59 protein-coding genes, 5 pseudogenes and 1 riboswitch (1 of these 65 running past the window's edge) are annotated in these 57,671 nt (G+C 33.5%); of the genes and pseudogenes, 32 read left to right on the top strand and 32 right to left on the bottom strand.

Translation table 11 applies throughout. The annotated features are described in order from the left end of the window. Positions 1–170 precede the first annotated feature (170 nt). The 3 genes and pseudogenes from ACN6NE_RS30165 to ACN6NE_RS30175 all read right to left on the bottom strand — a co-directional run bounded on the left by ACN6NE_RS30165 (position 171) and on the right by ACN6NE_RS30175 (position 2,765). Positions 171–1,327, bottom strand: a protein-coding gene (locus ACN6NE_RS30165; protein WP_474329193.1) for an IS3 family transposase whose coding sequence is annotated in 2 segments (ribosomal slippage) — positions 171–1,057 and positions 1,057–1,327 — 1,158 coding nt in all. Because the reading frame shifts where the segments join, the coding sequence is not laid out codon by codon here. 279 nt (positions 1,328–1,606) lie between these two features. Next, a complete protein-coding gene (locus tag ACN6NE_RS30170) occupies positions 1,607–1,900 on the bottom strand; it encodes a hypothetical protein (RefSeq protein ID WP_474329195.1) in 294 nt (97 codons plus the stop codon). Positions 1,901–2,184: 284 nt separating this feature from the next. Next, positions 2,185–2,765 (bottom strand): annotated as a pseudogene (locus ACN6NE_RS30175) (YitT family protein). 419 nt (positions 2,766–3,184) lie between these two features. Between ACN6NE_RS30175 and ACN6NE_RS30180 the strand changes: the two are divergent. Then, on the top strand, positions 3,185–3,985 hold the full coding sequence (locus ACN6NE_RS30180) for an alpha/beta fold hydrolase (RefSeq protein ID WP_129703816.1): 801 nt from the start codon (positions 3,185–3,187) through the stop codon (positions 3,983–3,985). Between the two features lie 232 nt (positions 3,986–4,217). Here the strand turns inward: ACN6NE_RS30180 and ACN6NE_RS30185 are convergent, their stop codons facing one another. Then, positions 4,218–4,763 (bottom strand): undecaprenyl-diphosphatase, encoded by a 546-nt coding sequence (locus ACN6NE_RS30185; RefSeq protein ID WP_474329197.1) that lies wholly within the window; start codon positions 4,761–4,763, stop codon positions 4,218–4,220. A 222-nt stretch (positions 4,764–4,985) separates the two neighbouring features. After that, positions 4,986–5,537, bottom strand: coding sequence for a YhcN/YlaJ family sporulation lipoprotein (locus ACN6NE_RS30190; RefSeq protein WP_474329199.1), 552 nt, complete (start codon positions 5,535–5,537; stop codon positions 4,986–4,988). Positions 5,538–5,730: 193 nt separating this feature from the next. Here ACN6NE_RS30190 and ACN6NE_RS30195 point away from each other — a divergent pair, with 193 nt between their 5' ends. Further along, positions 5,731–5,946, top strand: a complete 216-nt coding sequence (locus ACN6NE_RS30195) for a hypothetical protein (protein WP_129703810.1) — start codon at positions 5,731–5,733, stop codon at positions 5,944–5,946. Positions 5,947–6,097: 151 nt separating this feature from the next. Here the strand turns inward: ACN6NE_RS30195 and ACN6NE_RS30200 are convergent, their stop codons facing one another. After that, complete coding sequence (locus ACN6NE_RS30200; RefSeq protein WP_474329201.1) at positions 6,098–6,277, bottom strand: small acid-soluble spore protein H; 180 nt, start codon at positions 6,275–6,277, stop codon at positions 6,098–6,100. 543 nt (positions 6,278–6,820) lie between these two features. On the opposite strand from ACN6NE_RS30200, the gene ACN6NE_RS30205 reads away from it, so the two are divergent. The 7 genes and pseudogenes from ACN6NE_RS30205 to ACN6NE_RS30235 form a co-directional block, all read left to right on the top strand. Next, entirely contained in the window at positions 6,821–7,753 is a 933-nt protein-coding gene (locus tag ACN6NE_RS30205; RefSeq protein ID WP_474329203.1) for an alpha/beta hydrolase, read from the top strand. A gap of 301 nt (positions 7,754–8,054) precedes the next feature. Then, positions 8,055–8,297, top strand: coding sequence for a DinB/UmuC family translesion DNA polymerase (locus ACN6NE_RS30210; protein WP_474329205.1), 243 nt, complete (start codon positions 8,055–8,057; stop codon positions 8,295–8,297). 211 nt (positions 8,298–8,508) lie between these two features. Beyond that, positions 8,509–8,688 (top strand): YolD-like family protein, encoded by a 180-nt coding sequence (locus ACN6NE_RS30215; protein WP_474329207.1) that lies wholly within the window; start codon positions 8,509–8,511, stop codon positions 8,686–8,688. Positions 8,689–9,560: 872 nt separating this feature from the next. Beyond that, positions 9,561–9,761: a cold-shock protein gene (locus ACN6NE_RS30220; protein WP_045295226.1), complete on the top strand. Its 201-nt coding sequence runs from the start codon at positions 9,561–9,563 to the stop codon at positions 9,759–9,761. Between the two features lie 242 nt (positions 9,762–10,003). After that, positions 10,004–10,216, top strand: a complete 213-nt coding sequence (locus ACN6NE_RS30225; protein WP_088568050.1) for a hypothetical protein — start codon at positions 10,004–10,006, stop codon at positions 10,214–10,216. 104 nt (positions 10,217–10,320) lie between these two features. Continuing rightward, a complete protein-coding gene (locus ACN6NE_RS30230; RefSeq protein WP_474329210.1) occupies positions 10,321–10,509 on the top strand; it encodes an AbrB/MazE/SpoVT family DNA-binding domain-containing protein in 189 nt (62 codons plus the stop codon). A 9-nt stretch (positions 10,510–10,518) separates the two neighbouring features. Next, a pseudogene (locus ACN6NE_RS30235) lies at positions 10,519–10,605 on the top strand (AbrB family transcriptional regulator); the annotation flags it as partial. Between the two features lie 23 nt (positions 10,606–10,628). On the opposite strand, the gene ACN6NE_RS30240 reads toward ACN6NE_RS30235, so the two are convergent. The 4 genes from ACN6NE_RS30240 to ACN6NE_RS30255 form a co-directional block, all read right to left on the bottom strand. Continuing rightward, positions 10,629–11,273, bottom strand: a complete 645-nt coding sequence (locus tag ACN6NE_RS30240; protein WP_474329212.1) for a hypothetical protein — start codon at positions 11,271–11,273, stop codon at positions 10,629–10,631. Positions 11,274–11,797: 524 nt separating this feature from the next. Further along, positions 11,798–12,700 (bottom strand): Rpn family recombination-promoting nuclease/putative transposase, encoded by a 903-nt coding sequence (locus tag ACN6NE_RS30245; protein WP_474329214.1) that lies wholly within the window; start codon positions 12,698–12,700, stop codon positions 11,798–11,800. 316 nt (positions 12,701–13,016) lie between these two features. Continuing rightward, positions 13,017–13,391 (bottom strand): cysteine hydrolase family protein, encoded by a 375-nt coding sequence (locus ACN6NE_RS30250; RefSeq protein WP_129703799.1) that lies wholly within the window; start codon positions 13,389–13,391, stop codon positions 13,017–13,019. Between the two features lie 17 nt (positions 13,392–13,408). Next, entirely contained in the window at positions 13,409–14,590 is a 1,182-nt protein-coding gene (locus ACN6NE_RS30255) for an Alp7A family actin-like protein (protein WP_474329216.1), read from the bottom strand. Positions 14,591–15,698: 1,108 nt separating this feature from the next. Here ACN6NE_RS30255 and ACN6NE_RS30260 point away from each other — a divergent pair. The 3 genes and pseudogenes from ACN6NE_RS30260 to ACN6NE_RS30270 form a co-directional block, all read left to right on the top strand. Then, positions 15,699–15,896, top strand: a pseudogene (locus ACN6NE_RS30260) (MerR family transcriptional regulator); the annotation flags it as partial. Between the two features lie 544 nt (positions 15,897–16,440). Continuing rightward, positions 16,441–18,057, top strand: a complete 1,617-nt coding sequence (locus tag ACN6NE_RS30265; RefSeq protein WP_474329218.1) for an FAD-dependent monooxygenase — start codon at positions 16,441–16,443, stop codon at positions 18,055–18,057. 290 nt (positions 18,058–18,347) lie between these two features. After that, positions 18,348–18,779 (top strand): VOC family protein, encoded by a 432-nt coding sequence (locus ACN6NE_RS30270; RefSeq protein ID WP_474329220.1) that lies wholly within the window; start codon positions 18,348–18,350, stop codon positions 18,777–18,779. Between the two features lie 344 nt (positions 18,780–19,123). Here the strand turns inward: ACN6NE_RS30270 and ACN6NE_RS30275 are convergent, their stop codons facing one another. Both ACN6NE_RS30275 and ACN6NE_RS30280 read right to left on the bottom strand, forming a co-directional pair. Then, positions 19,124–19,438, bottom strand: coding sequence for a DMT family transporter (locus ACN6NE_RS30275; protein ID WP_474329222.1), 315 nt, complete (start codon positions 19,436–19,438; stop codon positions 19,124–19,126). Beyond that, positions 19,438–19,767 (bottom strand): DMT family transporter, encoded by a 330-nt coding sequence (locus ACN6NE_RS30280; RefSeq protein ID WP_474329224.1) that lies wholly within the window; start codon positions 19,765–19,767, stop codon positions 19,438–19,440. The genes ACN6NE_RS30275 and ACN6NE_RS30280 overlap by 1 nt, the downstream gene beginning before the upstream one ends. Positions 19,768–20,061: 294 nt before the next feature. Between ACN6NE_RS30280 and lepB the strand changes: the two are divergent. Then, a pseudogene (gene lepB, locus ACN6NE_RS30285) lies at positions 20,062–20,617 on the top strand (signal peptidase I). A 138-nt stretch (positions 20,618–20,755) separates the two neighbouring features. Here the strand turns inward: lepB and ACN6NE_RS30290 are convergent. Together ACN6NE_RS30290 and ACN6NE_RS30295 are read right to left on the bottom strand one after the other, a co-directional pair. Beyond that, positions 20,756–21,622: an isocitrate lyase/PEP mutase family protein gene (locus tag ACN6NE_RS30290; RefSeq protein WP_474329226.1), complete on the bottom strand. Its 867-nt coding sequence runs from the start codon at positions 21,620–21,622 to the stop codon at positions 20,756–20,758. 96 nt (positions 21,623–21,718) lie between these two features. Then, entirely contained in the window at positions 21,719–22,195 is a 477-nt protein-coding gene (locus tag ACN6NE_RS30295; RefSeq protein ID WP_129703783.1) for a DinB family protein, read from the bottom strand. 160 nt (positions 22,196–22,355) lie between these two features. Between ACN6NE_RS30295 and ACN6NE_RS30300 the strand changes: the two genes are divergently transcribed. From ACN6NE_RS30300 to ACN6NE_RS30310, 3 genes are all read left to right on the top strand, one after another. After that, a complete protein-coding gene (locus tag ACN6NE_RS30300) occupies positions 22,356–23,267 on the top strand; it encodes a DNA-3-methyladenine glycosylase family protein (protein ID WP_474329228.1) in 912 nt (303 codons plus the stop codon). Between the two features lie 332 nt (positions 23,268–23,599). After that, positions 23,600–24,706: a HesA/MoeB/ThiF family protein gene (locus ACN6NE_RS30305; protein ID WP_474329230.1), complete on the top strand. Its 1,107-nt coding sequence runs from the start codon at positions 23,600–23,602 to the stop codon at positions 24,704–24,706. 17 nt (positions 24,707–24,723) lie between these two features. After that, a complete protein-coding gene (locus tag ACN6NE_RS30310) occupies positions 24,724–25,962 on the top strand; it encodes an MFS transporter (RefSeq protein WP_129703777.1) in 1,239 nt (412 codons plus the stop codon). Positions 25,963–26,960: 998 nt separating this feature from the next. Here the strand turns inward: ACN6NE_RS30310 and ACN6NE_RS30315 are convergent. Beyond that, positions 26,961–27,389, bottom strand: coding sequence for a UPF0715 family protein (locus ACN6NE_RS30315; protein WP_474329232.1), 429 nt, complete (start codon positions 27,387–27,389; stop codon positions 26,961–26,963). 162 nt (positions 27,390–27,551) lie between these two features. On the opposite strand from ACN6NE_RS30315, the gene ACN6NE_RS30320 reads away from it, so the two are divergent. Next, on the top strand, positions 27,552–27,935 hold the full coding sequence (locus ACN6NE_RS30320) for a hypothetical protein (RefSeq protein WP_442456081.1): 384 nt from the start codon (positions 27,552–27,554) through the stop codon (positions 27,933–27,935). 165 nt (positions 27,936–28,100) lie between these two features. Here the strand turns inward: ACN6NE_RS30320 and ACN6NE_RS30325 are convergent, their stop codons facing one another. Further along, positions 28,101–28,538 carry a GNAT family N-acetyltransferase gene (locus ACN6NE_RS30325; RefSeq protein WP_474329234.1) on the bottom strand — a complete coding sequence of 146 codons (438 nt, stop codon included), beginning with the start codon at positions 28,536–28,538 and terminating at the stop codon, positions 28,101–28,103. 200 nt (positions 28,539–28,738) lie between these two features. Between ACN6NE_RS30325 and ACN6NE_RS30330 the strand changes: the two genes are divergently transcribed. From ACN6NE_RS30330 to ACN6NE_RS30345, 4 genes are all read left to right on the top strand, one after another. Next, complete coding sequence (locus ACN6NE_RS30330) at positions 28,739–30,343, top strand: putative polysaccharide biosynthesis protein (RefSeq protein WP_474329236.1); 1,605 nt, start codon at positions 28,739–28,741, stop codon at positions 30,341–30,343. A gap of 27 nt (positions 30,344–30,370) precedes the next feature. Beyond that, positions 30,371–30,760, top strand: coding sequence for a hypothetical protein (locus tag ACN6NE_RS30335; RefSeq protein WP_474329238.1), 390 nt, complete (start codon positions 30,371–30,373; stop codon positions 30,758–30,760). Positions 30,761–31,859: 1,099 nt separating this feature from the next. Then, the gene (locus tag ACN6NE_RS30340; protein ID WP_474329240.1) at positions 31,860–32,459 is read left to right on the top strand and encodes a nitroreductase family protein; all 600 of its coding nucleotides are present in this window, start codon (positions 31,860–31,862) and stop codon (positions 32,457–32,459) included. Positions 32,460–32,821: 362 nt separating this feature from the next. Then, a complete protein-coding gene (locus tag ACN6NE_RS30345) occupies positions 32,822–33,022 on the top strand; it encodes a cold-shock protein (RefSeq protein WP_088568367.1) in 201 nt (66 codons plus the stop codon). 553 nt (positions 33,023–33,575) lie between these two features. Here the strand turns inward: ACN6NE_RS30345 and ACN6NE_RS30350 are convergent. Then, positions 33,576–34,271: an AbrB/MazE/SpoVT family DNA-binding domain-containing protein gene (locus tag ACN6NE_RS30350; RefSeq protein WP_474329242.1), complete on the bottom strand. Its 696-nt coding sequence runs from the start codon at positions 34,269–34,271 to the stop codon at positions 33,576–33,578. A 255-nt stretch (positions 34,272–34,526) separates the two neighbouring features. Here ACN6NE_RS30350 and ACN6NE_RS30355 point away from each other — a divergent pair, with 255 nt between their 5' ends. Further along, complete coding sequence (locus tag ACN6NE_RS30355) at positions 34,527–34,631, top strand: anti-repressor SinI family protein (RefSeq protein ID WP_474329244.1); 105 nt, start codon at positions 34,527–34,529, stop codon at positions 34,629–34,631. 72 nt (positions 34,632–34,703) lie between these two features. On the opposite strand, the gene ACN6NE_RS30360 is transcribed toward ACN6NE_RS30355, so the two are convergent. From ACN6NE_RS30360 to ACN6NE_RS30385, 6 genes and pseudogenes are all read right to left on the bottom strand, one after another. Beyond that, complete coding sequence (locus ACN6NE_RS30360) at positions 34,704–34,865, bottom strand: anti-repressor SinI family protein (RefSeq protein ID WP_474329284.1); 162 nt, start codon at positions 34,863–34,865, stop codon at positions 34,704–34,706. Further along, positions 34,846–34,930: riboswitch (cyclic di-GMP riboswitch) on the bottom strand. It overlaps the preceding gene by 20 nt. A 140-nt stretch (positions 34,931–35,070) precedes the next feature. After that, positions 35,071–35,187 (bottom strand): annotated as a pseudogene (locus ACN6NE_RS30365) (RNA polymerase sigma factor); the annotation flags it as partial. Positions 35,188–35,242: 55 nt separating this feature from the next. Next, the gene (locus ACN6NE_RS30370) at positions 35,243–35,620 is read right to left on the bottom strand and encodes a hypothetical protein (protein ID WP_129703642.1); all 378 of its coding nucleotides are present in this window, start codon (positions 35,618–35,620) and stop codon (positions 35,243–35,245) included. 17 nt (positions 35,621–35,637) lie between these two features. Next, a complete protein-coding gene (locus ACN6NE_RS30375; RefSeq protein WP_053488689.1) occupies positions 35,638–36,822 on the bottom strand; it encodes an Alp7A family actin-like protein in 1,185 nt (394 codons plus the stop codon). 598 nt (positions 36,823–37,420) lie between these two features. Next, positions 37,421–38,671, bottom strand: a complete 1,251-nt coding sequence (locus tag ACN6NE_RS30380; RefSeq protein ID WP_474329247.1) for an MFS transporter — start codon at positions 38,669–38,671, stop codon at positions 37,421–37,423. 395 nt (positions 38,672–39,066) lie between these two features. Beyond that, positions 39,067–39,729 carry a sigma-70 family RNA polymerase sigma factor gene (locus ACN6NE_RS30385; RefSeq protein WP_474329249.1) on the bottom strand — a complete coding sequence of 221 codons (663 nt, stop codon included), beginning with the start codon at positions 39,727–39,729 and terminating at the stop codon, positions 39,067–39,069. A gap of 2,480 nt (positions 39,730–42,209) precedes the next feature. Between ACN6NE_RS30385 and ACN6NE_RS30390 the strand changes: the two genes are divergently transcribed. The 5 genes from ACN6NE_RS30390 to ACN6NE_RS30410 all read left to right on the top strand — a co-directional run bounded on the left by ACN6NE_RS30390 (position 42,210) and on the right by ACN6NE_RS30410 (position 47,105). After that, on the top strand, positions 42,210–43,493 hold the full coding sequence (locus tag ACN6NE_RS30390; protein ID WP_474329251.1) for a replication protein: 1,284 nt from the start codon (positions 42,210–42,212) through the stop codon (positions 43,491–43,493). A 107-nt stretch (positions 43,494–43,600) separates the two neighbouring features. Continuing rightward, entirely contained in the window at positions 43,601–44,356 is a 756-nt protein-coding gene (locus ACN6NE_RS30395) for a ParB N-terminal domain-containing protein (RefSeq protein ID WP_474329253.1), read from the top strand. A gap of 22 nt (positions 44,357–44,378) precedes the next feature. Continuing rightward, positions 44,379–45,248 (top strand): hypothetical protein, encoded by an 870-nt coding sequence (locus ACN6NE_RS30400; RefSeq protein ID WP_474329255.1) that lies wholly within the window; start codon positions 44,379–44,381, stop codon positions 45,246–45,248. Positions 45,249–45,409: 161 nt separating this feature from the next. Beyond that, positions 45,410–46,027, top strand: coding sequence for a MerR family transcriptional regulator (locus tag ACN6NE_RS30405; protein WP_474329257.1), 618 nt, complete (start codon positions 45,410–45,412; stop codon positions 46,025–46,027). Positions 46,028–46,880: 853 nt separating this feature from the next. Further along, a complete protein-coding gene (locus ACN6NE_RS30410; RefSeq protein WP_047933701.1) occupies positions 46,881–47,105 on the top strand; it encodes a helix-turn-helix domain-containing protein in 225 nt (74 codons plus the stop codon). A gap of 32 nt (positions 47,106–47,137) precedes the next feature. Here the strand turns inward: ACN6NE_RS30410 and ACN6NE_RS30415 are convergent, their stop codons facing one another. Beyond that, positions 47,138–47,611: a hypothetical protein gene (locus tag ACN6NE_RS30415; RefSeq protein WP_474329259.1), complete on the bottom strand. Its 474-nt coding sequence runs from the start codon at positions 47,609–47,611 to the stop codon at positions 47,138–47,140. Between the two features lie 529 nt (positions 47,612–48,140). Between ACN6NE_RS30415 and ACN6NE_RS30420 the strand changes: the two genes are divergently transcribed. The 4 genes from ACN6NE_RS30420 (at position 48,141) to ACN6NE_RS30435 (ending at position 50,680) form a co-directional block, all read left to right on the top strand. Beyond that, positions 48,141–48,320 (top strand): hypothetical protein, encoded by a 180-nt coding sequence (locus ACN6NE_RS30420; RefSeq protein WP_474329261.1) that lies wholly within the window; start codon positions 48,141–48,143, stop codon positions 48,318–48,320. Further along, complete coding sequence (locus tag ACN6NE_RS30425) at positions 48,296–48,559, top strand: hypothetical protein (protein WP_474329263.1); 264 nt, start codon at positions 48,296–48,298, stop codon at positions 48,557–48,559. The genes ACN6NE_RS30420 and ACN6NE_RS30425 overlap by 25 nt, the downstream gene beginning before the upstream one ends. A gap of 86 nt (positions 48,560–48,645) precedes the next feature. Next, the gene (locus ACN6NE_RS30430; protein ID WP_474329265.1) at positions 48,646–49,164 is read left to right on the top strand and encodes an NUDIX hydrolase; all 519 of its coding nucleotides are present in this window, start codon (positions 48,646–48,648) and stop codon (positions 49,162–49,164) included. A gap of 649 nt (positions 49,165–49,813) precedes the next feature. Then, positions 49,814–50,680 carry a hypothetical protein gene (locus ACN6NE_RS30435; RefSeq protein ID WP_474329267.1) on the top strand — a complete coding sequence of 289 codons (867 nt, stop codon included), beginning with the start codon at positions 49,814–49,816 and terminating at the stop codon, positions 50,678–50,680. A 181-nt stretch (positions 50,681–50,861) separates the two neighbouring features. Here the strand turns inward: ACN6NE_RS30435 and ACN6NE_RS30440 are convergent, their stop codons facing one another. From ACN6NE_RS30440 to ACN6NE_RS30475, 8 genes are all read right to left on the bottom strand, one after another. Beyond that, the gene (locus tag ACN6NE_RS30440) at positions 50,862–51,215 is read right to left on the bottom strand and encodes a hypothetical protein (protein WP_474329269.1); all 354 of its coding nucleotides are present in this window, start codon (positions 51,213–51,215) and stop codon (positions 50,862–50,864) included. 16 nt (positions 51,216–51,231) lie between these two features. Then, a complete protein-coding gene (locus ACN6NE_RS30445; RefSeq protein WP_474329271.1) occupies positions 51,232–51,651 on the bottom strand; it encodes a hypothetical protein in 420 nt (139 codons plus the stop codon). Positions 51,652–52,309: 658 nt separating this feature from the next. Then, positions 52,310–52,657: a YrdB family protein gene (locus ACN6NE_RS30450; RefSeq protein ID WP_153252725.1), complete on the bottom strand. Its 348-nt coding sequence runs from the start codon at positions 52,655–52,657 to the stop codon at positions 52,310–52,312. Between the two features lie 6 nt (positions 52,658–52,663). Continuing rightward, complete coding sequence (locus tag ACN6NE_RS30455; RefSeq protein WP_061860265.1) at positions 52,664–53,257, bottom strand: TetR/AcrR family transcriptional regulator; 594 nt, start codon at positions 53,255–53,257, stop codon at positions 52,664–52,666. A gap of 25 nt (positions 53,258–53,282) precedes the next feature. Further along, on the bottom strand, positions 53,283–53,996 hold the full coding sequence (locus ACN6NE_RS30460; RefSeq protein WP_474329274.1) for an MBL fold metallo-hydrolase: 714 nt from the start codon (positions 53,994–53,996) through the stop codon (positions 53,283–53,285). Positions 53,997–54,306: 310 nt separating this feature from the next. Further along, the gene (locus ACN6NE_RS30465) at positions 54,307–55,041 is read right to left on the bottom strand and encodes an ABC transporter permease (RefSeq protein WP_474329275.1); all 735 of its coding nucleotides are present in this window, start codon (positions 55,039–55,041) and stop codon (positions 54,307–54,309) included. A gap of 13 nt (positions 55,042–55,054) precedes the next feature. Then, positions 55,055–55,816, bottom strand: a complete 762-nt coding sequence (locus ACN6NE_RS30470) for an ABC transporter permease (RefSeq protein ID WP_474329277.1) — start codon at positions 55,814–55,816, stop codon at positions 55,055–55,057. Then, positions 55,813–56,673: an ABC transporter ATP-binding protein gene (locus tag ACN6NE_RS30475; protein WP_474329286.1), complete on the bottom strand. Its 861-nt coding sequence runs from the start codon at positions 56,671–56,673 to the stop codon at positions 55,813–55,815. Before ACN6NE_RS30475 ends, ACN6NE_RS30470 begins: the two co-directional genes overlap by 4 nt. A gap of 308 nt (positions 56,674–56,981) precedes the next feature. Here ACN6NE_RS30475 and ACN6NE_RS30480 point away from each other — a divergent pair, with 308 nt between their 5' ends. Further along, on the top strand, positions 56,982–57,671 hold the 5' portion of the coding sequence (locus ACN6NE_RS30480) for a response regulator transcription factor (protein ID WP_474329279.1). Its footprint extends 39 nt past the window's final position; 690 of the gene's 729 nt are visible here — the first part of the coding sequence; the start codon lies at positions 56,982–56,984; its stop codon lies off the right edge, out of view.

Consider the following 57,671-nt stretch of genomic DNA (forward strand, 5'->3'; position numbering starts at 1 on the left):
CCCTATATGAGTTGCGCTTATTTAGGTACAAATCAATAGCCTTCAACTTATCTTCAAATGTATGTCTAGACATACAAGCACCCCAATCATTAGAGTTTCTTTGTCTAACAATTGGGGTGCAGTTCAACGGGGACTGCACCCTGTTTGTGAGACAGGAATCAAAGCACCTTTTAAACAGCCAGCTGCCGATATTGTACTGGTGACTGGTTGTTTAGTTTCGTTTGAATACGGGCATTGTTGTAATAAGTAATATAGTTTTCGACGATTTGTTCGACGATGGTGGTCGTCGTATATGTTAACTCGTCGAGGTAGAACGTTTCAGACTTTGGCGAGGAATGAAACGATTCAATGGAGGCGTTATCTGCGGGTGTCCCTTTACGGGACATACTCATAGTAATGCCTCTTTCTTTGATTTTTTGTTGATAGAGATGCGACGTGTACACGGAGCCTTGGTCACTATGCAACGTACATCCTTTAGGTAAAGAAGGAAGTTGGCTTAACGTATCTAAGACAAATTCTACGTTTTGACAATCACCAATCGAATACGCAATGATTTCCCCATTAAATAAATCTTGAATACTTGAAAGGTACAACTGTTTAGGTCCAAAAGGCAAGTAGGTAATATCAGTTACTAATTTTTGAAGAGGACGATCAGCTTGAAACTTACGATTTAATATATTCTCTGCAACCTGATAAGGTTGCCCTGTTAGCTTGCGTTTTTTCTGTTTTACGCGACATTGCCAACCGTATTTCTGCATGACACGTTGTACAAATTTATGGTTGATCTTCATCGTTCGATTGAGTAATGCTGTAATTTTTCGATAGCCATATCGGAACTTGTGTGTACGACACTGCTCACCAATCTGTTGTTCTATCCATTTCTTTTTCTTTGTCCGTTTTGATTGTTCCTGTTGCCTCCAGCGATAATAAGTCGATCGAGGGATATTAAGGTACTGACAGATTTGATAGACTGGTATCTTATCTTTTAACTCGTCCACTACGTTCACTACGATTTCTGGGACCACTTCCTCTCCAATTCCTTGTACTTTTTTAAGACCTCAATCTGTTGTGTTAAATACCGGTTTTCTGCTTTCAATTTGGATATTTCGTCTTTAAAGCCAGGTCCCTTTCCGTACGAATATTGCTTGCCTACAGGCTGTTCAAATCGATGCATTTCTCCATTTTTATACCATCTCATCCACCTTTTTAATTGGGTGTAACTGCGAATATTTAATTGGGAAAGCACTTCTTTGACAGGTACACCAGCTAATCTCATCTCAATAGCTTTTACCTTTACCTCTGCTGGATAACTAACTCTTGTCCCCATAGAAAAAACACCTCCAAGTGATTGTTAGGTAGTATATACCCGTTTTTTAACTTAAAGGTGTTTTTTATTTGTCTCACTATAAGGGGTCAGTCCCACGGTTCCGCCGAGGGTTCTTTTTCCGGAGTATGCAGCTTTTTATACATCCTTGATATGACTACGTTTTCTCGATACCCCAGTGGAAGGTGAATGCATAAAAAGTCTGCATTATATATATATGTTAGTCCCTATAAAAATAGTCCTTATGGAGAATCATGCTATATTTTTTGAAAACAGTTTCCTTTATAAGAAAGGTCTAGATGAACCAATACTGTATTCTAATAGCATTTTTATAGCATTTTCCGGTAATTGATTAGATTTCTCAAGTATTATTGGTGTCTGACCATTTCCGGTGGAATTATAGGAAACAAAAACTAATTTTTTTTCGTCTTCACCAGGAAAATTTAACTTCGTAGGTAATCTAGATTCCTGGGGGCTAATGTTTTCCTTAAATGTTGTGGACTTCTTATTTATAAGTATCTCGTAAAATTCACCGTTGTAAATAAATCCAATTGCCGGTGTATTAGCATTGCTCATTAATAGACCCTCCTGATTTTCATATAAATACAAATGTACTTATATAGTATGATTTAGAAAGAGATATGGTATTCAATTTATAATCAAACAAATGTCATAGCAGCATTCCTTAATTTTTACGAAAAGGTTTATGTATTTTAGATTACTCTAAAAGAAGGCCATTTTTAAAAGGATTTTAGGTTTATAAGTCAAAATAGTTAACATGAACTTATAAAGCGATTGAAGGGTGTAGAAAGGGAGGAGCAAAAAACGGAGGATAGAAGATACTGATTTTATAATCCAAATTATTCTTTTTTTGTAATTAACGAAGTCGTCATTCCACCTATAAAAATTGTCGAACATGAAAAAAGAAACGTTTTAGGTCCTAATAAAGGAAGAGCTGCTGTTATGATAAAACCATCTATAATTAAAATAACCATCCCTATGTTTAAGGAAAAAGCTTTTGATATAAGTTGTGCTAGTAAATCTGTTCCTCCAGTACTTGTCTCGTATCGAAGCATAAGGCCAACTCCCGTCCCAACACATATTCCTCCAAAGATTACACTAGGAAAAACAGAAAGTTGAAACTGATCTTTAATAGGCTCTAGCCAATCAATAAAGAAGAAATAATTAACCCATAAAAACTATTATAAAAATAAGTTCTTTCATACACCCAAGCAAACCAACATAATGGAAAACCAAAAATAATAATCATCACACCTGTAGGAAATTCAAAATAATAGTGAAGGATGAGAGTAATTCCAATTGTTCCTCCATCCAACAAATAATGAGGAACTAAAAATCCATTAATTCCTATACTTAATAATAAGCTTCCGACAAGAACAACCGGTATTTTTCGAAACATAATAATCACCTTTTTAATCAATTTATCTCTTACTATATGTATAAGCTTTAGCTACCTGTCATGAATGTTTTTTCTTTTTATGTAAATGAATAAAAGTTTATCTTTTAAGCAAACTCCTAAAAAGCAGAAAAACTCTCTTCCAACCGATGGGAGTTTTTCTGCTTTTTAAACTGTGTATCGTATACATGTTTAGTTCACATAATCAGCATTATCAGAAATCCTATTAACAATTCTAAAATCTCCCCCTTTTTAGTCTGTATAGTCTCACTATAATAACCTCATAATAAATAATAAAAAGGATCTTTGATTTTAAACAATACAGAGCAAATAGTTAATTATATTGAGTTAAATGTAAGATGAAAAAAGATCTTGGTTTTCATAAACTAGATTAACCTTAACTAAAAAGTAATTATTAATTGATTTTGGAGTGAGAAATAATCATGCCTTTTATTGAAATAGACACTAATAAATACTTGTATTATGAAGAGCGTGGACAGGGTATGCCAGTCATCTTTATTCATCCACCTGGCATGGGAAATAAAGTCTTCCATTATCAATACGATTTATCCAAGCATATGAGAGTCATCTTTCCAGATTTAAGTGGTCATGGACGAAGTCCTAGAGCTGAACAAACTGTATCAATTTCCTTCTATGCAAACGAAGTATTGCGTTTTATGGATGCACTGCATTTAGACAAGGCTATTATATGTGGTTATTCTGCTGGCTGTCTAATTGCTCAAGAGCTGGCTATTTATCATCCCGATAGAATCGAATTATTAGTTTTCTCAGGAACTTACCCTATAGTAAGAGATATACCTGGACAACTATTACATAAAATAGGAATGTATATGGTAAAAGAACATCTAAATATATTAATAAAAAGCCTTTCTATAAGTCATACTCGGGACAAGACACTAAGAAAGAGCCTAGTTAGTTATATGAAAAAAGCAGATCAAGAATCATGGTATCAGTATTATAATCATTCATTACACTATAACTGTTTAGACAAACTTCATCATTTAACTATGCCTTTGTTGTTTATATATGGTGGGAAAAAAGATTGGACTACCCACTATATGAAAGAGTATAAAAATAAATGTAAGCATGCTGAATTCTTTGTTTTACCACAACAGGGTCACCAACTACCTACAAAAAAGTGGGTTCAATTTAATGAGCTAATTACAGGATTTGTCTTAAATAAATGCAGTTATAAAACAAAAAGAGACTTAAGCAATGAATAATTTTAAAATCTCATATGTATAAAACTCGATGATAAACTACAGGAGATCGGTAAGATTGTTTAGCTCATCAGCCTAAATACAAATTTTATAACTGAAAATGAGGCTCTTAGGGAATTTCCCCCTTAAGAGCCTTATCTTGTCGTTATTAGTAGAAGCCTTCGCTATAGCAACTGCTTTAACTAATTATTAAAGCAAGTACAGAATCAAGACATTATTAGCTAATGAAAATGCTTCATTTACGTATTTGGGCATAATACTTTTTTGATTTTCGGTTCATTATTTTTAGAGAACCAAAAACTTTCTCAACGATAATACTTGTCAAGCTACCAATAAAGAGGCTTCGGATAATATCAGAGGGATAATGATGTCCTACCCAAATCCTTGAGAATCCTGTTAACAAGGACAATATCCACATAACTGACCCAAGAATACGTTCACGTAGAAAAATAGAAGTGGATACAGCAGTTGCAAGCAACGTATGTTTACTCAAAAATGCGGAGTTCATCTTTGAAGGAATAAGGATGCCGACACGGCGCTTTATAAATGGACGAGGCTTAAAATAAAAACATTTAATTAACATGTTAATCAACAACGTAAAGGTCGAAGATATGACGGCATATACGGTCGCTTTTCTTTGGGAATAGCCTCGAAACCACATCAGCATTAATACAAAAGCGAATAGATAACGCACCTTATTTGAAATCAATATCATCAGCATATCTAATACAGAATAGCGACCAGCCAATTGATTAATTATCCTGAATATTTTATAATCCATCCTGATTTTCTCCTTCAATTTTAGATAGACAGACTCTTCTCTCCTACTGAAGAATCCATTACATGATTAATGTTCCTATGATAGTAAAAAAGGAACCCAAAATAACTATTAAGTCATTTCGTATAATGAAGACATAAACATATATGAAACCTCCTTAATCTATAAGGAGGCCTCTCTTTTTAAAACATAAAAAATTGATTTTTTATATCTCATCATTTTTATTTAACGATTGTTGGGGAATGCTCTTTTAACGGTTTTAGTAAAATCTTCAAATAGGCCATTTCTTGTCGCACCTTCATTAATTCGATTTCCGTACCCTTCCATACGATTCACAAAATCAGGATCGGATGACACATACACATTTCGAATATCCTTATCTGTCGCTTTTACTTGATCTGAAATCTTCTTTTTAAAACGGTCGGTTACTTTTCCGTTTGCCTCATTCTTTAAAACAACAGCCACGTATGCATTTCGGTTTGTAACAATCACATTCGCAGTGTCTACTTCATTTAATTTAGCAATACGATCCGCAGCTTCATCAGCTACCTCTAATTGTGTCTGATTATTATTATCTACATTATTATTTTGAACACCGTCAGGTTGAAATTCCACGTCTTGTAGATTATTGTTGTCACGATTATTTTGAGCTTTTTGTTCAGACGGTTCTTCAGTTGGATCAGGCTCAGCTTCATCTTTTTTATCATTACAACCAAAAAGAAAACCGACTGATAAAATAGCTGATAAGAGTCCCAGGACATATTTTTTTGTCTTCATTCCTTTTTCACTCCTTCTAATAGTCATATATGTATTAAGGTTTACATTGTTTTTTAAATAATTACAGGGAATGATTTGAAAATATAAGTGAGGATAGCATCATTTTCCCAGTATATATATGTAGCATCAGCAAAAAATAAGGATGTTGGAAGAGAGCTTTCTTTCAAACACTTATCAAAGAGGGATTTGCATAATGAATAATGTACAGCAGCTAACTTCTTTATTTAATGTTAATGGCCTATCCGGGAAGAAAAATAATAACAAAGGCATGCTACTGTCACTTTTAAGCATAGGAATTGGGACTTTAGTGATTTTGATAATAAGAGGAAATGGAAATAAACCAGGGGCACCAACCGTGCAAACAATGACCAGTAGAAACCAGATGAAAAACGGTTTCTCCAAGCAATAAAAACTGTATTTTCAATAGTATATTTTGTATAGCAATTGAGTTACCGTTGATTATTAAAAGCTTTATGCAGTTTTTAATGCCCACCTCCACTCACAAAAATAGCAGAAAAATAAAAAAAGCCTAAACAGGCTCTTTTTATTCTAAAAGGGACTCATTTTTCTTTAAGGTCCAATATAGAAACACTATGTTTATTATGTGGTTCATCAAGAGTATGAATTGTAGCTATTCCATTTTGTTGATCTACATGCTCAATATAAATACTTTTTCCATTATATATTACATTGGCCATGTTCACTGAATCAGCAATTTCTTGTGTTCTTCGTGCATCCATGTTTATATACAGCCTCCTTTTTATTTATAACAGTGACAGTATTTGTTTTTAACTAATTTTTATATATCTAATCCCGGTTCTGGTGCAAAAAACAATCATTTGGAAATATAGAATTTGATTTAATCGCTATTTTCCGGATTATAAGAATTCATCTTATCTTGTAGCAATGGAATAGTTGAAGAAAAAAAGGATATCAGTAGTAAGTGGAATGTCTCAATAACATAGTGATACAAAATTATCGGGTTATTAAAAAGCACGTTCGTTCTTTGTGAGAATTGAAATCTTCTCCTACAGCAAAGTCCATTAATTATGAAAGAGGAGCTATTCATATGGTTGAAAAGGGCAACTTGTTATATAGAGCAAGTCTGTCAAAAATCAAGCGAAGCTCATCTATTAACTAGCTGCATAAGACTAGATTTCAGTAAAAATCCATCATATATCTTTTTTAAACGAATGCAATCTTTGCACCGTAAATCTTTCTTTTGGTTCTTCATTTTCATTATTAAATGATATAAATAAATTACGGAGACACAGAGGTCGAATATGAAACAAGTTATTAAAAATATTCAAAATGATCAGCATTTTCGCTTTACATACGATTCACGCCCCATGAATGAAAACATGAAACGTTACAGTAAGTTTTACAATCTCCCAACAGAGAACATAATGTATCGTTACGGGTTTGAATCGTTTATTCATGAACGGCTGTTTATCCAATCTTTTCGTCCCTTACCGGTAAAAGCTCATATTCTTCTTCTTCACGGTTATTATGATCATGCTGGAGTACTAAGTCCTGTCATTCGTTTCTTGATTCAACAAGGGTTCCATGTGTTGACATTTGATTTACCGGGACATGGATTATCAACAGGAGAACGGGGAGCCATTTCGGAGTTTTCTCTCTATACAGAAAGTATTCGAGAAGTCGTGCGTAGACACCTGTCTTCAAGCTCTCTGCCCGTCTATATCGTGGCTCATAGTACGGGCGCTGCTGCTGCAGTCGATTATATATTGAATAACCCTGAAACGTCTCAGATTCGAAAAGCAGTGCTTGTCTCGCCCCTCGTTCGGCCTTATCGCTGGAATGCAATCACCATTTTGGTAAAGCCCTTAAAAACGTTCACCAGGAATTTGAAAAGGATACTTCGAAACAATTCATCAGATGCAAAGTTTTTGCGTTTTGTTAAGAATGATCCGTTACAATATGATCAGATCCCTCTCAGTTGGGTAGAAGCATTGATAAGATGGAATGAATTGATTAAGAAGGGGAATCCCAGTTCTGTCCCTGTTCTCATCCTCCAGGGAAAAAAGGACACAACAGTGGATTGGAAATATAATGTTGGTTTCTTACTAAAGAAGTTTCCAAATATAGATGTTGAACTTATAGAGAACGGAAAACATCATTTATTAAATGAAGAAGAGCTGATAAGAGATAATGTGTTTTCTTCTATCCATCGCTACTTAACAGATGATGTGTAAACGATGATTCCGAGAACAATGAATGTGCTATCTGTTTATTATTAGAAAGAAAGGGTTTTTATTTTATTATCGATAATAATTACTCTAACATCTTGTAATAGATTTAAATATCTCGTCCGTAAAAGTATACCTTTACGGACTTTTATATTATATAAGAAATCTATCATTTTATCGTTCCTTTATGTCCTAAAAAATAATTACGAACGTTTTATAAAAACAATACACTTTGCGAACGTTTTTGTTTTTATAAAAAGATAAATAAAAGAAAGGTGGAAATAAAAATTGCTGGCACCGAAAAGAAGTGGAATTATTGCTGTTAGAACTCTTGGATGACGTATGTTTTCGCCTACGTATGCATAGGGTCGTTGCACAAACCATTCATTTATCGATTCGCTACAGCAAACAAGCAGGTGGAGGCTTTTCCAGACAAAAGAAAATGGGGAGAGCTTCGAATTTAAACCAAGATATCTTTCCATATTGTTTAACCATACTACATACATTTGATAGTGGGATGTCCATTCGCTCCATTGGAATTTCATTATAGAATACAAGCATTCAAGAAGAGGAGCAAATAAGCTTATTTGATGACATTGATCAGCGTGAAAGAGGCTATGCTCTTGCCAAAACGATTAATGAGATTCGGATGCGTTATGGAAAGAATAGTGTACTACGTGCATCTAGTCACCTTCCTTATTCAACAGCTCGTTATCCAAATAGCCTTATGGGTGGTCATAAAGCTTAAGGAGGAAAAAGAGATGGAACATAGAGGAATGAAAAAATGGCGTCCATTCGCCACTATGTCAGAGCCATACATAGGGTTAAAGGAGATTATAAATAGGCAAGTAGAAGTAGCTCAACCTGTTTTAATAGGAGAGCAAATGGAACAGATGAATTTCACCTTAATTGAAGCCTTACATACAAATAAACAAGTATAGCGCACATATTATATGTAACAAAAACGAGATGCAAACGATTATGCATCCCGTCATGTGAAGAAGGAAAAAATAGCTTTTAATGCAGCATATGATCTTTAAGGAACACCTCATTTACGTAATTGCATTGCCTAATGAAACAGTAACTTGAAAAAGTATATTCTCTTTAACAAACCCCTCATTTAAGCATTGAGCTAAAAAATATACAATGTGAACGAAATCGTTCTTGGTCTGGGACAAACACCTCATTTGTATAGTTATAAATGAATATTATTGTCTACCCATTATATATATTCTTACTACGTTCATGACTACCATCCCCTTATGAATCAAACATACATCGATTTACAATAAGGTTTTCTGAAATATGCCTGCTGTAGACACCTCATCCCAAATGTAAGAAGCTTTGTAATGATTAGTTATAATCAATAACTTGTTTTCCTTCTTCCCTAAATAGAATATCCCAATAGCCCATTTATAATTCAGTAAAGCTAACAGGGGTTTTTTGGATTACATGTACCCTTTATTTATAAGGAAGATTAAATAATGAAGTTTTATTATGAATAGCTATAATAAATAGAGATATGTATGTACTTGTTCATTTTATTTGATGGGCTCGAGCATTAAAAAGGTATGCAACTTATGCAATATCATAAGTTTTTGATAGGGGAAAGGTGAGTAGATAGAATTCGTTTAAGGGAATATTTTCCTTATTTGCTATCAATCCTACTATATGTTACACTACAGAAAGCTTATTTTTGTTCGGTATATTGAGAAAAGAAAAAACCCTAATTAGAAGTTTTTATCTTGAAATAGTATGTTTAGGCAAGATTGGTAATACATTTGTGGAGTATTCCACATCAGGAGGCAACATTATGACACAAGGTACAGTAAAATGGTTTAATGCAGACAAAGGTTTCGGTTTCATCGAAGTTGAAGGCGGAGACGATGTATTCGTTCATTTCAGTGCTATTCAAGGTGAAGGTTTCAAATCATTAGAAGAAGGTCAAAAAGTTACTTTTGATATCGAGCAAGGTCAACGCGGAGCACAAGCTGCTAACGTTCACAAAGCATAATTAAAAGTAATCACAAAAAAGACTCCTGTAAAGGAGTCTTTTTTTATGGTTTTATAACTAGAAAACCCTTGTTTACCTATAAAGAAATAGATGCAGAAAAAGCAGCATTCTCATGCGTGATTGGCATGGGAATGCTGCTTTTTTCTGCAGATATAGGTATATACTTATACATTTTCTTTTACAATTCATCCCTCCAACACTTATTATGGTAATAAACTCAAAATAAGGTGGGAGATGCTTGTATGAGAGCTAAGATTGAGAAAGCGAACCATGTAGTAATGTTTGAAACAGCTGGTGAGTTTTATGCACACGAAGTGAATCAAGGTCCTAAAGTGGGTTTCTTTGCTTGTCCCTCTTGTGGAGTGAAAGTTTATCATAAACAAGATCATTTCTTTTCACGTGAACATGCGCGTACGTGTACTTACGTACAAGAGCAATCTAAGAAAAAGTTCTAAACCTGTATTTTAAAACCTAGTTTGTAAAATTAACATTGGTCAATTTATACATTTATAGTATAATATAGAAGTTGTGCTTATGAACATATAAAAGGAGAGTCAGCATGAAGGGACTAAGTACGTTGAGGAAGGTAGATGCAGTGGGGCGTATAGTAATTCCCATTGAGCTAAGAAAGCTACTGGATATAGATAAAGATGATGAAGTAGAGATTTTATTGGAAGATGATCATATAGACATAAAAAAATACAAAGAATCTAATCAATGTCTGATAACAGGTGAGATAACATCTTAAAACCGTAGATATGCAAGTAATGTGGTTCTAAGTCCGGTAGGGGCAAAAATTTTATATAACGAAATAAAGGACAAGCAAAAAACCTTTGAATCGTAAATTCAAAGGTTTTTTTAATTGAATTATTTTTTATGCTGTATACTCTCTAACCAATTTTGTACAGAAGATCCCAAGCTAGTTGCTCCTACCTTTAATTCATCCATAATATAAGAAATTAAATTGTGTAAACTGTACTCTTCTTTATAAGGGTTGTTTTTATTGATGAATTTTAAAACCTCTTTTAACTCCTGCATTCTTTGGTGGTCTAATTCTTCTTCTAAATGGCGAGTCATGTATTCATCAACAAAATCAGAATTCCTTATGCTCGCTTCAATTAAGAAAGATGCTGCTAATGCAGGAGAGCAATCTAAAGCATAAGCTAAGCGTTTTAGAACATCATACGTTTCTCCATGTCCATCCTTTAAGCGAGTAGAAACACGCTCTTTTTCTATATTTTTATATAGATGTCTAATGGGCTCTTTGGACATATCGCCCATATACACGGTGCTGCCAAAACTAAACCCTCTTCTGAAATAATTTGATAAATAGTCCATTACTTTTGAAGAAGCAAGGCCCGATATACAAATTGATTCAACTACATTTTTTACAGGTGTATTTGTAATATAAGACAAGCGATAAATACATTCTTTAAGATCAATTGGAAGTGATGGTTTTACATCTCGTTTTTTGTCACTTCGAATTTTTCTTTTCTTCTCTTCTACTCTCACATAATCACTCCTAAAATCTAAAATTATCTCTAGGACAATGACTTTTTGTACATACCTAAAACATGTATATGGCAGGGGAGGGAAGAGCATGTATATTTTTTTAGATATTGGAAAAAACTTATAATAGTAGAACATGAGAGGAGTCTTTTGTATGAAAATGACGAAAGAAGAAGCACAAGAAATCGCAAAAAAAATAAAAGAAAACTCCAATAAATACGGGTTACCTGTAAAAAAAAAGAAAAACGCTAGCGCAACTTAAAAGAGGATATATAAGAAAAAGTCTTTCCTTGAATAAAAAACAGAAGACTTATATTTTTCTACTATAATACGCAATAACATTTAGTACACCGCATAACGAAGATATAATAAACGTAGGCTAAATCTTATAAAAAAGAAATAACAATAAATAATCTCTTCATATTATCAATGTCGTAACTTCAAATTAGATGTGTTGAGAGGGAGAAGTTAAAAAAGGGACTGCCTGATAAAATCAATTTATCAGGCAGTCCCTTTTCGTAATGTCATCATTGATGACGTAATTTATCAATTTCTTCTGGTGTAAGGTTTGTAAATTCAGCAATTGTTTGGTTATCTAAACCCTTTTGGATCATACTTAAGGCTACCTTTATAATACCTTTCTTTTCGCCTATTTCTTCACCTATTTGTTTTCCTTTTTCTTCTCCAAGTTTTTCAGCTCTTTTTAAAGCTGATTTTTCATCTAATAATGCTTTTCTGCGTGCTTCATATGCTAATAGCACTTCTGGATCTTGGCTCACACGTTCCCATTCATCCATCGCTTTCTTTAATACTTGATCTTCTTGCATCGCAATCTCCTCCAATACCTGAGTGATTTCTTCATCTTCGGATGCTTCAAGTAATAATAACCATCGCACAAGTTGATCTTCTCGTGGATCTACCTCTCTGTTACGCCATTTAATTAATAACTTGGGTAGCTCCATAAAATGAATTTCTAGCATATCCGTTAAGAGTAATTTCTGCTCTCGCTCATATAACTGAAAGGTGGAGTGATAATCATGAATATGAGATAAATAACGGAAGTTCACAATGTTAATGGTAATCGTTTTACAAAGCTCTCCGTAGTCCATGCCTTCTTTCATTTGACTACTATACATTTTAGACCAGTAATAAAGTGTTCGTTTTTCCATGTCATGTTTATTATTAAGTTGAATTTCAATATTGACACGGCTTCTATCCTCTAACTGTGCGTGTACATCTAAAATAGAGCGTTTATCTTCTTGGTTTTCTTTATTAAAATGCGGATCTAGTAACTGCACCGTCTGAATTTTTTTATCATCTGGAAAACGGAGTGCTGCGTTCAAAAAAGCAGCTAAAATAGATTCATTTCCATGTGTGCCAAATAGTGATTTAAATGCAAAGTCGACACGCAAATCTAATCGTTTTGTCATAATACCCTCCATCATTTCCATGTTTGTTATTAGTATACCATGACTGTACCGATTCCTTCTATTCAACACTTTAGGAGGAATCCATTATCAATATGGTATCTGCCACACCTAATTATTAATGTTCTTTAGACAAAGAAGTATGAAAGGGGATCAGAATTAATAAAAGTACTTGGAGGGATTGCTATTGCTATAAATAAAATCCTCTTTACTATTATTCTTTTAGTCCGAGCACGTTCTTTGTACATATGGGAATACGTTAAAAACCAATAAATGACGGAAAGTAAAAAAGCTACTAGTATACCTAGTAGCTTTTTAATTAAAAATCGCTATATTCCTCTAAATCATCGTCATCTAGCGAGCCAGATACCTGTTCTAAATCTGCAACCTTACCTTCTTTTAAGGTTTGACTTTCTGAAGGCTTGTCTTCTACATCTTCGTGCTTTATTACAAAACCATTAGCCTTAGCTAATTGTTTTAATTCCTTCAGTTCTAAATTGATATGTTCCAGAAGTTCTTCTGTTCTGTGACCTGGTTCTACTGGGTCGGTAGATGAACGATGAAGGTCCCGAACAATTAAAGATGAAATATAGTCCCCTAATTTTCGAGACTTCGCATATTTTGCAAGTATGTCATAGACTTCATCACTTAACTGGTTGGTTTTAATCGTAAAGGCGTTTTGACGCTCTGACATGGTTATCACCTACGCTGTTAGGATTTAACGGCTTTCTTCTCTGCTTGTTTCTTTTGAAGGTAACCGATGCTTCTGATTTCTAGGCCAAATAAGTTCAAGTGACGGCTATCTTCTGGTACTTTATGATATTTCTCCGTACGTTCTTCGCCAATCTTTTCACTCATGCTTGTCATAATAGCTACTTCTAGTGTCGGAGCAACACCACCACTATATACGTATTTACGAATTTTATTCGCCGGTGGTGGGGCCACATCATTTAACTTCGCTAGTAAAATCTCCACATATTCTTTCAAAGAAGATGTAATTTGAGCTGTTAAATCAATGGATGCGCCTGTGTTTTCATTTTTCAACTCGAATTTTTGTTTGCTGTAGTTATCTAAAATAAATTGATCAAAAGCACGTAAATCCGTAAACAGCTCAGGGAACTTCTCTTTGCGCAATTTATCAATATGAGCTAAATAGGGAATGCCTTCAATACTTTGGAATGATTCACGGCTGTTCGCAGCCTTTAATCCTTCCGGTAAAATGACGACATCAATCGATCCACCACCGATATCAACCATCACAGTTTCACATTCCACATATTCATTGGCATCTTCGCGGTCTTGAAGTGTTAGGTCCTTCTTCAACGCAAAGCGTGCGATTTCGCCTTCTTTTAGGCAAGCACTTTCGTCCACAGCTACCTTTAATTCTTTTTCAAACCCTGGAGTATGAATACGGAACGTATGGTCACCTAGGAAGCGAGTGGCCATGGATTTTTGCGCTTCGCCAAACGTGCTTTCTTTTTTCAATAACCAGATTGGTAACATCGTAGAGAAGTAGCCAATCTCGATGTTATTATCCTTTTGATCTTTTGCATGTAATGCATGATAGTATGCAATGGCAGCCAAAAATGTCACATAAGGAATATGGCTTGTAATTTTATTATGTAGACGATTGATGTGGTTGTTCGCAAGTTGTTGGCTTGCTGCAATGTCACCCACTAAGAAATAACGTTCTGTCTCTTCGTCACCGATTGTTGTAGATAGTAAGATACGTTTTTTAAATTCTTCTGGTGCAGTTACCGCATCTGTAAAGAATGAATCAGCAGCTTCTTTTTGGAGTTCTACTACGTTGGTTGGAAAGTCAAACAGGTATCCATCAATAATATTCATATCGACTGAGTTCCCACAGTCTTTATTAAAACGTGAAATTTTCATCTCTATACACCTCGTTTTTAAGTTGAACTTCTGTTGAACTAATTATACACAAAAAAAGTGGAATGTTCAATCTCTTAGTTGAACTTATTTTTCATCAAAAACTTACATATATCAACAATTAAATTTGATTAGTTGAACTTATTATAAAGTTGGACGCTAAAGGGGAGGGATTCGATCTTATAAAATGAAAAGATAACAAGTAATTTATAATGAAAAAGAAAATATAAGGGGGATATGAATTTTACATAAAATAAGTAGATAGTTCTTAAAGCTCCAAAAGGAAAACGAGGGAGCACACAAAACCGATTCTTAACTAGAAAAATAAAAGTTCCTACAATATATTTTAAAATATAAAAAGTAGTCATATAAGAACTTTCGAGTTTTAATTCCATAATAAAACGAACAACCAGTACAATAGATTTCTTATAAAAAATAAAAGTTCGTGAACGTATGCTTTTACGGACACCTAATTCTTTTATGTTTTAAAACATAAAAGGAATAAAGTTAAGGATTTTATTTGAATTAGTGAAATTACTTTAATGTAATCCAAACAAAAGGTCAATTAATACTTTTTATAAATTAATTTACTTTTAATTGATTTTTAACCATATTTTAATGATTCACTATAGCCATTGGATTATAATGGAATAACCAAAGTGATTATCCTTCTTTCAACTTGCTTTCTATTTAAAGCAAGTCTTTTTAATTATCAGAATGAAAATGACTAAAATGATATAGGTTACACCGTATCCACATATTTCATTTGTAATCAGACTAAAATATGTTTCGAATATACAGAGAAACGCTTTCTGAGGGAATTAACTTTGGTTTTACATATAATAAATGGTTCGCTGCAAATTTCAGCAATTTAGAAGTTTTTATCTTCTTATTATTGATTTTGAAAAGCACGCTTTTTAAAATTAGTTACCCTAATGTCATTCTCAAGAACTAAAAAAGCTCTTCATCAAGAAGTATTCATAACGTGCTGCATTTAATGAACTTCATTTCTATATACAATCCAAAAGTTAATAACATATATACTGATAAAGAATGGAAATAGGAGAGGATATTCTTGACTAAAAATCATTCATATTTAGATGAGAAAGTTATGACTATAAAAATAGTTACTGAAATGACAGGTTTATCAGTAAGACAAGTTCGTTATTATGAAGAGCGAGAGCTTATTTTTCCAAAACGAAACTCTTCAGGTACCCGAATGTATTCCTTTTCCGACATTGAAAGGTTGATGGACATTGCAGAAAAAATTGAAGATGGCGTTCGAACAAGAGAAATGCGTAAGGGTTTATTCTAAAAGAGGTGAATTTGATTTGTTCTTTTAGTCTTTGTCCATGTTTACTCCATCCGTATCATCAATATTCACTAGATTATTTATATACAAATTTTTTTATAAGTGTATATTATGCATCCCATTATCATTTAGCCTAAATAGAAAGATTGATGTATTAATGGTGTATAAAAATTTACATACCCAGGAAAAAGAGTCTTTGGTGGAACTCCCCTCCGATAAGGACTCTTTTTTGTATGTATTTCTGAAAGCCGTTTTATGTGAACTTCACGTGTATAGAATATACGGACACAAACAGTAAGATAATACAGAATGGAATACATATATAAAGTAAGGCAGTGTCTCTTGTTCCAATTAACATTAATAAGTATTCTTTTAAAAAGTTATAGCAAAAAAAAAACGCCCCTTATTTGGGGCGTACTCTATTATAATTATAAAACATAACCTAAAAACAGTCTACAATTTCATTTTTCTTTATATTATAGTTTGATTACTGAATTCAGTAAGGCCCATGGGTACATTCAAAATTGAAAGGAAAATTTCTATGATACACAAACATGTTCCTGTTCTAATAGTAGGTGGAGGTCTTAGTGGACTTACCTCTGCTCTCTTTTTGGCACGTCATAACGTTGATTATTTACTCATTGAAAAACACACTGGTACAGCTATCCATCCAAAAGCCGGAGGGATTACATTTCGTACGATGGAAATATTTCGACAACTTGGATTGGAGTCAGCTATCCGTACTGCTAGTGAACCATTAGATAATATTCGCGGAAGGATGGCTGTAGAGACTATCAAAAGCATAGACCCTGAGAAATTAGAAGCTGCGGAGAACTCCCAAAAGGCTCTTGAAAAAGAGAGAATAGAAAATTTGGAAAAGGTGAGCCCTTCAAAGCCAGCATCTTGTTATCAAATGAAACTAGAACCTATCCTTCTACAAGCTGCTAAAGAAGGAAAAGGGCATATAAGCTATAATACTGAACTTATAGAGTATCAACAAGACGATTTAAGAGTAACAGCCACTATAATAAATCGAGAGACAGGAACGAAAGAAAAGATTCGAAGTGATTATTTAGTTGCGGCAGATGGCGCTAAAAGCACAATTCGTCAACATACAAAAATTCCAACTACAGGAAGAGGAGTCATCGGCGGACATTATATTAACATCTATTTTCAGGCTGATCTAAGTCGCTTTCTAAAAGCTAGCCAGTTTGGCTGGATTCAAATCCTAAATCCAGAAGTATTTGGTGCGCTCATCACCGTTAACAATTGCGATGAATGGGTTTACCACGTGGCCTATAATTCCTCAAATGGAGAAAGTCCGGAAGATTTTTCTGAAGAGCGATGCTGTGAGATTATAAAAAAAGCTATAGGAGTTTCAAATCTTGATATTGTCATCTTCAGTATTTTACCTTGGGCAGCTGCAGAACAGACAGCCACTGGTTTTCAAGATAATCGAGTCTTTCTAATTGGAGACGCAGCGCATCTTATGCCTCCTGCCGGAGGGTTTGGTTCGAATACAGGTATTCAAGATGCTCATAATTTAGCTTGGAAGTTGGCTGCAGTGATACACAAACAAGCCCATCCACGATTGCTTCAAACTTATCATGATGAAAGATACTATGCAGCAGAAGTCACAACGGAATATGCAAGTGATTTATTATTCAGTGTTATTAAGAAAGGTGTAAGCAATCTCAATAATATGGATCATCTTGCAGTTACTGTAGGATATAAATATAACTCAACAGCCATTATTGAGGAAAACTCCGATACAACACATAGAATGGATCAATTAGAGCTAAACGGAAGACCAGGTACACGTGCTCCACATATGTGGTTGAAGTATCAAGGTAAGCATGTTTCTACCTTAGATCTAATAGGCGAAAATTTCGTCTTATTTACGGGAGAAGATAATAGCCTTTTGTGCACTGCTGTCCAAAATGTATCTTCTCACTTAGGTCTATCTATTAATGTTTATGGGATCGGTCCACGAGGGGATTGTATCGAGTGTGAGGGTAGCTGGGAAGCATTATATGATGTTACCTCCCAAGGAGCTGTATTGATAAGACCAGACGGTTTTGTAGCATGGCGTACAAAAGAGAGAGTATCAAATCCTTATCTAATCCTTAAACAGGTCATGACTAGCATACTATGGTAAATAAACTAATACGAATGCGATTAGTTTAAAATTGGATAAAAATTAAATAATAAAAATAAAAAATCTTAAAAGGCATGCGCTTTAACACGGATGCCTTTTAAATGTGGTTGCATAAAAATCTCAAATTATATGACAACAATTTTTTCTTAGTAAACTAACTGTGCAGGATAACTTCATAAATTTGTTGTATAAATATGTAGCAGCGTTACGACGAAAAAGAACATACATTCTGTTATTGGTCAGCTATGATTTACTAAAATCTAAATTGAATTTTAAAAGAGGTGTCTTTCATGATTTTAGGAATTTATCCTTATTTAGTTATGAATGGTAATGGACAAGAAGCTGTTAAATTTTATGAGGAAGCATTGGATGCAAAAGTCATTGGGGTCCAAACTTTCGGAGATATGCCTGATAATCCAGAATATCCTATTCCTGTGGAAGCAAAAAATCGTGTACTTAATGCACATTTAAAAGTTGGTGATACGGATTTAATGCTTTCTGATACATTCCCAGGTCAACCATGCCCAATTGGATCACAAGTGACAGTAACCGTCACCGTAGACAGCGTAGAAAAATCAAAAGAGGTGTTCAAAAAACTAAAAGTAGGTGGTCAAGTAGAAATGCCACTTCAAGAAACTTTCTGGAGTCCATCATATGGACAAGTAACAGATAAATTCGGTGTTCCCTGGCAAATTTCAACACAAGTTACTGATAATAATTAATTGATGAAAAGATGCTTTTTTAACTAAATTAAATACCTTATTGAATTAAAGTGGCATTAGTTCAATAAGGTACATCTAAATATAATCAAATTTCATTTTAAATTAGCATGGATTCTAGTATAAATAAAGGTTTTTTTATACAGGTATTTCGTGCATTTGAATCAGGAAAGTTTTTATAAGAATTCTTATTATCTTAAGATTTTTGGCTGTGATCCAGAAAATAACATTATGTAGAATAAAAAAACAATTAGAAATTTATTCAGTTCAAATTGGTTTTTTTATTTTATAAGCAATCTTCAAATGAGATAAAATATTGAATTTCATTATAAAATCTACCTTAATGATTAACTAGCCATTTTTAGCCCAATAACTCCTATGAGGATACAACAAAGAGATATAAGTTGGTAAATACCTAATTTTTCTTTAAACCATAAGATGCCTGTTAAAGTAATCCCTACACTCCCAACACCTGTCCATACTCCATAAGCGACCCCAGCAGGAAGTACGCGCATAGCATGAGATAAACAATAAAAAGAAAAAGCGAAACCAATAACCATAACGAACAATGGACCCTTCTTTTTGAGACCATCCATATACTTCATTGCAATTGTAGCAATAACTTCTTCAATACCGGCTAATATTAATAATGCCCAAGCCATTATTGTTCACCCCTGCTCCCATTTTCGTTAGTAAATGTTTTCATTCCGACAATTCCTGTTAGTAAAATTAATAAAAAGATGATTTGTGTAATAGAGAAAGGCTCACCTAAGTAGACCCCCATAAGATAAGTCCCTGCCGTTCCGATGCCTACAAATACTGTATAGGCGGCAGCAACTGGAATCTTTTTATATGAATAAATTAGTAGAATAAAACTTATTAAAATTAAAATAAAGGTGATAATCCATTCTAAAAGTGTATTGGCATACTTAAGACCTGAAGCCCACAAAACTTCTAAAATCCCAGCAATGATAACCAATAACCATTTCATTTTCCTCACTCCCTAAAAATGACTGACTGTCATTCATTATATTTCATCTTCAAGAAACTGTCAAAAGGAAATTGATGATAATATTTCACCATTTTTCAGTAGTTTGAATGATAATTAATATTTAAAATAAATAAAAATAGAACTTTTGTGCCAAGGGTTCTTCTTTATTTGATTCCTAGAGACGACATTATGGTAACTAGCATACATTATGTTTTAACTGTTAAATTAAAGAATAATTTCTATATATTGTGTTATAATTTTAAACATGTATTAAAGTTATAGAGGAGTTTTCAATTGAAACGTAAAGAGATTTTTTCATGGATTAAGTCAATTATTATTGCTTGTATTTTAGCTTTTGTTGTAAGAGAGTACATACTTGCCCCTATAGTAGTGGACGGTGAGTCAATGATGCCAACTCTAAAAAAACGATGAACATATTATTCTTAATGAAGTGGGTAAAAATAAGGCAAATAATATAAAAAGATTTGATATTGTTGTTTTTCATGCTACAAAGGAAAAAGATTATATTAAAAGGGTAATTGGTTTACCTGGTGATCATATAGAATATCGTAATGATACGCTATATGTAAACGGTAAAAAATATGAGGAACCTTATTTAAATCAATACAAAAAGGAAATGGTAACAGGTCCATTAACTGAGGATTTTAAACTTGAACAGTATACAGGCAGTAAAACAGTTCCAGAAGGCCAATTGTTTGTCATGGGAGACAATAGAATGTATAGCTTAGATAGTAGATCCCCTAAGGTCGGGACAATTTCAGTAGATAAAATTGTAGGAAAAGCTAAATTAGCTTATTGGCCTTTGAAAGAAGTTCAATGGATAAAGTAAAGTCTTTAAAAGTTCCCTGATAAGTGGGAACTTCTTTTGGTGCCTAAAAGCTGTTTTATGGTAACTGTTTAAATATAGTTCAAACAGCAAAAGAACTACCGTATATTTCAGTAGTCCTATCAGTTCTATAAAGGCAAGCTAAATATAATTTGATAAATTATATTTAGGAGTCCCAATTAGTTCTGTTATCGCATTATAACTCATATTATCATTCATTAATCGTTGAAAATTATTATCATAAAGGATATCTTCAGTAATTCTTTGTAACAATGTAGCAGTTGCTCTAAAAGGGGCGGATCCAGTACTTATTCTTTCTATACCAACTTTTGATAATGTATTAAGAGAAGGTAAGTTTGGCCCAGACAAAAGGTTAATGGGACAAGATAGTTCTTGTCGAACTTTTTTAATGGATTCTATGTCATATAGTCCAGGAATAAAAATACAATCTGCTCCAGCCTTTTGATATGCTTTTCCCCTATTAAGGGCTTCTTGAAGTCTTAGATCCGGATTTCCTATATTTAACCAATACAAATCAGTGCGCGCATTAATAAATAATGGGGCTTTTAGTGATTTGGATAGTAATCTAATTTCAGATATTTTTTCTATTTGCAATGAAACATCTAAAATAGGACTATCTAAATCTCCTGTCCCATCTTCTAGGTTTATACCAATTCCTCCTGCTAAAATAATTTGTCTTGCATTATCTACCACTTCATTAGTAGACCTTCCATAGCCAGACTCTAGGTCTATACTAACAGGAATATTGACTGAATTAATAATTCTCTTAACAGCTCCTAACATTTGTTCAAAAGGAATTTTTTCACCATCAGTATATCCTAAAGACATTGCTATGCCGGCACTGGTTGTTGCAATAGCTGGAAACCCATTTTTCTCAAAAATTTTAGCACTGATAACGTCCCAAGCATTAGGCAATACAAAAGTATAGGGTCTTTTGTGAAGTTGTTGAAACGTCTGAAATTTAAGTAACTGCTTTTCATTATTCACAATGGTTCTTCCCCCTTTAAGTAAACAACTTTATGGCTTTGTATGAGCGTTCTTTAGAGCAGAGAAAAATAAAACAAAGGGAGATTAATCAGAAAATTAATCCCATATTATAGGACGTTTAACTTTTGCAGTTCTTAAATAATCTAAAAGTTGTCCTGTATGTACTGATTCATGATAAGCAACTCGTAACAACATGTCCCCTAACTCTCGAATATACCCCATCTCCGATCGGTCTATTTTTATCTCTGTTAGCTGCTTTTCATTAAGAAGTCCTAAAAACTCTATAAATTTTTCCCTATATGGTTGAGCAAACTTTAATGCTTCTTCAACAGAACTAAATGTTACTAGCTTATAAGGATTATGCTCCTCTGTTAGAGAAAGGTTAAGGGGTTTTTCTAACATTTGATGATAGAGGTATTCTCCTTCAAGAACATGATGTATCATCTCCCTACATGACATTGCTTCTGGATCAGGGCGCCAGTCTAACCTATCTTGAGGTATTGACATCCATACTTCTATACTTCGACGTCTCACTTCTTCAAAGTTTAGTAAAATAATACTCATCGCATCTATTTTTGCTCACTCCTTTAGTTTTACTATAAATATAACATATCCAAAGTATTACAATGAAAAATATGGATGGTTTTATAAATATTATCTGTTTATTTAGATTAATCATTAATTTTTTAAGAAAGCCTGTTAATATAGATTTATTAAAAATTAGGAGGAACTTATGAGACAAAAAATAATTAGAATTAATAAACCAAGCATATATAATTTTAATTTAATTTTAAGGTACATAAAAAACTCGCCCTCTTTTGTAATCGAGAAGGTTATTGAAAACACATATTGTAGAGCTTTTGTAATAGGGGGAAGAACGTACCTAGTAATAGTTAGGGACGAAGGAATCGATAGTAAGTACTTGGAAGTTAAAGTTATTGGTGAAGAAGTTAAAAATAATCAGGTTCAACTAGTAAAGGAGAAAATCATCACAATATTTTGTTTGGAACAAGATATAGACAAAGCTCAAAAGTTTATAGCTAATGAATCTAAGATAGGAAAATTAATAAAAATGTACGAAGGGTTTAGACCTGTTTTATTAGGAAGTGTCTACGAATCCACTATATGGGCAATCATCGGTCAACAAATTAGTGCCAAAGTTGCTCATAAGATTAAAAAGAGTTTGTTAGAAAAAACAGGAGCTAAAATAATAATTAATAACTGTGAATATTATACAGATTTATGCCCCTACAAGGTGATGAAGTTAAATATAAACCAACTTCGTGACCTAAAGCTAAGTCAAAGGAAAGCTGAATATATTCATGAAATAACTAAAGCCATTATAGATGAGGAGCTAGATTTAAGTTGCTTATATTTATTAGATCGTGAAGAGGGTTGTAGCTATTTAATGAAACATAGAGGTATAGGAAAATGGACGGCAGAGTCAATACTAATGAGAGGTATAGGACGTCAAGACATTCTACCCGCAGGAGATTTAATTATACGTAAAGTAGTAGGAGAGATGTATGAGTATAATGAATTATTAACAGAATCACAAGTTAGAAAAATATCTACTCAATGGAAAACCGCGGAAACCTGGATTACTCATCTATGCTGGTTTTACATGCAAGAAAAAATATTATAAATGGAATATTTGTAGGGTTAAAATAAATGAAAAAAAGTATAATTTACCTGTTTTTGTTTTAATATTGTAAAAAATGTATTTAATTGTTGAAAATGCCTTTTTAATGCAATATTATAAATATATCTTTTAAGAAATGGAGGTGTTAGTTATGAAGGTAAAAGTTAAGAAAACAACTAATAAAGCTGCGGTATTAAACGGTATTCCAGGCTAAGACGCTATAATTATGTAAACTACTTACTTATTGTTTAAACTTCAAGTCTGTAAATATAGGGAACTATCATATGATAGTTCCCTATTTCAATAATTAAGAGAAATGGAGTGAGATATAGAAAATGAAACCTAAGTTCAAAGAGACAATTCCTGTATTTTTTATAAATGATGAAATCCATATTGGTGAAGAAGATGGAGTAGCAGGAGTTATTGAAGATCCCAGTGGAAGTATTAAGTATTTAATTTCTCTTATCAACGGAAAAAATTCTATAGAAGAAATAATACATTTAGTCCAAAAAAAGTATCCAAACATAAAAGAAAATGAGGTATTGGAAGGGATAAAGGCATTAGATACAGAGAAATATTTAGAAGATAATTCTTTAAACCCTCAATCTATAGGAGATTATGAACTCGAAAGATACAAAGCAAACCTTAATTACTTTTCGCTTTTTACGTCTTTAGAGGACAATAAGTACAATGTGCAAGAAACTATCATAAATACTAAGGTTGCTTTGCTCGGAATTGGAGGTTTAGGTAGCCAAATACTATATCATCTAGCTGCATTAGGTTTTCATAACATTAATGCATTGGATTTTGATACTTTGGAATTAAGCAATTTTAATAGACAGTTGTTATATTCTGAAAAAGATATTAATAAGTTAAAAACGGAATTAGCAAAGGAAAGAATATCGAGCTTTAATCCGAATGTTAATTTAAACGTTACTAATAAGCGTATAGAATGTGCTGAAGATGTAATGGCACATATTGAAGGTAGTGATTATGTAATTTGTGTAGCCGATAAACCAACCCTTCATATACAGGATTGGGTAAATGAAGCAGTAGTGAAGTTAGGAAAGCCGTTGGTTTCAGGTGGAGTCCTAAACACAAGGGGCAGATTTTATTCTATGTTACCAGGAAAAACTGGGTGTGTAGAGTGTCACAAACAAACCATAATTGAAAGTGATGTTGTAGTTAATAAGCAACTTGACAGTATGCATCAAATAAATTTTCAACGAAATAATGCTGCGATTAGTCCTAATGTAGCTATGTTGGCTGGTGCTATTGTAAATGAATTTTTTGGGTTGGTAACAGGTATTCAAACTCCAACATCATTAGGGAAAATGATGGAATTGAATTTCCTTACATATCAAACTTACCCTATTTCAGAGTGGAATAAGAAAGAGGATTGTCCAGTTTGCCATTCCGCACCTGTAACAGTAGGTAAATAATTATAATGGGAGGGTAAATGTTGAAATCTTATGAAGTACTAAAGAACAGAGATTTTTTATGCTTATTTTTAAGTGCCACAACAAGTAAGTTGGGCACGTCTTTTTTTCAAATCGCACTGCCTTTATTAGTATATGATTTGACTAAATCACCAAGTTTAATGGCATTAACATTTGTTTTAGAAATTACGCCTCAAGTATTATTTAGTTTATTAGGTGGAGCCTTAGCTGACCGTATAAGTAAGAAATACATTTTATTAATAGGTGATATTTTATCAGCCATTTTAATTATTATCATACCTCTTGCAGCTTCAATAAACGTTTTAGATATATGGATTGTATATGTGGTAGCTTTTTTAATATCAGCTGTCAGTGCATTTTATCATCCAAGTTTTGAATCAGTCATACCAGAAATTTTAGAAGGTGAAAATTTAATACAGGGTAACTCTTTATTCAAGTTATCAGAGACAATTACAACCTTTGCAGGCCCTTCAATAGCAGGCATTTTAATTGCTTTGGTTGGAACTCATAACTTATTATATTTTAATTTTTTCACGTATTTTCTTTCTGGAATATTCATTGGCTTAATAACTAAGAAATATAAAAGCCAGAATCCAGTTAATAGTTCTATAATGAATTCAATAGCTGAAGGAGTTAAATACGTTATAAATACTAAAAAGATTTTGATAGGGACTATTCTCATATTCTTAATTAATGTGGGTTATGGTGCTATGGAAGCTTTATTTATGTTTCATCTAAAGGATAATTTACATTTATCGGCACAGTATATTGGTTTAATATTTTCCCTACAAACCTTAGGGTCATTTGTAGCAATTTATGCTGCAAATAAACTAAATAAATTACCACGAGGAAATATAATTATCTATTGTGGTGTGATAATAGGTTTAGGGCAAACTATCCTTACTTTTTCAAACACTGCAGTTATTTTGTTAATACTCTGTAGAATTGTAATTGTCGGTTCTGTAACATTATTAGCAATTAATTGGTTTACCCTTAGGCAAGAGATTGTGCCATCAGCCTTATTGGGAAGAGTAATTAGCTCAACTCGTATGTTAGCTTTTTTGGCTTTACCGATTAGTGGAATGTTAGCAGGTGTTGCAGCTGAATATATTAGCGTCTCTTTAATTTTTATTTCAGCAGGCATCCTAACGATTGTGGCGTCTTTAATCGGCATTAAGACTTCTCTATTTGAGACCCAACAATCTATAGATCAACCTATTAATAGTAGCAACAAGTAGATAATTACTTGGGTTGACTTGAAACATATTGATATTTAGTGTATTCTTCTATAAGAACTTCATACTTGGAGTTTAAACAATAAGTAAGAACCCCTTTAACATATGGTTAATAGGGGTTTTTAATTTTTAATCCAAATATGTATCTGATATATAAGCAAAAATCTTTTTTATACCGAAAATACGTTTTATGGTGCGACAAGAAGTCGCTTTTATATAGTGTGGCTTACGCCACTGGTTTAGACGCAAAAACTATCCCCGTCCAAAACTGCGGGTCTGGTAACGGGCTCGTGGGTTGCATGCGGAAATGCGGAAACAGAGAGTCAGTGCACGACTCGGAACACTGCTAGGGGAAGATGAGTATGGTGAACATTAGTGAAGGTTTGTAAGCTTCGTAAGTGTTAGCTCAGGATAGTGCACAGCTTTGCCTGGGTATTGGCAAGAGGAAAAGCAGATTCATAATGCTGCTGTGACGCGTCCCGTATCTTGCCCGGAGTAAAGAACCCACCTAACCTCGTCGTATCTATAAGATGCGGAACTTGGTAAGCCCTTTGTCATCTGTGTAAACAGTAGGATGACTGCAAAGTCAAACAATGTGGCAGAGGGTAAAGGATATGAGAGAAAGCAAATGCCATTATCTCGAAAGAGAACAGGAAAGCAGGAAACTGTATAACTGGATGGATACTATCGTCCTTACGAACAAGCCCATGATAGGCCCGAAAGGGAGCTGACTTCTCATTGGTCTCTCGTAGGAACATAAGGTTGTGGCTATCTTCTGACGAAAGAAACGTACTGTTATGTATACCTCCAGTTGGAGCGTCGGCGTACGTTTTACTTACCGATGTGGTGTGTGATGAGGATACGACAGCAAATGGACCTGCAATGGGAGGCTTGAGCCGTATGAGTTGAAAGGCTCACGTACGGTTCTTAGGGGAGTCAGGGGCAGTGATGCCCCTCGCTTACCCGACTAAATTAGTTAATTAATGAGTCAGCTTTAATTTTTAATAATAAGGATATTCGTATTTTTGCATAATGACAGAATCCCACAACCAGTATATAATCCCTGCACCGATTGCCCATACAATCATCCTCCTAGGATTAACTATTGGTGTAGACCACCCTCCCTCAAGTTTATAAGAAACATAAAGAAAAACGATTGCCACGACACAATATATTAGTAAATAAAAGATATTAAACCTTTTCGGCCACTTATTTAGAAGAAACTGCAAGGGTACTGCAGCAATAGAGTAAGGAATGAGTGTAACAAATGGAATAATGAAACATGCAATAATAGCTCTATAACTCGGTTCGATGATTACCATGAATATAGCATAAGAAACACTAGAACAAATGACTGTTAATATATGATAAGGAAAAAAATCTTTAAATGTCAATGATTGAGCACGCCCTTCTTCTCTATAGTCAAGCACGTACTGTTACTATAATCCATGAATGAAAAGGAAACAATTATTTAAGGGGAATTATTTCTGGTAACAGCCATTATGTTAATTAATTTTGTATATGGTATACATCCAAAAAATGGAATGTGTTACCATTAGAAATGATCTTTTATTGTGTAGGAGGATTTAAAATTGAAAAGAAATTTTTTGTTTTTAGGATTTATATCTATTCTTTTATTAGTATTGTCTAGTTGTGGTAGTAAGGAAGAAAGCGTGCGTTTTGAAGGAGAAGGAAATCATTGGAAAGCTTTATATCTTTTAAATAAAGGAGAGAATACTGAAAATGGGCAAGGCAGTATCATCTATAAAGGAAAAGATAAAGACAAATTAGGAAAAGTTTCTTACGTTGTTGAAGGGGAAATAAGCAAATTATCAGGTACAGATAATAAGACAGAAGGAAAAATTAATTTAAATGGAGGTTGCAGTGGATGTGCGACTCAAAGCAGCAAAGTTCCTTATCACGTGACAATAAAATGGGATGGTAAAGAAGATAAATTTGATTTAAAAGCAAAGTAAAGATCCTTCCTAGAAATGGTTTTATGTTAACTGGAATATATGATCCATATGCTAACCATATTAGATAAAAATAAATGTTAAGAGCTCTTCGAGAAAGAAGGACACCTCAAAAATCCTGTTTCATTCCTAAGAAAATAAACAGGATTTTCGAGTGAGAATTGGTCGTTAAACAATGGGAATGTATTTCTTAAAACCTTTACTAATCGTTCCATCGTAACCATTTTTAGTGAAGAATTTATGTGCTTCTGTTCTGGCTACGCTACTTAATAAGACAATTCGTGTGGATTCCCTTCCAATTGATACTTTTTCTACATGTTTTAATAACTTCTCCCCTATCCCTTTTCCCCTGTAACCTTCACCCACAATTACATATTCTACAATTGTATAAGGTCTAAACTCATATCCCGGATCAAGACAGAAAGTTATAAATATACTTCCTTTAATAACATGATCTTCCTCATACACAAATAAGAAATTATTATAGTCTTTTCTTATTTGTTCAACCCTTTCTGGTAAAACCTTGAGATTTTTACTATGAGGCGCTAATTTTTTATATAGCTTCTCAATTACACTACTGTCTTTTGGCTCAGCTTCACGAATCATGTAATTACCTATCTTTCTATTATTAATTTATCTTGTCACTACATTACCATTAAATTCCTTATTATGTAAATACACTAATGAATTACACTATGTTGAAATTAGGCATACGTTTGGGTTTATTTTCAAAATATAAATTTAAATATTTACTAATTTATGTAATAATTGTATATGTTTATTTCATAAATTAGGAGAATTTTTACATGGACACTAAATTCATTCGAGGCACGTTCTTTTTAACTGCTTCCACCCTCATTTCTAAGATATTAGGTTTTATCTACATCATTCCCTTTACGGCATTAGTAGGTAATTCGGGCTATGCATTATATAAGTACGCCTATGGCCCCTACACATTAATGTTGAGCATTTCTACAATGGGTCTCCCACTTGCTGTTTCCAAATTTGTATCAAAGTACAATGGAATAGGAAATTATCGTGCAGGACAAGATTTATTAAAGTTTGGACTTTATCTCATGATTTTTACAGGGGTGTTATCCAGCATTATTCTATATTCACTTGCACCCTTTTTGGCAGAAATGGTCATAAGTAAACATGATTCAACAGGAAATAAACTAGAAGACGTTATATACGTGATTAGGTTAGTAAGTTTTGCTCTTTTAATTGTCCCACCAATGAGTCTCTTACGAGGGTACTTTCAAGGAAATCAATCTATGGGACCGTCTGCTCTAAGTACGATTTTAGAACAAGTGGTAAGAGTAATCTTTATTGTCCTGGGTGCTTATATTGTTATTAAATTTGGTCATAGTGTAACTGAAGCTGTAGGCATTGGCACGTTTGGAGCATTTGTGGGTGCCATAGCTGGTCTAGGTTTTCTAACACTCATTTATCGTAAGCGCCGAAGCTTAATTAAAAAGCAAGTAACAGACAGCGATTTTAATCAAAGAATTAAGCCTTTACCAATGTTTAAAGAGTTAATTAGCTATGCTATCCCCTTTGTCCTTGTTGGATTAGCGATACCTATTTATCAAAACATTGATACATTTACGATTAACGTATTATTCCAATCTATAGGGTACAAACAAGATCAAGCTGAGAGTATTAATTCAGTAATTGGTCTTGCTCAGATATTAGTTATGGTCCCTGTATCTCTAGCCACTGCATTTGGAATGTCTTTGCTTCCAGGCATTACTTCTTCTTACGTAAAAGGCAATTTAAAAGAAGTTAAAGAAAAGATGAATAAAACATTTCAAATTTTAATGTTCTTTACGTTACCTGCAGCCATTGGTCTATGTTTACTAGGAAAGCCTATTTATATCATGATCTTTGGTATAAAAAATAGTCCAGTTTTAGGTGGCCTTATACTTCAATGGTACGCTCTAATGGCCATCTTATTTGCTTTATTTACAGTAACTGCTTCTATTCTTCAAGGTATTAACCAACAGAAGAAAGTGATTATCGGCATGTTTTTAGGAATTGTTATTAAACTTATTTTAAACTTTATTTTGCTTACTAACTTTAAAGAAATTGGTCCTGTTCTTGCTACATACGGAGGATACATGGTTTCGGTTTTATATAATTTCTACCTCATAAAAAAAGCAATTAATTACAAGCTGTTCCCTTTAGTACGAGCACTTGCTTTACCTGTCTCATTGGTAATCGTGATGTCAATAGTCGTATTAATAGCAAACTATCTTGTAACGAATTATTTAGCAGCGAAACTTAGTATGTATCATTTAGCTATTACTACATCTCTATTCTGTGTCTCTATGGGGGGAATTGTATATATAGGAATGGGTATGAAAACGAAAGCATTAAGAGAGGTTTTAGTAAGAAGAAAGAATGCATAAACAAGCATCTCTGAAAGGAACGAAATAATGGATAAAATAAAAAAGATTTTGGTATTATTTTTAGCTATCCTTATATCAACCGTTATCGTACTCTCCGTTATCTTTATTAACTGGGAACATATCTTTGGTGACACCAGACCTATAGCAAATGCTAAAGCGATGTACCAATTAGAATTTAAAGATAAGGATATAGCTGAAACAACAGATGTTGATAATAATATTATGTATATAGTACCTAAAGGACATTTAGATACGTACATCGAAATGATGAAAGAGAAAGGGTACTCCTTAACAGAAAAAGATGATAAACATCACACACTTTTATTAAAAAAAGGAAATAATTTTACAGAAATCTCTTATAAAGGGCTTACTTCTAGATATACTTTAATAAGTAGCCCATTCCTAAAGGAAGTTTAAAGTCTTATTACTAGAAGTTATAAGAAGTGGCAACTTAGTATAAAAAGTTGTCACTTTTTATTTTCGATAATTAACCTTACATATAATAAAAAAGAATCCTTTGCGAGTATGTAAAGGATTTTCAAATTTATTGGAATAGGGGGAATACGTTATTAGTTTAGCCAGATTTGTAGATTCATATACATATATCCTTAAAAATAAATATTATTGTTGTGTTTGTTATTTAAAAATAACCTTATCTTCGTTTTATTATTTGTTAAGTAAATACTAAAGTACTTTTTGTATTATTAAAGTTTTACTATTTACACTTATTGACGACAAATATAGGCTTTTTCTACAAGATATGTAATAGGTAACGCTATTTTAAATAAAATACGTTAACTATTACTTTTATTAATAACTTTAAATTAAACTTACATAAAAACTGTTATATCTTTTAGTTATATATATTATTTATCATAATACTATATAATTTATATATACAAATAGAATAACTTTCTATTTGTCGTCACTATAAAAATAATGACTAAAGAAAAAATTTTACTTTTAGAAAAAACAATGGGTATGTTTTGGGGGAATAAAGTTTATAAAATTAAGCAAACTAATCTAGAGGTCAATTTATGATTTCAAGAACAACTTCTAATTACTCACTTTTCGCAGAAGAAACTACTGGAGCATGGTCAGGAGTTTCTTCTGTTTTTTTGATATATTAGGTTATATAACTTTTGGTAACATAAAGCACTTTATCGAAAAGGGCAAATTAGTATAAAAGAATGTTGATTTTCAATAATAGCTCTAACTAATAAAGACTACATTTTTTTAAAGGAATCTTTCCTCAATATGTAGAATTAATAGCCGAGCATTCGTCTTTTATAAATCATGAGAAAAAAGTACAATCAACCGATCTTCCTAAGAACTTCAATCTAGGGATATTCAGATTGAAAAATTGTTATTTTTACATATTATATCGGCGAATCATTTGAAGGTAATAAAAGAGTATGAAAAGTAGGGAAAGAACGGAATTTTACAAGGAAGTAATGTATAGGTTTCCTTGAAAATTTTAATTCCGGCATACTACGTTACAGGGGGAATTATCATAATGTCAAAAGATTTTTATTCCGTTTTAAAAGAAAGACGCTCTTATTATGGGATCAATAAGGATGTACAAGTATCTGATGAAAGAATTAAGGAAATTGTGGAGTTTGCTGTAAAATACACTCCATCTGCATTTAACTCACAAACGGCACGTCTTGTCGTATTGACAGGTAAATCACATGATGAGTTATGGAATATTACTACGGATACCTTGCGAAAAGTAATGGGGGATAGAGATTTTACTGGAACTCAACAAAAAATGGATTCATTTAAGAGTGGTTACGGGACTGTATTATTTTTCGAAGATGAGGCAGGAGTAAAAAGTCTTCAAAAACAGTTTCCTTCATACGCGGATAACTTTCCAATCTGGTCAAACCAAGCATCTGGAATGCATCAATTAGTAATATGGGCTGCATTAGAATCAGAAGGTTTGGGGGCATCACTACAACACTATAACCCACTTATTGATGAGGAAGTTAAAAAGGAGTGGAATATTCCTTCTAACTGGAAGTTAATTGCCCAAATGCCCTTTGGTAATCCAACTTTACAGCCAGGTGAGAAAGAATTTCAGCCTATTGAAAATCGTGTAAAATTCTACAGCTGAAATTGAAACAAAGAACTTTTGAAGACCCTAGTTGCAACTATTAAACCTCTAGGTTTTTCTTTTTGATTAAACGAAACAAAAAAATAGCTTTCAACATATAAATGATGAAAGCGAAAGATAGTCTGATACAAGTGATTACTTATATTTTATCAAACATACGTTCGGTTGTCAATTAATAGAGAACAAGGTAAGGCAGGGCATCAACATCGCTATCCTTTAGCCGTCTAATAGAAAGAATAATTTTGTAGAATTAGTCAATGTAATAATTCAAGTTTAAAATATCTTTATTCAGATAATATAATAAATAAGCTAGATTTAATTCATCATCTAGTTTATTTTCTATATCGTAGGAGGAAGTAAAAATGGAACATGGTAAAGTGAAATGGTTTAATGCTGAAAAAGGTTTCGGGTTTATCGAACGTGAAAATGGAGAAGATGTGTTTGTTCACTTCTCAGCTATCCAAGGGGAAGGCTTTAAGTCCCTGGATGAGGGACAAGAAGTGAGTTTCGATATTGAACAAGGACAACGTGGTCCACAGGCGACAAATGTAAATAAAGCGTAAGAATCTATAGTGAAGACCTACTGATGTATTGTATTCCCTATCAGTAGGTCTTTCTGTTTTCCCCTGATCTACTCCACATAATGCAACCATTAAAAAGGTAAGAACTGTCATTGATTTCATAAAAATTGTTCTTCATAAAAACTCTCCTCTTTTTTATATTTTTATAGGAAACGAAAAAAGCACCTTCTAATTAGAAAGATGCTTTTTCATCACAATCATTTATAAATAAAAACCTAGTTAAGGGACGCTTTTAACATACAGTGAAACACTCTCTAACGAAATTAACTTTTGTTTTGCGTATGATTGCCCATTCGATGCAAATTTCAGCACTTTAGAGAAATGCTCATTTCCCTACTTGTATTGGTTCTCATTGAAAAAGCCAACTTATTTAATAAGAGTATTGTTCTCAACTGTCTCTTTGATAAAAACAGGGATGTTATTATAAATAATAAAGTAGGTTTCCTTCTATTACAAAATTATTAGTAACCTGAATTCAACTATAAAAGAAAACATCCATTTCTTCTGGATATAAGTGTTTAACTCGTATTTCGTTCTAAGTAGCTTTCTTTATAACTAACTTATCTCCTTCTATTTTAACTTCCAAAACGTCACCGTTATTGACGTTTAAATAATTCCTTAGCTTTTTAGGGATGTTTAAGTATTTATCTTTGTTTACTACGCGCGATTGCCCAGTAAAGAAAAGATTTCCTTCTGTAAAAAACTCATATCGGTGTTTTTTTGCAACAATGGTGCCTTGGTCTTTAGTAAAAAACTGTAATTGCATACTTACTTCTAGATTAAATGATTCCAATAAAAAATTAGGAAGCCTTATCTTCCCTTCTTTTATTTTAAGTAAAGATAACCTATTTAATTCAGGTTCTATAGGCTCTTTTATTAGACCTGGGGATTTATTCTGTTTTCTTTTTTTGTAGAAAATAATATTCTTGTTAATTAATTTCACTCCTATTTTTTCACATAAATTCATATCATGTATTTCACGGAGTATCTTTGGAATTACAATATAGCCTAAATGATCGATAGTTCTAATTAAATTGTTCAACTTCATTTTTTTCTCTAAAAATACCGGTGAAGCTTCAATCTGCTTCATAATAAAATAATTTTTGTAGGTGAAGAATTGTATTGTAGCAGATGGCTGGATATTAACATGCTTTAAAAACAGAGGTGGTATCTTTACCCTCCCCATATTATCAATTATTAAGTATTCTTTAAGTGATTCGTCCTCTTTCATTAATAAAAATCCTTTCAAATGTACTTCATAAATAAAGGTTAACTTTGAATGTACCCACCATTTATTTTTTATGCCTTTATTAGCATACCTATGTTATTAAATCTTGATTTTTTATAAACTAAATAAACAGAGGGAATTCCAAATGTATTATTAATAAGAAAATAATAGGTTAAAAGTAATATTTTTAACATTATGGGTTATATTACAAATTAATTTGTTTTATAATAGGACAAGTTGTAGAGGAGGAATATTGCAATGAATAATTTAAACCATGATACTACCCTTCCCCAGGAATGGCTAGCTTTAGTTAAAGAAGCGATGAATTCCACCATTACTCCAGAGGAATTTAAGGAGTTTTGAATAGAAAATCTCAAGAATTAAATGACTATAAACAACATTAATTATAATTAATGTTGTTTATGGTTAAAGTGTTTATTTGCTTTCTAAGAACTTCTTAATTTCCTCAATGGTTAATCCCAATTCTCTAGCTTCCTTTATAAGTTTGACCCATTCTTGACTTAGTTCTTGTGCTACTAATTGTCCTTTACTGTCTATAAAAATTACCTCCAGATATTCAGGGGGCTCAGCTGCCATAGCCACTTGACCTTAGACCTGTAGCTTTGCGTCCTAGTCTTTCAACTAGTTTGCCTTTATCTCAATATGTAAATTTATAAATATCTTACTATATAATGGGTGTCGAATTATGTAAAAATAAGTATTATCATTTATTTTTTAAAACCCTTTATAACCTATTACTAATTAATATAAATAGCATTATAAAAAATAAATAAATATCCAGCTAATCACTACCTTGCTTCGCATACATCTTTCTCAATAAAGATTTTGCTCGATGAAGCCTCGCCTTAACTGTTCCCACGCTAATATTTAAGGAAGTAGCAATCTCATTGTAAGGTAAATCTTTAAAATAAAAACAGAAAAAACCACTAGTATGTTTCTAGTGGCTTTACTGTTTAAAAATCGTTATATTCTTCTAAGTCGTCATCGTCTAATGAGCCAGATATATTTTCTAAATCTGCAATCTTTCCTTCTTTCAGTTGGGGAACCTTTGAAGGCTCTTCTTCTTTGAAGGAATCGCTTCCTACAAAACCTGTTGTTTTTGCTAATGCCTTTAAATCAGCTAATTCATTCTTGATATGTTCAAACATTTCGTAGGTTTTTTTGTCTTCAATTGCTTTTCTTCCTGTAGATGAATCATCTAGATCACGCAGAATTAAAGATGAAATATAATCCCCTAACTTGCGGGATTTTGCATATTTAGCTAGTTTATTATAAACTTCATCACTCAATCGATTTGTCTTAATCGTAAACGCATTTTGACGCTCTGACATCCCCATCACCTACGTTGTTAGGATTTAACGGCTTTCTTCTCTGCTGCTTGCTTCTTTTGAACGTAACCAATACTACGAATCTCTAAGCCAAATAAATTTAAATGGCGGCTATCTTGGGGAACCTTATGATACTTCTCCGTACGTTCTTCTCCAATTTTGTCACGCATACTATTCATGATAGCGACTTCTAAAGTAGGAGCTACCCCGCCGCAGTATACATACTTACGCAGTTTATTTGCTGGTGGTGGTGCGACATCATTTAATTTAGCCAATAAGATTTCCACATATTCTCGTAGTGAAGATTTGATTGTGCTTGTTAAATCAATGGATTCGCCTGTATTCTCGTTTTTCAATACAAACTTTTGCTTACTGTAGTTATCAAGAATAAATTGATCAAAGGCACGTAAGTCTGTAAATAATTCTAGGAATTTCTCTTTGCGCAATTTATCAATATGCGCTAAATACGGAATTCCTTCAATGCTCTGGAACGATTCACGGCTATTGGCAGCCTTCAACCCTTCAGGTAGAATAACCACATCAATGGAACCTCCACCAATATCCACCATGACCGTTTCACATTCTACATACTCATTCGCATCTTCACGATCTTGAAGTGTTAAGTCTTTTTTTAACGCAAAACGTGCACTTTCTCCCTCTTTTAAGCATGCACTTTCTTCTACTACTACCTTTAAGGTATTTTCAAATCCAGGTGTATGCACAGTAAACGAATGGTCGCCTAAAAAGCGATTAGCCATGGCTTTTTGAGCTGCCCCAAATGTGCTCTCTTTCTTAAGTAGCCAGATTGGTAACATGGTAGAAAAATAGTCAATTTCAATTGTATTGTCTTTTTTATTTTTCGCATGTAACGCATGGTAATACGCAATGGCAGCTAAAAAAGTGATGTATGGAATATGACTTGTAATTTTATTATGTAATTTATTAATGTGATTATTAGCTAGCAATTGACTAGCTGCAATGTCACCTACTAAGAAATAACGCTCTTTCTCTTCGCCCTCAATGGTTGTAGAAAGTAAAATGCGCTTCTTAAATTCTTCTGGAGCTGTAACCGCATCTGTGAAAAAGGAGTCGGCTGCTTCTTTTTGAAGTTCAACTACATTCGTTGGAAAATCAAATAGATATCCATCCATAATGTTCATATCAACAGAGTTACCGCAGTCTTTATTAAAACGTGAAATTTTCATTTATAAACACCTCATCTTTTAAGTTGAACTTATATTCAACTTATTGTACTTGATATAGGATAAATATTCAATATGTGGGAGCAACTAAGTTATCTACAAAACATTACATCTATCAACAATTATTCAAATTAAGTAGAACTTGTATCTATAAACAATATTCAGACTCAATACCTTATTTGCCTTACTTTATAGCTTCAACATAAAAAGAGCCTGCATCAAAAATGACGCAGGCTCCCCTCTCTTGCTAAAAATAATTCTCATGTTCATTTGCCCATGTGAGGCCCTTTCGTTACGTATAACGGTTCATAACGAGAGTACCATTCGTTAAATCACAATACCTACTTGTCAATTGGGATAATACATTTGCTGAAGTCGCTGTTACGTCTTTCAAAACCGAACCAGTCCCTTCATTAAGCTAAGTATTTAACCTTTCACAGTATTCAATTCTACATGATATTGATACTGTACTATATGTGTACCACGTCTTTTAGAATTAAAACATAACGTATTTTATTCTATTTCCTTTGGTTGTACTTTTACAACGAAAATGCTTTGTTTTTCATTATAGGTATTTAGATAAGCATTCATAACTAATTTTTTACTCTCCTAATTCTATACCTTCCTGCTTTGTCTCCTCTTTTAGATTATATAGAGGTAATATAAAAAGCAAACCTATAATAAACAAGACTGCTGCTGCTTCAAATATGGCAACTAATGAAAACTGCTCTTTTAGAATACCAGCTACACTCATCGTCAATACCATGGCTCCTGTAAAAAGAGGGCTTAGAATCCCATTGACCCTGCCAATAAAAGCAGCCTCTGTTCTCTGTAAGATCATCGTATTGATGCCAATCTGAATACACGGTAACATGAGACCATTTAGAAACTGAGCTCCCAGCGTCAGCCATAGGTTTACTGATAATCCCATTATGGCAAACCCAATTGCATTACCAACCATTCCAAATGCCAGCAGCCTTTGCGGCGCTACTGTTTTGGCAAAAATCATTACTACTGCTCCGCCTAAGATCATACCAATTCCATTAGCTGTAAGTAACCACTGGAGATTTTCTTTTGCTAAGCCCAACTGCTCTGTTACAAGGAAAATTGAAAGAGGCTGAATAAACCCTATTCCTAGTCCAGCTGCTAAAAAGCATAGACCTAACAGGCTCAACTCTTTCTTCCCTAAAACATACTTAATACCACTTTTCATTTCACTTAGCAGTGATGTAGTTCCATTCTCTTCTTCCATCTTTCGATCAGAAGGTAGAAAAGTGAGCGCTGCTGCTGAAAGTAAAAAGGCTGTACCTGTGATCGCAATGGAGAGATTTATACCAAAGGCTTGAAAGGAAAATGTTCCTAGTATTGGTCCTAGAACCATGAATATCGCAAAGACCGTTTGATAGACTGACATCCCTACCTGCATTTGCTCCTCCGGTAAATGCATTTTAAACAGTTTCATCCCTGAAGGCTGAGAGAATTGGGAAAGGATTGCAGAGATTAAAGTTGCGAAAAATACTACGTGCCAAGATCCAAGTATAAGCGTGATAAGCACAGCAAATACAGATATTGCACTTAAAATATCACACCACACCATAGTACGTTTTGGACGCCAACGATCTGCAAATGTTCCGCCAATAAAGGAGAAAATAAAAATTGGTGCAAATTCTGCTACAGATATTAAAGATACTGCAAATGGGTCTCCGTGTGTCTTCTCCATTATGAAAAGAAGTACAGCAAAATTCCTAACCCATATCCCTATTTGTAAGAATAACCCAGAGATAATAATAGCTTGAAAAACACGATTTCCAAACAACTTGGTTGAATGGTTTACGGGTAATTTCTCTTCCAAAGCAAAAAACCTCCTGCGTATTTTCTGAACAGGGGGAAGTACAGTACAACAATATTGGCATGACATTCCGAAAGAAAGGAATACAATGATCAATTTGATTTGTATGTAAAAGTACAGTCTAATCCTATTCAGAAAAAAACAATCGTATTATTTAACGAATTTTTTCTTAGAAAATAGGATTAATTAATCATTGTTTCATGTCCACCCTTCCTTTTTTTACTAGTATTAGGATAATTTATTATTTGTAATAAATCAACGCTTTTCGAACCCGAAATTTCTACAAAATATTCGTTTCACTCATCATCAATCTATTAAAAATAAATAACTATTTTTTGGGCAGGTTTCTTCTATTAGGTATTAAAGAGAGATAGCTTACAGTAAATTATCTACGTCTGTCAGGATGATTGCTGTAAATACAGATATTGCATTTGATGCTTCATTTTTTTCTTAATTCGGTAAAGCGCATTATCTACTGTTTTTTGAGAAAGATGTAGGTTCTGAGAGATTTGCATATATGTTTGACCCTTCCTATATAGAGCGAATACATCTTTTTCAATAGGTGACAGTATTTCTTGTAAAATCTGTTCCCTTTCTCTTTTATTTTCTTTTTCCACGGTAGCTTGTTCGGGGCTTACAGTACGTGGATGAGGAAGCATCTCCATAAGAATCAAATCATCTTCCAATCGCTTTGAATTCTTAGGTATGTTTAAAGAGAGGGCATTATTTAAGGGGGAATGTTTTTGACGAGCACTTGCCTTTATAGCTGTAATAAGTTGACGTGTAATGCATAGATCAGCAAATCCCCTAAATGAACTCATCCCTTCTGTTTTAAAATCGCGAACAGCTTTATATAATCCTAGCCTTGCTTCTTGTAAGAGATCTTCTCGATCTCCTCCTAGTAGGAAGTATCTTTTTACCTTTAAACAGATCAAATACTCATATTTATTTATGAGCACGTTGAAAACATCTTCGTCACCTTTTTGAAATGCTTGAACAATCTCTTCATCATTTAGGTTCATCTTTTCTTCTCTTATTTCTACACCTGCTACCCTGTTCATCTGAGTTCCTCCTCGTGTCTTATGCCTTCTATGTACTTTACATTATAAAAAAGAAAAGGCATAAAAAATGTCGAAAAAACAAAGAGTAGAAAGAATATTTAGGGAGAAAGAAGGGAGACATTACCTCAAACCTTATATCATGTATATGCCCTTTATAATATAGACTATTTTTAACCTTGTTTACGACTTTAAAAAAGCTAACAGGTGTTTTCTCCCACGCTTTACCCGTCGCCATTGAATCCAGAGTTTCAATATAGTCATTGTGCAAATAAGCAAGGTTGTTGGAGTACTTATTAATAATAATTAAATCTTAATTCGTTGGTTTGCTTGCTACTTCTTCCCTTCTTCTACCTTTCCAATATGAAAAAAGAAGACTCCTTATCCTTCATTTCGCCTCCAAACTTTTGCTTTTTTTAGCGTTCCATTTCTTATCCTGCATTTCTTTTGTTGTAGAATGTGCTCCATTATTCCGTGTAAAAAATTACGTAAACCCATTTTATAATTTCTATTTTTCTCCTTTGTCATCATCTTTTATCTCTCTCAGTATCTCCCCCCTTTGCAGGACGACTTTTAAAGAAATCTTGGCAGGAAATCCCTTTGTTCTTTTTCTATTTCATCTATTTTTTCAACGGAAATTGGATCTATATTTTATAAAAACATATCCATGATAATCGTTCCTTACCTGTAAAGTGTGGTTCCATACTACAAAAGAGAGAAGAGCATAAGGGGTTTTTGCTATCACACGGGGTGATAGGCTAGGCAGAGCCTAGCAAAACCGTGATATCAAAGAAAATCGCTTAATGTCCCCTTCGCGTCCCCTTTTTTTGGTGTACGTCCCTTTTATGTCCCCCTTTAAAACCTCAATGTCCTCTTTATGTCCCTCTGTTTCGGAGCCATGTCCCCTTTGCGTCCCCCTGTGTTTTTTCACTTCATGGCTAAATCTTGTTGCTTTTCACTTAATTTATGGATCTTTACTTGTAGACTTTTTTGGTCACCCTCATAGACCTGAATGCTTTAATCATTAGATTGAATTGCATCTTTTTTATCACAATCTTTGATTCTATCTCGGCTTTTCCATAGCCTTTCATTTTCTTTTTTATGAAATCTTTTTCTAAACCATGTGAACATGAAAAAAATAAATATCGACTTCCTGTGAGGGTGTATTTTTTAGAACGGTAATCATTTATAAAATGAAAATTGATTCATTAATGATGAAAAAGCACGCGTAAATCACTCTTATGATAAGCAAAAAGAAATGACGGTTTTGACCATGAACGTGCGAAAGAAGTTAAAAAAAGATCGTTTGCTTCTGTCTTATTTTTAAAAAAATACTTCAAAATGGAGTGACCCTTGAGGGGACATTTATCAACTATGAAGGGTCGATGAAGGGGCCTATGGCACAAATGTTGCGATCATTGAAGGTGTGGTGAAGGTACTGTCCTTCAATTTGAGGGTGCGCTGAGGGGGTTCCTTGAAGATTTTGCATGATATCATGGTTTTGCTAGGCTCTGCCTAGCCTATCACACTCTGTGATAGCAAAAACCCCTTATGCTCTTCTCTCTATTTTTTAAAGGGCACCAGCATTTTGGGGATTTTAAATAAAATATAAAAAAGTAAAATAAGAACTGTTGATCTTACTACTGTTAAAAATTCGATGAGGAAGTAAAGAAATTCGAACAATCATGACAGCTATTTTTAAAAATCAGATTCGTAAATTAGCTATTTTTAATCGATAATTCGACTGGGAAGGACACCTTGAAATTTTAATTAAGATCGACATCAATATGATGGAATGTTGTGCAATTTCTAGGACAATCTCCAACCTCAGACTTCAACAAAAGAGCAGCTTCTACACGAAGTAGAAACTGCTCTTATCATAGTTTTAACATGCTGCATAGGGTGATTTTTTCTCACCCTCTTTACAAAAAAGGACTACAAAAAATCACCCTACCCAGAAGAACCATTTGCGATTATCATTGAAAGTGTAAGAACCAATAAATCTTTAAAGTTATTAAAAATGCATCATTATAACACACTTCTAACTACTTAGGGAGGGGTAAAAAAATACCCCTCCCCAGATTCCACAAATTCAGCTATGATGAAGTCGACTCCTAAAGAAATAACAAACGGATCGTAGCTAAAAATACTTGTTTTGATATATTTTGCTAATTTTTATTGAATTATGAGACTAGTTAACGCTATAATAAAACTAACAAAAACGTGCGGATAGAAAAAAGACTTCAACTGTTTAAGTAGTGCTACAACACTCTTAAACCGTTCCCCCTAGTTACGGTAGGGAAAACACTTGTCGAAGTCTCTTGTTAATAGAGTTAGTTTTGTACAAAATAAAACTTATGGTTTTATTTTATACGAAATTGACATCTATTTCAAGGGCTTAGTTTATCTTAATTGAGGCATTGTTTTCCTTTTACAAGGGAGATAATGTCTTTTTTGTGTTCCTTAAAGGAGAAGATGAACAAATGACAAAGATATTGACTTGCTATTTACCTGATGTAAACACCTTCAACGGACGATTCAAATGGTTATGGAAAGAAAAACCGACCCTTCGTAAAAAGAAAGAAGCGTTTTTAGAAACCCTTCGTACATACTTTAAACAACAACAAGAAGCCCTACATAAAGTATTCCCTAAAAAACGGATGGAAATGTTAGATTACGTAATTTATAACCTTGTTGCTACAGGCATTCAAGCGATTCACTCCAAAACACTTATGGAAAAGTTTGATGTATCCCAAAGTACCGTTTCTCGCTTTGTGAAATCGTTAAAAGCAACACCGTTTATGATCGTAGCACGTTATATCAAAGAAGATACAACAGGTGCTCATCCTGATAGCTATGTGTTTATCCTTAAAAGCCATAAGAATTTCAATCAAATTTGTGAGGAAATCTTTTTTGCACACGATACGACAGGTATTCAAACGCTTCAACAAGAAGAAATGACAACTCCTGTGACAACTCCTGTGACAAGTCCAGAAAGTGCTGAAAACATTGATACAACAAGCTTAGAGGGCGAAAAAACGTCGCCCCCCTTTATTAACCTTGATTTACCTAAAAATCATTTAAATAATCATTTAATATCTGCTTCACAGTCATTTGCGTATATCAAAGGTGTGCCTAAAAAAGTAAATCATGTGTACGCAGGGAAATATGGTCATCAACTAAAAGACTTTTATGCTCGTATTCGAAATGCTGCAAAAGCAGTAAAACGAGATACAGAGATTGAGATTGTGAAAGAGCAAGTACATGAAGTCGCTTATACAGCCATTGTCGGCTTAGATAAATATGTCCATGAGGCTAATCATAAGGGTACTACCCTATCACTGGATGACATGTGCCGTCTTGTTTATCAAATTGCATTCAATCAATTTACAAATCTACTAAAAGGGAATACAGAACAACAAACATCTGAGTCAGACATACATACTGAAGCTAAGACAGCTTTATTTACGCCTAAACAGATCATCCGTAAGGAAATCGTTCCTGCTTGGTTAAAAGCTGAACAGGAGCCAAAAGAGTGTACACAAGAAGCAACTGTTTCTTTAGATCAACAGCTTGAAATGATCCAATTAAAGCAAGATTTAGGGCAAGAACTAACGTCAGAAGAAGAAAACATACTCAAAGAACACAGTTCTACGTACAGTTCGTTAGAAATGGCACAGCTGAAGCAGGATCTAGGACAAGTCTTAACACCAGAGGAACAAGCTTTATTGCACCAACAGGACCAGTTAAAAGGTTCAGTTTCGTAATCAAAAAGTGAAGAAATCCCTTAGAAGCTGATGTTTAGTAAGAGTATTATTATTTAGAACATACTTCTAAATAATTAATATATAAATCTATGTAGGAGGAGATCACCATGCCACATAAAATGACCCTAACAGGCTCTGCGACAGGACCACTACGAGAATATGATCGCTACGTTGCCTTTGATATGCGTGAAAAAGGTTCACCTTCTGCGCCTAAAGGTCTGAAAAAGAGCACCTTTATTTCGTATACGGTGTTTGTTGCCAAGAAAGCCTTTAATAAAACCGGACTGACAAAAAAGAGTATTATGCATGAAAAGATCTTAGTTCAAGGGGAACCAACGTTAGATATTCCCATTGACGAGTGCCCTGGAGAAATTGGTATCATCTGCTTCCAGATTACTGTTCTCCCGAATAAAAACGATAAAGAAGCCAATGAGTCAAAAGATAAGAAAGAAGCCCAACAAGAGGTTTCTAAGGCTCAACAAGAGGTTGCAGCTACCAAACAGGAAGAAAAACAAGAGTCTGTAGCAAAAGAGGCGAAAACTGTACTGCCAGAAGTGAACGAAACACCTGCTCAAGAGAAAAAGGCTGCACCACAACAAAAACAGCTACCTACTCACCCAAAAGGGACACAGGATATTGTAAGTTTTGATGAAATTATCGTTCCTGAAGCCTTCTTAAAGACACGTCCAAACCCTGTGAAAACAGAGGAAGTCGTTGAGTTTGTGAAGCGTACAGGACACCTTGACAAGCCTTTAACAATTGAGAAAGGTTCGAAGGTCTTAAAAGATGGCTATCGTCGTTATATTGTGGCCAAAACCGTGAAAATGGATAAAGTCCCTGTGGTTTATGAACATCAAAAATAAAGCAAAATCGAAGGAGGCAGCTATGAATACCAACTATATGTCAGAGTTTGGACTGCAAACATGGGCTTATCATCTAAGCATGTGTTGCCCTTATGATTTAGGTCATTTATCGCCAGATGATCGAAGATATAATATATATGTAGCTACTCTTATCCCGAAAATAAGTATAGATGAAGATTCTGTCCAATTCTTTGAAAATCATATACGTTTTGATGTCATTGTTGGAACAGGCGACCATACTTCAAGGGAGACGCTTGATGTTTCCGTTTTTCCAAGTGTTATCCCAGGATTTGATCACAGAAAATTTGAATTTGAATATGAGCAGCCACGTAAAGCAATTGTATTTACAGGTTGGGAAAAGGGTGTTATCGAGTTAAGTCTACTTCAAGTCTATCGTGAGCATTCAAAGTATTACCTAGATACAGAAATCGTTTATATTGGGCAGGCATTTGGAGAAAATGGAGAACAACTTCCTGCTGAAGAGTTAATGTCTGATCCTACGTTACAGAAGTTAGAAGCAGATCTTTTACGTGAATATCCAGAAAAAGATCTAGCTCTTCTATTATTGGAGTTCAAATCACAATTATTAGAGGAAATAGATAGTGAAGACGAAGATCTAATTCAACTACAAGAGCTAACAAAGAATCCACCTCTGGAATTAAATAATCAAATCTTAGATGCAACAGAAGCAGCTCTAATCAATTATTTCAAACCTGAGTACAATAAGAAGCTCAACAATGATTTTCCTAGTATAGAAGATTCCGGTTTACATTATCGTTCTATCACCGTGCAGGTTCACCCTGATATTATGGGATTAAAGCTATTCTCAAAGGAAAAGACATACCTATCAAATGAGCGTATTGTCTCTCCTCTTTTACATTCAAAAATTTAAAAGGAATTTTCGAGGCCTATTGTTAAGTTTGTAATAGGCCTTTTTATTATTACCAACAAAATAAAACACTACTCTATATAGTTGTTATTTTGTTATGATAGAAAGGATTGTACTACTGCTATAGCGAATCAAACAACAAGTGAAACTAAAGGAGGGTCGCTATGTCGAGTGAAGATAATTATTCAAAAGTGTATTATTCACCAAGCGATTTGACTGCTATGCTAGCTATAAAAGAATCTACTTTACGAAAGTATGCATATCAGCTTGAAAGAGCCGGCTGGAGTTTTGGTAAAAACGATCAAGGTCATAGACAATATAGTGATAAAGACATTATGGCGATTCGAAGATTAATTAATGCTAAAGTTAACACTAGCATGACGCTAGAACAAGCTGCAAACGAACTCGTACCAATACTTAAAGGAGAAGGTATAGCAGTACCCGTTACAGCAAATCAAGCACAAAATGACCAGCATAATGGTGATATGGCAGCGTTATCCAAACGTATAGATGAACAAACAGAACTTATTAACAAACAGACTGAGTTCATTAAGTTATTATCAGAACGTCTTGAAGAACGTGATACATATATACAAAAGAAATTTGAAGAACAGGATAAAAGATTAATGGATCGCGATAATCGGCTTATGGAAGGTATAAGAATGCTTCAAGAGCAACGGGAAGAACAGAATGAATCCATGAAACTTATCGCAGCTGCTACAGATAAATTAGAGGAGCAAAAGAAACAAGGCTTTATCGCTCGTTTGTTTGGGAGAACATAAGGGAACGGTAAAACCTCTTTTGTTACTTGCATAGTTAAATATATAATCTAAAATACATTTCATAAGCCCTTTTTAAATCTCAGAGTCAATCTGAGGTTTTTTGTTTTTTTATACTAACACAATCTTCTTTTATGCGTTATAGCGATTAAGAAGTGTTTTTTAATAAAAATTACTCGTTATAGCGATGTGTCGGTTAATGAAGTTTGTTAAAATAACGTTTTAGGATAATTTATAGCATAACCCGCCACAACCATTATAGCGTTATACACATAGCATAACGATGATATATCACCGTTTTAGTTGACCTTTAGTTCAATATAAATTTAATCGAACAAAGACTTGGTATTGTTAGTTAAACTCATTAATCTATTAAGTACACTTATTCGATATCAAAATGTGATTCTTATAACTCAAGTTGAACTTATTAATTTATTAGGTTCAACTTGAGTTATTAATCAAATTGTTTTGTATATCTGGTGTAATTACTTGGAATAGGTATAAAAAATCAAAAAATTAATATCCCAATATAAAGATAGCTTTTTAATCTTTTTTTATCATATGTAAATAAGGTGATTCTCCTTTGAATAGGATTTTCTATTTTTTGTAAATAGTTAAAAATCATAACATATCCATAACAAAGACCGCCCATTATGTATTAGTGTATAAGGCGGTCTTAACTGTATTCATGCTATATGATTATTCCAAAAATGTCGACAGGATACACGAATTGGTTTAATTTCTTCTATTCTATTCGAAATTTACCTCTTTATGCCTACTTTTAGCTTCACCTAGATAAAAGTAGGTTAAAGTAGGTGAAAATTGGACAGGATAATAGAAAAGGAGTGATGTAGAAATGTTACCATGGAATAATCCAAAACGTAGCAAATTCGGCAAATGGCTCGACAGAGAAGGTATTGAGCAAACAGAGTTTGCAGAACGGGCAAAGGTTTCACGTAATACCGTTTGGCGCTTGTGTAATAAGAAAGATTACATACCGACACCTAAAATACTAAAAAAAATCATAGATACGGTGAAAAAAATTGATAAAAACAAAGATATCAACGACTTTTTTAATTAAAAATCCCCATGTTATTTAGTTATAACATGGGGTTATGGTTTACTTGAAAAAGTACGCTGCGTTCCAATGATGCTATTTAAAAGCAGTTCAATATGCAGGAGATTTCGGATGCCATCTTTGTTGGAAGATAAAGAAATCATGCCTTCTTCTCCAACCTTTGAAACAGTATTCAAGTTAAGTACGTTCTCCACGTAAGTTGCAGTCGCTTCATGCACTTCTCCATGAATGGTAAATTGAAAGGTAATGACTCCATTTTTTTCTTTTTTAAAACCCTTTAAATTGGCGATATCACTTTCTTTTAAACTAGGACCATCTAAGGTATCTATCCAGCTTTTTTCTTCTTCTGAGGGTTCACTAAGGATAGAAAGAACATCTTCATAAATACGAATCGCAAGCTCAAGCTGCGCAACTATCTCAGGATCATCAAAGTAATCGTTACTGATTGCTTTTAATTGACGTTCCAACGCCTCTTTTTTAGCCTCAATAACCTGTATTTTATCTTGCATAACCAATTTCCTCCATTAGCTAAATAAACGCGAGAGAAAGCCTTTTTTATGCGTTTTTTGTTTATGAATATAACTTCAGAAATAGAATCCTTTTTCCTTTTGTTTTTGATTCGGTTTTTGCTTTTCTAGTTTAAGAATACGTTGTTTTAACAGTTTGCACAATCATTTGATGTGGTTTTATAAAGAATGGCTCTATTTTCGTATTTGGTGTATAGTTTTTTTCAAAAAGGTGCATCCGGTCGCCCCATTCGCCTCTTCGGCTCAGCTTCCTTACAAGTTCCCAAATTAGCTTCAATACGTACACAAAGCCTGTATTAATGCAGTAACACTAACGAGGTAGATACTGAATTACCAAACGAAGTAGTTATTCTTTTGATACTAAGTAGCTACCGCAGTAGGGTTGCATGTTTACCTTGATAGACCAAAAAGAAAATCTACCGCAGTAGGTAATGATTAGATAGTCATAGAATATGTGCTCTTTTTTTATATGTTGGGGATTGTCAGCTATGTAAGTTCTGGTTGTATTCGTATGTATAACAACGAAATTATTAAACTATATGATAAAGTACAGATAGGGACGCTTGTAACAGTAAAATCAGATGAAAGGGTAATAAATGCTACAATAGATTACTGTAAAAAAAAGGATATAAATACGTTACAGGTTCTGTTATTTCTACAAGTGCAATGCTTCTGGAAACACGCAATATAATAAATAAATGGTTGTTAAATGGGCATCTTGGGGTGGATATGGAAACAGCAACAACTTTAGCGATTGCTAGGAAGTTTAATAAAAGTTCCATTGGACTGTTAAATCTATCTGATCATTTAATAAAAGGTGACACACTTTACTCCTATACAAAAGAGAGAGAGATGATTGAAGCAGAAACAGACGAGAAAATCAGAGATGTTGCTTTGTATTTATCAGTTAACTCTGCAAAGTGTGCATGATATTTATATTGTAAAAATTTAAGACTATTAATTTACTTTATAAGCAAATACACGTAAATATAATGGTATACATAAGGAGTTTAGCAATGGAAAAGTGGGATCTATTTGATAAGCATCGTAATAAAATAGAGAAACAAATAACTCGTGGAGATAAAATGACACAAGACGAGTTTCATTTAGTAGTACACGTATGTATATTTAATTCGAAAGGGGAAATGCTCATTCAGCAGCGTCATCCCTTTAAGCAAGGATGGCCGAACCTTTGGGATATTACTTGTGGTGGGAGTGCAGTTGCAGGCGATACAAGTCAGCAGGCTGCTTCAAGAGAGTTATTCGAGGAGTTGGGGATACATTATAACTTTGAAAAGATTCGCCCACAATTTACTATTAACTTTGAACGTGGCTTTGATGATTATTATTTAATTGAATATGACTTTGATTTGAATGAATTGACATTACAGAAAGAGGAAGTACAAGCAGCCAAATGGGCTTCTAAAGAGGAAATCTTAAAGCTAATCGAACTAAAACAATTTATACCTTATTATGAAAGTATCATTGCGTTTCTTTTTGAGAGCCGACATCATTATGGCTCTATTCGTCTTTAAATGAAACGTTTTCTCTTGTGTCGCTAAAGGGGCAGGATAGTTAATATATCGCATAAACCATTTGTGTCTGGAAACAAAAACTTCGAATGTAAAAAAACCAGCCGATACCAATAATCGGCTGGTTTAACGATAGGTCGAGGATCTAAACTAAGCTCAACTTTCGGCGACACTATTTTGACATATATAATATGTAAGGACCCCTTATTTTTCTATATTATTTGAATTTTAGTCTTGATAACTTTTCATCTGGATATTCAGCATAGTCATATACTTTATCAAGATCTATTTCTTGCTGCTCTTTCTCTTCCATTTTGATCACTTTTTTCTAGTTGACTCTTATTAGATTACCACAAATAGTGAAGGTGAAATTATTTTATGTAAAACGAACATCAATTAGCTCACTTAATCTCATTTTATTCTTTAACTCAAATACTTCATCAATGAAAAATTCACGTTTTTGATAATTAGTTTTAGGTATAAGTTTTGGTTATTTTCATGTGATATCAAGTCGATTTTCTTTCCATTTTCATTCTCACCAAAAACCATTGTTTTTGGGATATCTAATAATTAAGGTATGGATGAGTTCAGAAACCGTCATACCATTAAGCTATAAGTCATACTTTGTAAAAATGGGAAGCGAGGGATAAATATGTGGCCTGAAAGAAAATTAGAGTTACTGACCATGAGTTTTGGAATTGGACTAATTTTACTAGGTATATTACGCTCTTTCGAAGTAGTCACTATTACTTCTCAATTTATTACAGGGGTATCATTAGCAAGTTTTTTCATTACATTTCCGGACTTTTTAGATGCACATGAGGAAGTTAGCTTTAAGGCTGCTAACAGTGGGAATTTAAGATGGATGAGGGCGTTGGGTTATTACCGCATTCCTAAATCAATGATCACCGAATTTTGCTATATTTTATCTATGACATCTATCCTTATTTTTCCGTTTTTAGAGCCGTTAAATAAAATAGACAAAGCAATAATGAGTCGTATAGGAGATGCTTCCACTTTTATAGCCTTAGGATTTTCCATATATGTTACTTCTGCAAGAACTAAAATAGCTGCATTGAATTATATAAATGAACTTGTACATACAATAAGAAGCATGAGAGGGAATACTTTTAATAACCCACCTTACCCCATAAATCCATCTGAAGATTATCCCAATTGGCCACTCGATTGTTTGCTGGAGATCGCAGAATTTATTGAGGGACAACTAAGGAAAGCACAAGAAGACTATAACAATCTATTAAAAACTGGACAAAAGCCGTATGTGTTAGAGGATTATATGATACATCGTGTCATTGAATTGTATGCTGACGAGCCTGAAGGAATTGTACAAGTATTCAAAAAGCAGGTTGAAAATTGGCAAGAGGATGTGAATTTAACTCTAGACCAACAAAACGATATTAAGCGACTGAAAAAACAAGTAAACCAGTGGGAGCAAGTTGTAATCGATATCTTAAAATTGGCCAATGAACTGTTAACCGACAAAAAGGGGCTTTATTAATTAAAAGTGACTTTCAATTAAGCTTTTTTATAAAATGGAAAGTTCCGTCCAAAAGAAAGGTCGATAAAATTAAGCAGTTAATTTAGTAGTTTCCCCATTTTGGAGAGGTTAGTTAAGAGTGTTAATAAAGGCCAAACTTAACTAAAAAATCGTAGAGAACCACTCTACGATTTTTTAGTATTTAATATTTCCAACCTGAATTTCTTTGTAAGCTATCTGTTGTTTTATCTATGTCTTCCATAAATTTTTTCATTCTTGATAGTCCATCTTGTACTTGTTTTTGGTATGTATCAACACGATGTGCAATTGTTCTAAGAGTTTCAGGTTGTGGAGGATTCTGAGCTATAGAAAGCTCCATTAATTCTTTCTCAATTCCATCAAATCCAATTAATGCATTGTTAATCATATCCACTGCAAATGAAGCCTTATCTGCAATATGGTCAACTGTATTTGCTGTTTGGTGTGTATGATGGTTATTCCAGCCATTCATATAGTTAGGAGTTTGTCCCACTGGTGGAGTCCAGTTTTTAGTCATTATTAAACCACTCCTATTAACCTTGGAATTTATCCGTAAGGTCATCAATTTTATTTGTCAAAGAATCGATTTCATCGGTTAATGAATCAATCTCATTTGTATATTTATCGACATCTTTAATGTTACGTTGTACTTCTGCTTGGTTATCAATTGAGCCATTAACTTTACTCATAACTTCTTGAGCAATTGATTGTACAAGTACTTGAACATGGTCAGGAGCATTGTCACCAACTTGAGCTACTAATCTATCCATTAAGGGTTTAACTTGTTGCAAAGTTTGGATTGAATTCCCTAATTCTCGTCCACAAGAATTTAATTCTGAATCGATTCTATCGCAAACTCGGTCAATTTTAGATTGAGTAATATTGTCAATATCTACTAAAATTTTATCAATTTCATTTCCTGCGCCACGAGCTCTTTTTTTTCCTACAAACATAGTTCTCTCTCCTTTAAAAATAAAATATAAAATAATGAGATCTTACATTCTATATCATAAATCATAATCTAATTTATGGATATACTGAAAAAATTACCTATGGTATATATCACCACAACAGCAGCAAATTTCTTTTTTATTCTCCGTATCGATCCCTGCTATATTTCATACGACCTAGTTGTATGAAAGTTCCCTATTTTTAAGAAGAATAACAAATACTTTGAAACGATAGATGAACCGGATTTAGATAAAATGGTCTTTGCTACATTGCATAATATCGCTTTTTGTGACTATCTATTGGGTAAAGAAGTGAAAGATAATAAACGTCTCAATTCATTACTTGATGTAGTTAATAAAAGACGTAAGACAGATTATTAATTACCTGATTTTCATATTCGTTTTTAACTCCATCATAGAGAAAAAACGTCTGTAAAGGTATATGTAAATCATAGAACGTCCGAAAAGTGTTTTTAAACTTTTACGGATATGTATAAAAGTAGAATTTAGTAAATTTCTATATGTCCGTAAACGTATACCTTTGCGAACTAATTAAAAGCTACCTTATGTAACACATAGGGTGTGAAAGAAATTTACCCAAAAACGATTACTCTAATCTGAGTAATCGTTTTTGGGTTTTAACCATCTATACATTTTAGTATCATTGTTGCTGCCAGATATACATTAAAATGCGATTTATTATAGCGATTGTAATATAAATAAGTGCCAGAGAATGCTTACCACTAGTGTATAGAGCAACAGAAGGAAGCCCGAATACAAGCAGTTCAAGCAATATATGCATAGGGGTAGATAGTTGAACGTAAGAACGAGGAGAACCAAAAATCCCCCAAACTACTGCAATTATTAACGGAGCACCTATTGTTAACAATACTCTCATTGACCCTTTTCCAGTTTGGAATCCCCAGTAAGCTAGTGAGCCAAGTGCGAACAATTCCAAAGAAAATCGCAACATTAAATTTAAAGTTTTGATGAAAGAAAGAAGATTCATATTAAATTAATCGTCTTCATTGTTTTTACTCTCTTGTTTCATCGCATTTATTCCTCTTAAAAAAATATCTACTAACATGAGAAGACTTACATCAAGATCATGGGGGAGACCAAATCCTTTTTTCTGCTCAAGTGAAGCAAAGCCGTGCAAAATACTTCGTAGCCCTCGTGCGGCGTGTAAAGTTTGCTCCTCCCCTAAGCCATATTCATTAAGTACTCGAATAACAATATTAATGGTTTCGTTTTGTATGTGCTTAAGTTCTAGGTCATCAGAATTAGGAGAACGAAGCATTGCTTCATACAACCCTGGATGATTACGAACAAAAACTATGTAAGCTTCCCCTAGTGCACGAACTGCATTATCTTGTGAACGTCCTACCGTTGCATGTATTAACGCTTTATAAAGTTTTTCGTAACCATAGACAGCAAGCTTTTTCCTTAATGCTGGTAATCCATTTACGTGGTTATATAGAGAAGGTGGACGGATATTTAGTTTTTTAGCAAGTGAAGCTAATGTTACTTCGTCTAACCCTTGTGTATTTGCCATTTCTGTGGAGGCTTTTAAAATAGTGTCTAAATCGATTCCTGGTCTTGTGGCCATAGTTAGACCCCTTTCTTACTATAGGTTAAATGTGTTTTAAATTTAATCTAGCTTTTATAATAGCGTTATTTATAGCTTTTTCTGGTTGTTTTATCATTTTTCCATGCCCTACAGCAAGCAATGAAGGATTGTAATCCAATAATTTGTGAGCACTCTGAAGTGCAACTTCCTTATTCCATGTAGCCATTGCTGGAAAGGGAAATAAAGGTTGAAGCTGACCAGTTACTGCCATACCACCCCTTGTTTGAAACGCATCACCAGCAATTAAGGTATTAGTACGGGTATCAAAAAATGCCATTGAACCTGGCGTATGTCCAGGAGCAGCTATCGCAATTAGTGAACCAATTTGGTCACCATCTTGTAATAAAATGTCTGCTCTGGTTTTTAAATTTTTAGGTACTCCGCCACGTATAGGAGTATTCGGTTCATTAGGATCTAATGTAGTATCTCCACCCATTAATCGGGCATCTCTACTTGAAATATGTACAGGGATATTAGGAAGTAATAGCTTTATTTTATCAAGTGCTCCTACATGATCGTCGTGCGCATGGGTTAGAAGAATACGTGTAATGGGTTTGTTAATCTTTTTAGCAGCCTGTAATATTTTCTTAGCACTGTAAGGAAGCGCAGCATCAACTAAAGTTAAACTATCACTCTCTTCAACTAAGTAACAATTAACTGGGAAAAACCCCGGTAGAAAAGTCAATTGATATAAGTATGCTTCATGAATAATTCTCATCGAAATAGCTCCTTCTTATATTAGTTTTATAACTATTTCCATTTATATATTAACTAATACCATTAGTTAAATCAAGCTAATATACAATTATTTGTGATGATTAACATAAATAACCAAATAATCAGATGGAGATTTTGTGTTTTAAAGTGTTTTAAAAAAAGAAAAAGCCGCAGACTGATACTTTTGCGTACGCGATTCATTCTTAAATGTAATTTCTCATCCTGTTCCCTCAAATATAAAAAGTCCCTTGCTATTCAAAGCAAAGGACTTTTTATATATTCTTTACAGTAATTTTTAACTAATCACAGATTTATAATATATCCCTTTTTGCAAAGTTTCTTATTCCAAAATACAATAGGACCATGGACAAGATACTTAGTAACGTGTAAAAGGTGAAATAAGATTCAATAGGCGATTCATCGGCTGGGGACATAGCTAACATTGGTTGGGTCCAAGGATAGATCTGTCCTAAAGGTGTACTTGCTACTATAATTGCTGGCAGTGTAAATACGATACTAACAGCCAGAGGAATGCCAAATGTTTTTGACCGGATAGATATAATAAGTTGCAATAACATTAGTGGTAAACATGCTAAAAAACCTTTTATGCAGTACCCTATGAGAGTTAACATTGGCAACTCTCCGTTTATTCCTCTGACTAGACCAAATCCTAAAAATAAAATGAGTACTATAAACAATGTAACAGCAACCATTGTGGCCGTGATTAAAAATTTACCTAAAAAAATCTTATTTCTTTGAACAGGTAAAGCTAAAAGTTGTTTCCATCCTCCACTTACATGTTCACTTCGACACACGAATGCAGCATAAACACCTACCATTATAGGTAAAACGAAAGGTCCCATAAAAATGGCTACTTGAGTCCAGGCTTCAATCCATTCATTATCTCCGGGCTGAACAAATAACTTATAGTTATTATGAAAATTTGTATAAGCTAGCGTAACTCCAATTAGAGGACCTAGAATATATAAAATCCATAGTTTAGAACGTTTTAGTTTTAACTTTTCTACAGTTAAGATTTCCTTCATGTTAAACCTCTCCCTATTTTACATCGCGTTTTGAAAAGTGTACTAATCCTATAACTAACAAAAGTAGTCCTAGAATAAGATTAACAGTAAGATAAATTGATAAATCTGGATTATATCCTAAGCCTTTATACTGAAGGATAACAGTTGAAGTCTGAACAGGATATGCTAGAGGAAACCAACGTGTAGAAGTTCCTGCTGCTAGGAATAATCCTACCATTGAGCATACTGTTCCAATTAAAATCGAAAAGGCTTGATTCTTAAAGGTGATGGAGAGCCATAGTTGAAAAGAAATTAAAGGTAAAGAAGTGACTAATATGAGATAACTGTCACCCAACAATAATTTAATAGGCATTTTTCCATCAAAACCTAGCATTTCCCCCAAGAGTATTAACCCTATAAGAAATATCGTAAGTGAAAAAAACAATCCAATTATTAGCCAAATAAATTTACCTATATAGATACGAGCTCGAGAAATAGGAAAGGTTAATGTTTGCTTCCAAGCATTGGATTGATGCTCTATATTAGCAATAATTGATGCGGCAATGGTAATAGCTAAAGGAAAACCTAATCCAAACAGAATGCTATTATCAAACAAGAGATACTCCCACATTGATTTTGCTTTAAAAAGAACAGCTTGCTTTTCTACGTACTCAGACCGATAAGTTAAGTTTAATAGTTCATATCCTAATACTAATAAAGGAACTAAAACCAATACATACGGTAAAAATGAGCGCTTTAATTTAAGTTGTTCCGCCCATAATACATTTTTTATCATAAGCTTGCTCCTTTACCAGTTAAATCTAGGAAGATATCTTCTAGAGTACGCTTCACTTCCTCTAGGCGATAAACTGATAAACCGGAGTGCACTAGGGTTGAGTTGATTTCGGAAACAAATTCAGGATCAGTTTCTGAAACCCATAATGACTCTTTATGAATGGTAGGTATAATCCCTTTAGCTTTCAAAATATTGCTTGCTTCTAAAGTATTATTAACAGCAATCTTTAATAAAGGTTGGCGTTTTTTACGTAATACTTCTATTGAATCCTGAAAAATCATCTTTCCTTCTGTTATAATTCCAACTTGGGTTGCCATTTGATCAATTTCACTGAGTAAATGACTTGATACAAGTACAGTCATTCCATTTTGATGAGGCAACTCTTTAATTAATTCACGAATCTCCTGTATACCAGCAGGATCTAAACCATTTGTAGGTTCATCAAGTATTAATAATTCCGGTTCGCTTAGGAGTGCAGCTGCAATCCCTAATCGCTGTTTCATTCCTAATGAATATTCTTTAACTAATCGGTTTGCTACTTTGTTTAAACGAACAACCTCAAGAACCTCATTTACACGTTTTTCTGATAATCCTCTAAGACGTCTTACAGCTTCTAAATTTTCAAATCCGGTCAAATTTCCATAATAAGAAGGAGACTCAACTAAGGATCCTATCCGTTGTAGAATTTTTGTTCTATTTTTAGTGAAATCCTGTCCAAATAATTCTATCTCGCCTTGAGTTGGTTTTATCAAGCCTAATAACATTCGTATAGTAGTCGTTTTACCGGCTCCATTTGGTCCTAAAAAGCCAAATATTTCTCCCTTATTTACTCTTAGGTCAACTCCATTTACAGACATGTTTTTTTTATATTTTTTGCTTAGGTTTTTAGTCAAAATTGTATTTCCATCCACGTTAATCACCTCAATTACATCGTATACTGAAGTATCTAAACATGGCTGAAACTTTTCTTAAACATTACCTTAACAACTTATAGGGATATATATTTTCACCTTAATTCCTAAACTCGGACACTTTAAGTTAACAATTTTGAGAAAGCTTAACATTACTTAAACTTTCTCCTATTCAAAAGTAAAAAATATGTATTTATTGTAAAATATAAATATATCTTTATTGGATTAATAACAGCTAGACAGGAGGATAACTTATGCAAGAAGTTATTCAAAACAATACGATCTTAGTAATAGATGATGATAAACCTATTTTAGATTTATTAAATGTAGTACTAGAAAAGGAAGGCTTTAAGAAAATCTATAATGCATCTAATGGGTATGATAGCATTCAGGTTGTAACAAAGTATAATCCAGATATTATTTTATTAGATATTATGCTCCCTGATACGGATGGATTTTCTCTCTGTAATCAAATTAGGCAGTATTCAAACGTTCCTATTCTGTTTCTAACTGCAAGGAACTCTGATTTAGATAAGCTTCAGGGGTTTAGTTTTGGGGGAGATGACTATATAACTAAACCATTCAATCCTTTAGAAGTAGCTGCACGAATAAAGGCCCAATTAAAGAGAGCATCTATCTCAGGACAAAGTAAGCGAATTTATTCTACATATGATTTTGGTGACTTTCAAGTTGATGAAAAGTCTGGAAGGCTTATAGTAAACAATCAACAGATAGATTGCCCAGCCCAAGAACTAAAACTTCTTTTATTTCTGTGCCAAAACCCGAATCAAATTATAAGTAAACACACACTTTATAAAGAAGTTTGGGGAGAATATTATGGTGGAGATAGTACAGTCATGGTACACATTCGACGACTAAGGGAAAAAATAGAGATTGATCCTAGTCGACCTAAACGAATTAAAACGATACGTGGATTAGGTTAT

The organism is Priestia sp. 53B2 (assembly GCF_056099005.1).

Bases quoted from the DNA above. Each gene is read 5' to 3' on its own strand.
- ACN6NE_RS30170 (WP_474329195.1), bottom strand. From the start codon at position 1,900: ATGAGCAATGCTAATACACCGGCAATTGGATTTATTTACAACGGTGAA.
- ACN6NE_RS30180 (WP_129703816.1), top strand. From the start codon at position 3,185: ATGCCTTTTATTGAAATAGACACTAATAAATACTTGTATTATGAAGAG.
- ACN6NE_RS30185 (WP_474329197.1), bottom strand. From the start codon at position 4,763: ATGGATTATAAAATATTCAGGATAATTAATCAATTGGCTGGTCGCTAT.
- ACN6NE_RS30190 (WP_474329199.1), bottom strand. From the start codon at position 5,537: ATGAAGACAAAAAAATATGTCCTGGGACTCTTATCAGCTATTTTATCA.
- ACN6NE_RS30195 (WP_129703810.1), top strand. From the start codon at position 5,731: ATGAATAATGTACAGCAGCTAACTTCTTTATTTAATGTTAATGGCCTA.
- ACN6NE_RS30200 (WP_474329201.1), bottom strand. From the start codon at position 6,277: ATGGATGCACGAAGAACACAAGAAATTGCTGATTCAGTGAACATGGCC.
- ACN6NE_RS30205 (WP_474329203.1), top strand. From the start codon at position 6,821: ATGAAACAAGTTATTAAAAATATTCAAAATGATCAGCATTTTCGCTTT.
- ACN6NE_RS30215 (WP_474329207.1), top strand. From the start codon at position 8,509: ATGGAACATAGAGGAATGAAAAAATGGCGTCCATTCGCCACTATGTCA.
- ACN6NE_RS30220 (WP_045295226.1), top strand. From the start codon at position 9,561: ATGACACAAGGTACAGTAAAATGGTTTAATGCAGACAAAGGTTTCGGT.
- ACN6NE_RS30225 (WP_088568050.1), top strand. From the start codon at position 10,004: ATGAGAGCTAAGATTGAGAAAGCGAACCATGTAGTAATGTTTGAAACA.
- ACN6NE_RS30230 (WP_474329210.1), top strand. From the start codon at position 10,321: ATGAAGGGACTAAGTACGTTGAGGAAGGTAGATGCAGTGGGGCGTATA.
- ACN6NE_RS30245 (WP_474329214.1), bottom strand. From the start codon at position 12,700: ATGACAAAACGATTAGATTTGCGTGTCGACTTTGCATTTAAATCACTA.
- ACN6NE_RS30250 (WP_129703799.1), bottom strand. From the start codon at position 13,391: ATGTCAGAGCGTCAAAACGCCTTTACGATTAAAACCAACCAGTTAAGT.
- ACN6NE_RS30255 (WP_474329216.1), bottom strand. From the start codon at position 14,590: ATGAAAATTTCACGTTTTAATAAAGACTGTGGGAACTCAGTCGATATG.
- ACN6NE_RS30265 (WP_474329218.1), top strand. From the start codon at position 16,441: ATGATACACAAACATGTTCCTGTTCTAATAGTAGGTGGAGGTCTTAGT.
- ACN6NE_RS30270 (WP_474329220.1), top strand. From the start codon at position 18,348: ATGATTTTAGGAATTTATCCTTATTTAGTTATGAATGGTAATGGACAA.
- ACN6NE_RS30275 (WP_474329222.1), bottom strand. From the start codon at position 19,438: ATGGCTTGGGCATTATTAATATTAGCCGGTATTGAAGAAGTTATTGCT.
- ACN6NE_RS30280 (WP_474329224.1), bottom strand. From the start codon at position 19,767: ATGAAATGGTTATTGGTTATCATTGCTGGGATTTTAGAAGTTTTGTGG.
- ACN6NE_RS30300 (WP_474329228.1), top strand. From the start codon at position 22,356: ATGAGACAAAAAATAATTAGAATTAATAAACCAAGCATATATAATTTT.
- ACN6NE_RS30305 (WP_474329230.1), top strand. From the start codon at position 23,600: ATGAAACCTAAGTTCAAAGAGACAATTCCTGTATTTTTTATAAATGAT.
- ACN6NE_RS30310 (WP_129703777.1), top strand. From the start codon at position 24,724: ATGTTGAAATCTTATGAAGTACTAAAGAACAGAGATTTTTTATGCTTA.
- ACN6NE_RS30325 (WP_474329234.1), bottom strand. From the start codon at position 28,538: ATGATTCGTGAAGCTGAGCCAAAAGACAGTAGTGTAATTGAGAAGCTA.
- ACN6NE_RS30330 (WP_474329236.1), top strand. From the start codon at position 28,739: ATGGACACTAAATTCATTCGAGGCACGTTCTTTTTAACTGCTTCCACC.
- ACN6NE_RS30335 (WP_474329238.1), top strand. From the start codon at position 30,371: ATGGATAAAATAAAAAAGATTTTGGTATTATTTTTAGCTATCCTTATA.
- ACN6NE_RS30340 (WP_474329240.1), top strand. From the start codon at position 31,860: ATGTCAAAAGATTTTTATTCCGTTTTAAAAGAAAGACGCTCTTATTAT.
- ACN6NE_RS30345 (WP_088568367.1), top strand. From the start codon at position 32,822: ATGGAACATGGTAAAGTGAAATGGTTTAATGCTGAAAAAGGTTTCGGG.
- ACN6NE_RS30350 (WP_474329242.1), bottom strand. From the start codon at position 34,271: ATGAAAGAGGACGAATCACTTAAAGAATACTTAATAATTGATAATATG.
- ACN6NE_RS30355 (WP_474329244.1), top strand. From the start codon at position 34,527: ATGAATAATTTAAACCATGATACTACCCTTCCCCAGGAATGGCTAGCT.
- ACN6NE_RS30360 (WP_474329284.1), bottom strand. From the start codon at position 34,865: ATGGCAGCTGAGCCCCCTGAATATCTGGAGGTAATTTTTATAGACAGT.
- ACN6NE_RS30370 (WP_129703642.1), bottom strand. From the start codon at position 35,620: ATGTCAGAGCGTCAAAATGCGTTTACGATTAAGACAAATCGATTGAGT.
- ACN6NE_RS30375 (WP_053488689.1), bottom strand. From the start codon at position 36,822: ATGAAAATTTCACGTTTTAATAAAGACTGCGGTAACTCTGTTGATATG.
- ACN6NE_RS30385 (WP_474329249.1), bottom strand. From the start codon at position 39,729: ATGAACAGGGTAGCAGGTGTAGAAATAAGAGAAGAAAAGATGAACCTA.
- ACN6NE_RS30390 (WP_474329251.1), top strand. From the start codon at position 42,210: ATGACAAAGATATTGACTTGCTATTTACCTGATGTAAACACCTTCAAC.
- ACN6NE_RS30395 (WP_474329253.1), top strand. From the start codon at position 43,601: ATGCCACATAAAATGACCCTAACAGGCTCTGCGACAGGACCACTACGA.
- ACN6NE_RS30400 (WP_474329255.1), top strand. From the start codon at position 44,379: ATGAATACCAACTATATGTCAGAGTTTGGACTGCAAACATGGGCTTAT.
- ACN6NE_RS30405 (WP_474329257.1), top strand. From the start codon at position 45,410: ATGTCGAGTGAAGATAATTATTCAAAAGTGTATTATTCACCAAGCGAT.
- ACN6NE_RS30410 (WP_047933701.1), top strand. From the start codon at position 46,881: ATGTTACCATGGAATAATCCAAAACGTAGCAAATTCGGCAAATGGCTC.
- ACN6NE_RS30415 (WP_474329259.1), bottom strand. From the start codon at position 47,611: ATGCAAGATAAAATACAGGTTATTGAGGCTAAAAAAGAGGCGTTGGAA.
- ACN6NE_RS30420 (WP_474329261.1), top strand. From the start codon at position 48,141: ATGTATAACAACGAAATTATTAAACTATATGATAAAGTACAGATAGGG.
- ACN6NE_RS30425 (WP_474329263.1), top strand. From the start codon at position 48,296: ATGCTTCTGGAAACACGCAATATAATAAATAAATGGTTGTTAAATGGG.
- ACN6NE_RS30430 (WP_474329265.1), top strand. From the start codon at position 48,646: ATGGAAAAGTGGGATCTATTTGATAAGCATCGTAATAAAATAGAGAAA.
- ACN6NE_RS30435 (WP_474329267.1), top strand. From the start codon at position 49,814: ATGTGGCCTGAAAGAAAATTAGAGTTACTGACCATGAGTTTTGGAATT.
- ACN6NE_RS30440 (WP_474329269.1), bottom strand. From the start codon at position 51,215: ATGACTAAAAACTGGACTCCACCAGTGGGACAAACTCCTAACTATATG.
- ACN6NE_RS30445 (WP_474329271.1), bottom strand. From the start codon at position 51,651: ATGTTTGTAGGAAAAAAAAGAGCTCGTGGCGCAGGAAATGAAATTGAT.
- ACN6NE_RS30450 (WP_153252725.1), bottom strand. From the start codon at position 52,657: ATGAATCTTCTTTCTTTCATCAAAACTTTAAATTTAATGTTGCGATTT.
- ACN6NE_RS30455 (WP_061860265.1), bottom strand. From the start codon at position 53,257: ATGGCCACAAGACCAGGAATCGATTTAGACACTATTTTAAAAGCCTCC.
- ACN6NE_RS30460 (WP_474329274.1), bottom strand. From the start codon at position 53,996: ATGAGAATTATTCATGAAGCATACTTATATCAATTGACTTTTCTACCG.
- ACN6NE_RS30465 (WP_474329275.1), bottom strand. From the start codon at position 55,041: ATGAAGGAAATCTTAACTGTAGAAAAGTTAAAACTAAAACGTTCTAAA.
- ACN6NE_RS30470 (WP_474329277.1), bottom strand. From the start codon at position 55,816: ATGATAAAAAATGTATTATGGGCGGAACAACTTAAATTAAAGCGCTCA.
- ACN6NE_RS30475 (WP_474329286.1), bottom strand. From the start codon at position 56,673: ATGTCTGTAAATGGAGTTGACCTAAGAGTAAATAAGGGAGAAATATTT.